The organism is Brevibacterium casei CIP 102111 (genome assembly GCF_900169275.1).
GTDB classification, from domain to species: domain Bacteria; phylum Actinomycetota; class Actinomycetes; order Actinomycetales; family Brevibacteriaceae; genus Brevibacterium; species Brevibacterium casei.
Map to the genome: position 1 here is coordinate 1 of NZ_FXZC01000011.1, position 48642 is coordinate 48642.

A 48642-nucleotide genomic window follows, 5' to 3' on the forward strand; every position below is an offset into this window, starting at 1 on the left:
GCATTCAGCGATTAACTACCGACCGCCCGTCGAGGTCCATTCCGAATGGATCAACCAGTCCGGGACAGAACCCGCGGCTGCTTAGGAAACCAAGAATAGGAGCCTCTACGAAACCCGGGGCTTGACACACCGCTGTCCGCCGCCCCTTCGTGGCTTGGCCCGTTGGTGCGACAAGGGTTTCGACAGCGTGCCGCAGGCCACCTGGAGCGACACCTCGGAGCGTAGCCTCATCGTTCAGTCGATCTCGGTTACGTCGAGTAATTTCTTTCGCCGTCTCGATCACCTCGCGGGCGTAGCGCACACTCTCGGCGTGATTGCCTGTCGGATCGTCCTTCTCCACGGTCACAGCCTCCAGAGCGTCGATACCGACACGGAGACACAGGCCGGTTTCGCGACTGCCAGGGTCGATCGCCAGTACCGGCGGCCATACTCGCGCTTGCTTTGCTCCAACCTCAATGTCAGGGGACATCCTTACCCTCCACATCCTCTTCGCTCTCTGCACGTCGGCCTGCGACATCGATGAGAGAGCTGATCAGGCTCGGACTGGCCACTGCGGCGGCAAGCGCGAGTCCGACAGCGAGAGCGACCCACGGACTTGCGATGACCGTCAGAATCGCGCTGAGGGCAGCGCGGGAGAGCAGGAACGCGGCCGTGTACGCCATGGCGATCAACGCATGAGCGACCACAGACCGGGTAGCGATCCAGCGAGAAAAATCGGACTGCAGCTGACGAACGAGGTTTGCGCTGCCTTCGAACTCTCGTGGAGCAACAGTCGCGAGGCCAACCCCCAGCTGTCGCATGAGGGTGACGATGAAGAAGGCGGAGCCAGTGGCGGCGAGGTCGAGCATCCCAGCCCGGGAGAGCGCCCATGCCAGCGAGAAGAGGGCACCGACAAGGAGAATCGTTCCGGCGACATGCCAGATATGCGACGCGCCAGCTGATCGATTGATGACTGCTGGGAGGATCATGTTCGAGGTCCTTTCACGAGGTTTCTGTCGTAGGAGGCCGGCGTCCCCTAGTTCGCACGGCGAAGCGGTAGGACGGTCGCATCAGCCGCCTGACTTGTCTCGATCTCGGCACCAGCGGCCTTGAGCATGCTGAGCACCTGCGCTCGTGCGTCCGGCCCGTCAGGGATCTCAACAGTGGCCACCTCCCCGCCGTCCAGTCGGATAGTGATCGGTTCCATGACGTACTCCTCGGTCGTGCCGTTACTCATGTCGTGTGCCGCGTTACGGGCCGAATCGCGATCAGCGTTACTCATGTCGTGCGGCGCGTTACGCGCCGGACTCCGATCGGCGTTACTCATGTCCGGCGGGGAATCGTGCTCCTCGTTACTCATGGCCCCGTAGGGGCACTGACTAGAGACCCTGAGCAGACGGGCCAGGCCCGGGGTGTCCCAGGTGAACATCGACGCGCGGCCGCTACTTTTCCCGCGGCCCGGCCGACCTCGTTCCACACAGCGGATGAGGTCCTCGGCCTCCAGGCGTCGTAGCGCCCGCTGAGCAGCCATTGCGCTAGGTAGGCGGGTTGCCGTCATCACGTTGCGGACTGGGATTGCGGGTGTGGTTGTTCCGATCTCAGCCGCGGTCTCAAGGACGTGGCGGAGAACAAGCAGCGCGCGGTCGTCAAGCGGCCAAGCTGATCTCTCTAGCGAGTCCAGCTGGTCCAGGCGCTCCTGAGCGGCTTTGCGGATGTCTGCGCCGGTCAACGAAGGCCTCTCCGCGATGTAACCCTTGGCCTTCGTCCAGGCGCTCTGTAGGTCAGCGGTGACGGCGCGTGCAGTTCGCGGCATTTTTCGATGGTCGAGCTGGACCTGTCGGAACAGCAGGCTCTGCGGCTCTCGTAGGGTGGAGACCCACATGTCGTACGTCCAGCCCCTGTTCTGCCAGGACATCGCAGTGGAGATCAAGGCGCTGAATACCGCGCGGCTTCCGCGCTGCTTCAGACGCTCCTTGCTTACGCCGTCGCGAATCAGGTCGACGCCCCGTGCGCGTTGCTTCGTCACGTCACTCACTCCCACCGTCGTCAGCGGGGAGGAGTGCCCTCAGGAGGGCAGGCCTTGTGGTCATGCCGCCACCTGTCGCTCGCGGGTCACGGCGGTCTGGGAGAGCAGCGCGCGCAGCTCCTGAAGCTGGTCGTCGTTCAGCTCCGGCCAGGTCGCTGCCTCGGCCTCGGCCGCTTTGCGGATGGCGGCTCGGCTCTGCTCATCCATGTCGGCCACGCCTCGATGCGGTGTGGGCCTTCTCGTCAATCGCGCTGATGAGCGCGGCATGACTCTCGTGGTCTAGGACGCCTGGAATCGCATCAACTGCGTCGATCGCGCGTGCTACTGCGAACTTGATGCGCAGCGTCTTGACTGTCGACTCGCTGTCGCCATTCTTAACGGCATTTGCAAGTTTCGACTGCGCGATTCGAGAAGAAGGAGAAGACATGAGATGTGCGCTTTCTGCCTCTATTGAAATAGAGGCATAGGGCATGTTTCATGCAGGCCCAAAGGGCCCGCAAGCTCTCTCCTTCTTGCCCTCTCAGGTTACCTCGTCCTGAGGGGTGGAGCAAGCATCACTCCTGGTCAGAAGCTTGCTTGCGGTGGTGTTGGGGTGTGTTACTTTCGAATTCACCAGGGCTTTCATGGCTCCAATGAAGCGCAAAAATTATGTGGCACGCGCCGTTGCGTGTCGCCGCTGAAGTTCGGGAGAGGCTCCTCGGTATCAGGCCTGCGCTCTCGGTGTGATCGTCACGGTGCTGGGATTGAATCCCTTCCGCCCTCGAGGGTGCGCGTGGACGTGCACCGTGCAGAGTGCTCGAATCACCGATCGTCGAGTGCCAAGGTCAGCACCATCAAATGCCGCAACTGGATCGGTTGAGTCAAGGACGGTGTTGAGCCCGGTTCCCGCTGATAGGCGAGACCGCTCGGCGTCGAGCGCGGTGATGGCCGCCTCGGCCTTGTCGCGGATGCGCTTGAGGTCGCGCCCCTCGATGATCTCCGCGTCGTAGTCGGACTGCGCTCTGGCGATCCTGCCCCGATGTGTCGTGATCTCGTCGGAGATGACCCGAAGGCGCGGGTTGTCCGGCGCTGCGACGACGCCACTGAGGTCCGGTCGTGCAAGGCGCGCGCGGATTGTCTCGACCACGTATGAGTCGATGTGCTCGCGCAACCGCATCACATGCCCCTCGCACCGGTATCGCAGGCCGTGTGCACGCAGTGGCTTGCCGCATACCTCCCCGGTGGCCGGGTCTTTCCAGCCGCAGAGGTACAGGCCGGACCCGAGATGGCGGCGGTCGGTGCCAGCGCGGTTCGTTACGCGGCTTGGATCGTCGAGGCGGTCCTGAACTGCCCACCAGGTGGCCTCTGGAACCACGGGGTCCCACTGGCTGCGCACGGGCTCTCCAGTGTCAGTGCGCAAGATGGTGCCGCGCCATGAGCGTCGCTTCCCGCCGTCAGGCTTCACGGAGGCTGGAGAGTACGTCGAGTAGCCGGCATATCGCGCGTTTCGAAGGATGCCGAGGACGGTCGACGGAGGCCAGTCTCCATCTTCTGGTACTGGTCGTGGAGGCAGTCCGTCCGCGGCTCGCTTCTCATTGCGCTCTAGAGCGAGGGTTCGGGTGTGGCGGGGGAGTGGTGGCACGCTGGGGATGTCGGGGCCGGTCTTGCCGGAGAGCGCCGCTGCGATCGCCCGTAGGGAGGCTCCGGCAGTGAATGCCTGATAGATGGCCGCGACTGCCTGCGCCTCATGGGCGATGACCTCTCCCTTGAGGGTGTAGCCAAGTGGGCGTACGCCTTTCGGCGGGCGCCCCTGCTCTGCACGCTGCCGTTGGGCACGACTTTGTCTTTCGCCTTTGACCGCGATCTCGCTGCGTGCGATGGCTGAGAAGAGGTCTGCGCTGAGGCGCCCCGCCGCGGTGGTGCAGTCGATGTCGGAGCCCTTGACAAAGGTCAGGAGTATCTCGTGACGCTGCGCTGTCTCGATGATGCGCACCCCGTCCGCGCGGTTCCGTTCCAGGCGGGGCCATTCCTGTGCGACGACGACGTCGATCAGCCCTCGCTCGATGTCGGCGAGCAGGCGTTCGAAGGCGGGGCGCTTCGTGCCCGTACCGGAGATGTCGTTGTCCTCGTAGACCCCTGCTGGAGTCCATCCTCTAGCCTTGATGAGCGCCTCGGCGTCCTCCCTGTGGCGGTCCACACCCAGGCGACGGTTCTCGCGATCCTGAGAGATCCGCAGGTAGACGGCGGCCCGCCGAGGCTCAGCACTCATGGAGTCAGTCTACGTCAAAGGTTATTCGGCTACGGAACGTGGTGGAGTTCCGGTTTAACGTCTAGCGTTATTGACGGGTCGCGTTATATACTGCTCGTGTGATCAGATCGTTCGGGAGCAAGGAGACCGAACGGCTCTGGCGTCGTGAGCGCGTGCGGTCGATCGATCCGAGGATTCATCGGGTCGCATTGCGCAAGCTTCGTCAGGTGGGCTCAGCTGAGGTGCTCGAGGACCTCAGCGTTCCGCCGGGCAACCGGCTCGAAGCGCTCAAGGGTGATCGCGCCGGGCAGCACAGCATCAGGATCAACGACCAGTGGCGGATCTGTTTCGTATGGACGGACGCCGGACCAGAGGAGGTGGAGATCGTTGACTACCACTGACAAGATCGAACCGATCCACCCAGGTGAGGTCCTCATGGAGGACTTCATCGAAGGGTTCGGGATCACCCAGAATAAGCTCGCCGTGTCGATCGGAGTGCCGCCGCGCCGGATCAACGAGATCGTGCACGGCAAGCGTGGGATCACGGCGGATACCGCATTGCGGCTCGCGAAGTATTTCGGGACGTCTCCGGAGTTCTGGATCAATCTGCAGAGCCACTACGAATTGGATCGTGCGGAGGACGCCGCGGGCGAGCAAATCGCGGCGATCACCCCGCTGCGGGTTGCGTAGCGCGTGCGGGACATTGCGATCAATGTCATCGCGCACGCCGAGCTGACCCCGAGCGACTTCGTAGGGCTACGCCGGCTCTTCGACGCCGTGTACCTGGACGACTTCGGCGAGTGGGATCCCGACATGCCTTACGGATATGCGCCGCATGCTGTTCATGTCATCGCGCAGATCAACAGCGAAATTGTCGGTCATGTCGGCTGGTCGAGACGGAGGGTAAGCGTCGGCGACGGCGAGGTCGAGATAGCTGGTGTCGGGGGTGTGCTGATCTCGGATGTTGTGAGGCGTGAGCGCGTCGGGAGTCGGCTCATGGCCAGTGCTGCGCAGTCGATGAAGACGGCCCGCGGCATCGCTTTCGGTTATCTCGGCTGTCGCGAAGAAGTGGTCTCGTTCTACACCTCGTGCGGCTGGACTCGGATTTCTGCTGCCGAGCGTTCGATCGATAGGTCAGGCCGGCCGAGCCAAGACCCGCCCGGGCAGCCCTTGCTGATCCTCCCGGTCGAGGTTGAGGTCGCCGCTTGGCCGGGGGGTTCGGTCGACCTGCGCGGTCGCGCATGGTGAGCAATCACGAGAGGTTGGTATGTATCGGGACGTGGTCGATTTAAGGTCCAATAAGGTGTGAGAATGAGCAGCCAGTCAGAAGATCCGGAGATCGACCTCACCCGGATGGGGGTGCGATCACTTCTCAGGCTCGAGGCTGGTATCGTTGCCGAATTCAAACGGCGAGGCCTTGTCCGCACGAGTAACAAACCTTTGGGTGACATCGCGGAGCAGATCGTTCTTCGGGCTCGCGGCGGCGTGCTTGAGCCGAACTCGACCAAGTCACACGACGTCACGACACCTACCGGCGTGCGTATCCAGGTCAAGGCAATGGGCTCGCGATCGGCCGGTGTCTCGGCAAAGTTCAGTCCATTCCGGAGTTTCAACTTCGATACAGCCATCTTCCTGATATTCGCGGCGGGGTCGTTTGACCTCATGCTCGGTCGCGAGGTCGCCGCCGCCGACGTTGACGCCATTGCCCGGTACAGCGCGCACACCAACGGGAAGCAGCCGTCGTTGTCGCAGATTCGCACTCTCGGTGACGATGTCACTGACGAAATGCGGACCGCATATCTGGCGCTCGACCTATGACGATTGGGTGGGAGTCAGAGTCAGCCATGCGAATTTCCACCGTCTGAAGCGTGCAAAGAAGTAAGCACTACGGCTAGCAATGGTGCGCGTCCTTCCAGATTGCTTCTGCGGAAGACTGAACTCGATCCGCATCCACCACCCGCAAGGAGCCTCTCATGTCCGACAGCGCGACCGCACTCATCCGTGCCCTCACTGACAACTTGCAGCAGGCGCCCGAGGAGTGGACGTCGCTGTCAATGGTCCTCGGCTTCGACGACGAGAAGGTCAACAGCGCCCTCGGATTCGTCTTCGATGCGGAGGGCATCGACACCGGGGTGACCGCATCACCGTATGAGCTCAGGTCGGCAGTCAAGGAGTTCACCGACGACAGGTATCGGGCGGGGGAGGCGCTGCCCGTCGGTCTGCTCCTGCAGTTCGACCGTGAATCGGGCAGGTTTGAGGTGACGTTCGAAGACACCGACCGTGACCGATGGAAGGTCATACCGGCCAACTTCGACTCGATCGCCGACGATCTCCGGCCGACGTTCGACTGATCCGCTGATGGGGCCGACGGGTCGGGCCCTCGGGCGATCCGGCTGCAGGCGGGGCCCCGGCTACGGCAGGAACGACCTCCACCGGCGCTTCTGCCGCTCGAACGCGAACCGCTCCGCCCGGAGGCGCCGGATCCGATCGACGACGGCAGGGGCGTAGCAGTACGCGGCGTCCGTGTCGGCGAGTCCCTCGAGCACCGCAGGGTAACGCTCGACAGGAAGGTCGATGTGCTGGCACAGTCTCAGGCGTGCCGCCGTCGACGGCTGCGAGCGCTCGAAGTCGAGGATCATCCGATCGTGCGCGGAGAGTTCGTTGACGGTGCCGGGTACCACGCGCCCCAGTCTCGCAGGACCGGTGGCTGGGCCGCCAACCCTGCAGGCCACGGGCCCGACGCCGCATCAGCTACGGCCCCGGGCCCGACCAACCAGCCCTGCCCTACCGGACCCCGCCGACTAGCCGAACCACCCAGCCGGCCAACCGCCTCAGCCCCCTCAGTGCCCCTTCGCCTCGTACTTCTTCGGCTCGGGCAGTCCGCGCTCGGCACGGACCCTGCGCGAGACGGCTTCGACCGCGCGCAGCGCATCGACGACCATCTCCGGGGTCACCGGGAACGGCATGTTGTGGATCGTCTCCTCGGGCACCGTCGCGGCCTTCGCCACCGCCTGCAGCTCCTTCACGTCATCGGGGGAGAGCCCCACCTCGGTGAGGGTGTTGGGCAGACCGACACGGGTCGTGAACTCGATGAAGTCCTCGATCTCGTCGCTGTCGGCGCCTTCCATGATCAGCTGCGCGAGGGTGCCGACGTTGACCTTCTGCCCGTGCGCGAGGCCATGCGTCTGCGGAGCCGCGGTGAGCCCATCGTGGATCGCATGTGCGGCAGCGAGCCCACCGGCCTCGAAGCCGAGGCCCGACAGCAGGGTGTTGGCTTCGACGACAGCCTCGAGCGCCGGCGTCACGGTCTTCGCCTTCACCGCGTCGAGGGCGGCGAAGGCGTTCTCGTGAAGGATCTCCCAGCTCAGGTGAGCCAGTGCCGTACCAGCCTGGGTCGGCCGTCCGCCGGACATCGTCTCGCCGGTTCCGCGCGCCGTCGCCCTCGCCTCGACCCACGTGGCCAGCGCATCGCCGATGCCGGCGACGAGGAAGTTCGCCGGGGCGTTGGCGACGAGCTGGGTGTCGATGAGGACGAGGTCGGGATTCTTGTGGAAGAACCGGTACTCGAGGAACTCGCCTTCTGCCGTGTAGACGACCGACAGGCCGGACGTCGGTGCGTCTGAGGAGGCGGCCGTGGGAATCGAGGCCCACTTGATGCCGGCCTTGTGCCCGGCAGCCTTCGCTGAGTCGATCGCGGACCCTCCGCCGAGCCCGACGATGACGTCGTGGCCGCCCGACTCGATCGTCGAGACGAGGCCATCGATGGTCTCCGGGGTCGCGAACCCGCTGAACGATTCGCGCACGACATCGAGTCCCGCCTCGGCGAAGCTCGACTCGAACGTCTTCTCAACGAGCCCCCACACCGTGTCATCGGCGATGAGGAGCGGTTTCGAGCCCAGCGGCTCGAGGTAGGTGGGAAGCTCGGCGAGGGCGTTCTTGCCCTGGACGTAACGGGATGGGCTGGAGAATGCGTACTGAGTCGACATCGATCGGATCCTTCCGTCGTCTGACCGACCGGTGGGAACGGCGACCAGAGCAAGGTGTCTGCTCACCGACACCGGCATCGGATCGCTCCGTGCCCGGAGCGCACCGCCAGTCTATTGCGGCTTCCGATCCCGACACCAATCGGCAAGCTCACTTCCCATGCGCCCCTCGCCGAGGCGGCAGCCCTCCTTCTCCTCCTGCCCCGCCTGCGGACCAGCGAGGCACAGACGAGTCAGCTGGTCGGCCCGGTCATGGGCGTGAGCCTGCTGGCGTTCGCCACGGTCTCCGTCGTCGTCTTCGCCCTCGCCGTCGGGGCACCGTGGTGACACTCCCATAAGCCTCGGCCCGGATCGAGGAGCGGGTCGGAGTGCACCTCGGCTCTCGTAATGTATCGATCTTCGGTGATCCTGTATCGAAAGTAGCCGCAGGGGGCTATGATCGTCGCCATGACAGCGACTACGACGCCCTTGACACGGTCCCGCCTGGTCCCCATGCGCCCACGCGACCCCAACGAACCCTACCGCTCGGCTTCGACTCTCGAGCTCTTCTTCGACCTCGTCTTCGTCGTCGCGGTCTCCATCGCCTCGGTGAGACTCGCCGAAGCGCTGTCCGAGGGCCACGTGGCCGACGGGATCCTCGACTATCTCATCGTCTTCTTCGGCATCTGGTGGGCGTGGATGAACTTCACGTGGTTCGCCACGTCGTTCGACACCGACGACTGGCTCTACCGACTGTTGACGATCGTCCAGATGGGCGGTGTGCTCGTCCTCGCCGCAGGTATCGGCCTCGTCTTCGAAGAGCACAACTTCACCGTCGTCATCATCGCCTACGTCGTCATGCGCCTCGCCCTCGTCGCCCAGTGGACCCGCGCCTCCTTGTCGGCTCCTTCGGCACGCAGCACGTGCCGGATCTATGCGATCGGGGTGAGCATCGTCCAGGTGCTCTGGCTGCTCACCCTGCTTCTGCCCGGCAACGGATTCCTCATCGCCATGCCCATCCTCATCCTCGCCGAGGTCGCTGTCCCCGTCATCGCCGAACGTGCTGGACTCACCCCCTGGCACCCGCACCACATCACCGAGCGCTACGGGCTCTTCACCCTCATCCTCCTCGGCGAGAGCCTGCTCGCGTCGGCGAACGCCATCATCGAGGCCATCCAGGACGCCGATGCACTCGGCCCGCTCATCTCCATGGCCGTGCTCACACTCGTCGCCACGGCCGCTCTGTGGTGGATCTACTTCTGGCCGCCGCACCACCGTTCGATCAGGGGCCTGCGCAACTCGCTCGCCTACGGTTACGGCCACTACTTCATTTTCGCCGCAGCGGGCGCCTTCTCCGCCGGCATCGAAGCCGAGATCGCGGTGATCACCGATCACAGCGAACTCGAGCCGCCCTTCGCCTCGTTCGCCTACACGATTCCCATCGCCGTATTCATCCTCGGAGTGTGGGCGCTCGCGATCCGGCCGAACGCCGACCGGATCGTCAACGTCGCAGTGCCCGTCGGCGGCCTCCTCGTGCTCATCGACCCGCTCATCCCGGTGCCGTTCGCGCTCACATCTGTCATCCTCATCGGCATCGTCGTCGTCCTCGTGTGGTGCCCGCCGCTGAGGGGAGACGAGGAGGACGACGGGATCGACCAGCTCCCGGAGAGCGGCGAACAGACCCGGTCCTGACCGCCGCCGCCCAGCCCAGTCCTCGGTGACATTTCGGCCCTGAACTCACTGACAGCCCGGACAGGCACCTCGTGCCGGCCCGGGCTGTCGTCGCCGGCGCCGATCACAGAGCGAACCGCCGCGCCCTCAGCTCCCGAACTTCTCGAGCAGCGCCTGCACGGAGTCCTTGCCCAACTGGTTGGCCGCGAGCGGGCTGTCGCCGGTGAGGAGGTTCCGGTCGCGGGTCGTCGCGCCCGTCATCTCCGTGTTCTCGACGACGATGCCCGCCTTCTCCAGGGCTTCGCCGAGCGCCCACGGCATCTTCCCTGGCAGGTATCCGATGTCGATGTTCGCTCCCTGATCGAGCGAATCGGGGAACGCGACGATCCGGTACCCGGAGAACGGGTTCTCATCCCGCCCGACTCCGGAGGCGAGGAGTCCCGCCGGTCCGTGGCAGAGGGTGATGATGAGCCGGTCGTTGTCGAGGAAGTAGTCGAGCGCCTCACCGAGGACGGCGCTGTCGGGGATCCCGTTCATCGCCCCGTGCCCACCGGGGATGAAGATCGCGGCGTAGTCGTCGAGCCCCTGCTCGATGACCTCGGCGAGCCTCTTCGGGTCCTTGAACTGCTCCTTCGTCGCCTTCCACGCTGAGCCCACCGCTTCGTCGTCCTTGGGATACGCCCACCATTCGAACTTCCCGGGCTCACCGCTGACGGTGGCGATGTCGATGCCGTAGCCCGCCTCGGCGATGTGGTGGAGGGGCAAAAGCGTCTCCACGGGATGGTTGCCGGTGGAGAAGAACGTCTCGTTCTGCATGAGCATGTAGCGCTCGTCGGTGGCGATGACGAGGACCTTCCACCGCCCGCCCGTGTACTTCTCATCAGTGCTCAGCCCATCGAAGTCCGTGCGGTCCGCCGTGTACTGGGACAGCGAGTACGGGGAGGGGAAGTAGGCGTTGTTCTCCGCCGGGTCCGGTTTCGGCTGGCGGTCGTCGTCGGAGGTGGTGGTCTGCGTCGAATCGGTCATCTCGTTCCTTCCGTCGCCGGTGCCGATGCACCGGACTTCTCGCCGAGGTGGCCCTCGGCCTGATCATGCAAGCGCGCTTGCCGTGGTGGTGCCGCCCAACCTATGCCAGGCGGCGGCAATGCACAAGGGCGGTCGCCTGGCCGCATGTGGCACGATGAGGTCATGCCTGTGCTGACACCGACGTTGGTGACCGAACGCCTGCGCCTGCGCCCCTTCACTCGTGACGATTCCGACGACCTGTTCGCGCTTCAGTCCGATGCGCGGGTCCTCGAATTCTGGGATTCGCCGCCGTGGAGGGACCGGACGATGATCGACCGGTTCCTGGCCGGCTGTCAGACGATGGCCGATGAGGGCACCGGTGCACGTGTGGCCGTCGAGCGTGCCGAGGACCCATCGTTCATCGGCTGGTGCACCTTCAACAGCTTCAACCCTGACTTCCGCAGCGGATCGCTCGGCTACTGCTTCACCGAGGAGTCCTGGGGGCACGGATACGCGACCGAAGCCGCCAGAGCGGTGCTGAGCTGGGCCTTCGAAGCCTTCGACCTCAATCGAGTGCAGGCGGAAGCCGACACCCGCAATGCAGCCTCGGCGCGGGTGCTCGAGAAGCTCGGCTTCCGGAGGGAGGGAACCCTGCGCGAGGACTGCATCGTCGACGGCGTCGTCTCCGACTCGTGGGTGTTCGGTCTGCTCAGGCGCGAGTGGAAAGGTTGAGCGAAGGCGGCGGTTCTGGGATGAGCGGAGATTTCCATCACGGCGACTGGCAGCGCACGCCCTTCGACGGAACACAGGGGCTCTTCGTCATCGAAGCCCGCGCACTATGACGAAGACAGCACAGTCGGGTTGCAGTGCGGGCCCGAATGTGACCAACCATTGAAAACCGCGGGGGAGAGTGCAAGGATCACTCCTCGTGGGAGGCGATTCCGGAGGGGACCCCGCGAGTCCTCGAGCGCAGGCTCTGCCCGATTTGGAGGAGCCGCGTGATCACCCGCGCCACACGACGCCTCTGCCCGCGCTCATGCTCGGCGCGCTCGGCATCGTCTTCGGCGACATCGGCACGTCTCCGCTCTACGCCCTGCAGACGGTCTTCAGCATCCACCACAACGAGGTGGCCCCGACCGAGCAAGACGTCCTCGGCGTCGTCTCCATGGTCTTCTGGTGTCTCACCCTCATCGTCACCGTCGCCTACCTCGGCTTCATCCTCCGCGCTGACAACAACGGCGAGGGCGGGATCCTCTCACTGGCCGCGCTCATCAAGCGGAAGCTCGGGTCGACGTCGTCGCGGGTCAAGGTCGTCATGGTGCTCGCGATCATCGGTGCCGCACTCTTCTACGGCGACTCCCTCATCACTCCGGCCGTGTCCGTGCTCAGCGCCGTCGAAGGCCTCCATGTCGTCAGCAGCGACCTCGGCCCCTGGGTGGTGCCGATCGCCGTCGTCATCCTCACCAGCCTCTTCGCCGTGCAGCGCTGGGGGACCGGTTCCATCGGGCGAGCCTTCGGACCGATCATGCTCATCTGGTTCCTCGTCCTCGCCCTGCTCGGCACACCGCAGATCTTCGCCAACCCGACGATCCTCCGGGCCCTCTCGCCGACCTATGCCGTCGACTTCGCCGTCGACCGCCCGATCATCGCCTTCATCGCCGCCGGCGCCGTCGTCCTCGCCGTCACCGGTGTCGAAGCGCTCTACGCGGACATGGGGCACTTCGGGCGACGCCCGATCGTCATCGCCTGGCTGAGCATCATCTTCCCCGCGCTCATCCTCAACTACTTCGGGCAGGGGGCGATGATCCTCGCCGACCCCACGACGATCGAGAATCCGTTCTTCCGGCTCGCCCCCGGCTGGGCGCAGATGCCGCTCGTCATCCTCGCCACCGCCGCGACGATCATCGCCTCCCAGGCCGTGATCTCCGGAGCGTTCTCCGTCTCCCGTCAGGCGACACGTCTCTCCCTGCTGCCTCGTCTCAAGGTCATCCAGACCTCCCGGCAGGAGAGCGGCCAGATCTACGTGCCCGCAGTCAACGCCATCCTCTTCGTCGGTGTGCTCGCGCTCGTGCTGTCCTTCCGGTCCTCGCAGGCGCTCGCCTCCGCGTACGGTCTCGCGGTGACCGCCACCCTCCTCCTCGAGCTCTCGCTCTTCCTCCTCCTCGTCCTCGAGGTGTGGAAGTGGAGACTGCCGTGGGTCGTCCTCACGGGCCTGACGATCGGCGGCGTCGAGTTCGCCCTCTTCTCCGCCAACGTCGTCAAGATCGCCGCCGCCGGCGGCTGGCTGCCGCTGGCCATCGCCGCAGTCCTGGTCACGATCATGCTCACGTGGAAGAAGGGCTCGGCGCTGATGTTCGGCCGACGAGCCGAGATGGAGGGCCCGATCGAGGACTTCGTCGACGAGATCGGCCGCGCGCCAGTCCTTCGCGTGCCCGGGGTAGCCGTCTACCCGCACGGCAACCCCGGCACCGCCCCGCTGGCGCTGCGCTCCAACGTGGAATGCAACCACGTCCTCCACGAACACGTCGTCATCGTCACGATCAAGAACCTCGGCGTTCCCCACGTCCCACACGATCAGCGGGTCCTCGTCTCGGACCTCGGTCGTTCCGACGACGGGATCGTCCATATCCTCTACAGCATCGGGTTCAACGACTCCCAAGACGTCCCGAGTGCCCTGCGGCAGGCGGTCGGCAGGACACCGGAACTCGACTTCGATCCCAAGTCGGCGATGTACGTCATCTCCGTCTTCCGCATCGAACCCGGCAGCGGCACCGGTATGCCGCGCTGGCAGAAGAGTCTCTTCCGCACGCTTGAGAAGGCCTCGGCCAACCGCACCCAGGTCCTCCACCTGCCCCCGGATCGGACGACGGTGATGGGCGAGACCGCCGAGCTCTGAGGACGCCCGTTCGGCGCCCGAGGGCACGAGTACACTCGGTCGGGTCAGCCCAGGAAGAGTCCAGAGCAGAAAGGCACCTTCCCATGATCGAAGTCCCGGCACTGGTCGTCGGTGTCGTTCTCCTCCTCGTCCGCGCAGTGCTCGCCTTCACCTTCTTCCACGAGTCCCTGCTCAAGCTCAAGGACGTCAGAGCGTTTGCGAAGAACGACGGACTCCCGCTCCCGCTCGCCTGGTTCGTGCCATTGGCCGAATTCGCCGCAGCGCTCTCCTTCGCCACCGGTGTGCTCGCGCAGTGGGCGGGCATCGGCGTCGTCGTCCTCATGCTCATCACCATCACGATGCAGAACTTCCGGTGGCACAGCAGGTACTGGGCCGCCGACAACGGGTGGGAGTACGACCTCTTCCTGCTCACCATGGCTTCGGTCATCGCCGTCTTCGGAGCCGGACCGATCGCGATTCCCACCCTCTTCGGCATGGGCTGAGCCGCCATGGGCTGAGCCGGCAACCGACCGTCGTCAGTGGAGCTGGCCGGCGGCGTACGCCGCCTGACCGATGTGCTGAGCCGCGTCGTCGACGATCGAGACGAGCCGCACCCCGCGCGTCACCGGCGGATTCCAGCTGTCGTCGATGACGGCGTCGAAGTCGTCCGCCGAGAGTCCGTTGGCATAGTCGATGAGTGCACGCAGGGCGGCACTGAGGTAGTCGACGAGCAGACCCTGATCGTTGACGACGATCTCCGCCGCCTGCCCCGGAGTGTGCCCGTAGCCGACCGTGTCACCGATCTTTCCGAGGTCGAATCGGTCGCGGTAGTGCTCCCAGACCTGCGGGTTCCCCGTGAGGTCGGAGAGCTGAGCGTCGACCTCGCGGCCGATGTGCCAGAGCAGCCAGGCGACCGAGTTGGGGTGGGAGCCCGGATGGGCGTTGAGCTCTTCGGGCGTGAGGGTCGGGAGGCCCTTGGCCGCATCGATGGGACGCTGGGCGAAGTCGGCGAACAGCTCGTTGATGGTCATGGTCCCATTGTGCTCTGCCGACACGCGGTTGTCAGGGTCGAATCGCCCCGAACCGGGCGTACGCAGCCGACGGACCATCGGACCGCGCGAGCCACGGACCGGTCCTGCCGCCTCGGCGAGGGAATAAATCAACGCCGCTTGCGGCTGTTGTGGGCATCACCGATCGTCAACGAAGGAGAAGCACATGTCGGATCCAGATCGCGTCGTCATCCTCGGCGGACACGGCAAGGTCGCCCTGCTCGCAGCCCCGAAGCTCACCGCCGCGGGCTTCGCCGTCGACTCCGTCATCCGCAACCCCGATCAGGCCGCCGACGTCGAAGCCGCCGACGCCCATCCGGTCGTCCTCGACATCGAGACCGCTGACGTCGATGCCCTCGCCGAGGTGTTCGCCGGGGCCAAGGCCATCGTCTTCTCCGCGGGCGCCGGGGGAGGAAGCCCCGAACGGACGAAGGCCGTCGACTATGAGGCGGCGAAGCGGGCCGTCGACGCCGCCGAGAAAGCCGGAGTCAAGCGCTTCGTCATGGTCTCCTACGCCACCGTCGGCATCGACCTCGACCGCATCGACCCGTCGAACTCCTTCTACCCCTACGTCGAGGCCAAGCACGGCGCCGACGCGTACCTGCGGGAGAGCTCCCTCGACTACACGATCCTCGGTCCCGGCCGGCTCACGCTCGACCCGTCGGCGGGCGAGATCGTGCGCGCCGATGAGCGCGGCGACATCGACGGCCGGGCCCCGGCCGAAGGGCAGGGCGTGACCTCCCGCGAACTCGTCGCCGACGTCATCACCTTCGTCATCGCCGAGGACGCCGCCGTGCGCGAGACGGTGAACTTCTACGACGGATCGGTTCCCGTCGCCGAGGCGCTCAGCTGATCCGATTGCACAGCCGGTGGGTGAGCCCGCTCTCCGTGCTCACCGATTCGAGACTGAACCGGTCGTCCAGCACCTCGGGGTTCTCCCATAACCGCACGCCCGTGCCGAGGACGACCGGCACGGTCACGGTGTGGATGAAGTCGATGAGGTCGGCGTCGAGGAATTCTTTGACCGAGGTCGGACCGCCGCCGAGCCGGACATCGAGTCCCTCGGCGGCGGTCTTCGCCATCTCGAGCGCCTCGGCGGGGGAGGCGTCGACGAAGTGGAATACGGTGCCGTTGGCGAACTCCATCGGCTCCCGGGGGTGATGGGTGAGGATGAAGCAGGGCGTGCGGAAGGGCGGTTGCTCGCCCCACCAGCCGCGCCATCCGTCGTCGGGCCACGGTCCCGTCTGCGGTCCGAACTTCCTCCGGCCCATGATCTCGGCCCCGATGCCCTGACCCCACATGCTGAACAGCGCCCGGTCGACGGTGACCGGCGCGTCGGGTGCGCCCTGGACGCCGTCGATGACTCGCCCGTCGAAGCGGGAGAAGAGCGCCCGGGCCCCGCCGATCGGCTCGTCGAAGGTGACATAATCACCGGCGGCAAAGCCGTCGAGTGAGACGAAGAGATTGTGCACGCGTGTACGGACCATCATTGCTCCTCAAGCGGTTGGCGGGGGTTGTGGGTCCAGCGTAGGATGATGCACTTGCAAAGTGCAATCACCTGAGGGAGGGAAAGTGGCCAGACAACCGCGGTCGGGGTGTGCGATCAATGCCGCCGTCGAGGTGCTCGGCGACGCGTGGAGCCTCATCGTCCTCCGCGACATCGTCTTCGGCGATCGGCGGCACTTCCGCGAGCTGCTCACGCAGAACAATGAGGGCATCGCCTCGAATATCCTCGCCGACCGGCTCCGGCGCCTCGTCGCCGAAGGGCTGCTCACCCGCGGCGATGCTCCTCGCGGGCAGCGCGTCACCTACACCCTCACCGAGGCGGGGATCCAGACCGTGCCCGTCATGGTGGCCCTCGGCGCGTGGGGGATGAGCCACAGGGAGACGAGCCCCGAGCTGACGATCCGCGCGCGCATCCTCGCAGACTCGCCCGACCTCGTCGCCGACCTCATCGACGAGCTGCGCGAGGTCCATCTCGGCACGCCGCGCCCTGATCCGGCGCGGCCGCGTGCCTCCGAGGTCCTCCGGCGTGCCTTCGTGTCCGCTGTGGGGGAGTGAGGCGGAGGCTCAGACCGACTCGCTGCCCCGCCGGTCCTCGACCTCTCGCTTCCACGGCAGGTCCGCGCCCGCACGGCTGACCGTGATCGCGGCAAGCCCCACCGCGTTCTCGCCGAGGCGGGTGAGCTCCTCGCGGTCGAGTTCGGCCGGCGCGCCCGTCGCCCTGCAGAGATCGTGGAGGAGGGAGACCATGAATGTGTCCCCGGCCCCGATCGTGTCGACGACGTCGGCCCGCCGCGCGGGGACGTGCACCGTCGCCGAGGCGGTCGCGAGGATCGCCTCGTCCCCGCCGCGGGTGAGGGCGACGAGTCCCGCCCCGAGGTCGAGGATGTGTGCGATCCTCTCCTCGTGGGTGCGGTCCGGGTAGAGCCATTCGGCGTCGACGTCGCTGAGCTTGACGACATCGACTCTGGCGGCGAGTTCCTCGAATCGGGGCAGGGCCGCTGCCCGGTCGCCGATGATGGAGGGGCGGATGTTCGGGTCGAAGGTGATCAGCGCCGTCTCGTCCCCGCGGTCGTCGAGGAGGCTGTCGATCGTTGCGGCGCCCGGCTGGAGGAAGGCTGCGATCGACCCGATGTGGACGGCGTCCCAGGCCCCGCCGGTGATCGGCGAGGGGTCGGGTGCCCAGCGCAGATGGAAATCGTACTCGGCTGAGCCGTCGGCCGAGAGCACGGCCCGTGCCGTCGACGTCGCCCCGCGTGGAGTGGCGTGGACCGTGACGTTCGAGGCGCGCAGGTGCGCGAGGACGAAGCCGCCGTGGAAGTCGTCCCCGACGTCGGTGAGCAGGGCGACCTCGTCGCCGAGGCGGCCGAGGCCGAGGGCGACGTTCGCCGGCGCCCCTCCCGGGGCGTACCGGTCGGCGGCATCCGGGGTGGTGACGATGTCGATGAGGGCTTCGCCGATGACGAGGATGGTCATCTCCTCAGTGTATGGAGCGGCGGTGGTCGTCGACGCCGGTTCCTCAGATCGCGCGGGGACCGCGCCCGATGCGCTGTCCGGGGCAGCGGCCGGTGCGCTGTCCGGGGCAGCGGCCGGTGCGGGCGGCTCGAGCAATCGCATACGGGGGAAGGAGAATCGGACGCGACTCGAAACTCCCTGAGACCTGAATCTCTCTCATGTCAGTGCCGGATGGCAACGTGAGGTCATGGACAACATCACGGAGAACCCAGAGATCAGGCAACACTACGACGACGATTCAGAGTCTCGGTTCAACCCCCTGCCGGGGGAATGCGTCGTCTGCTTCGTCCATCGACAGCTCGGAGAGTTCGGGTGCGACGATACCCATCGCTTCGCCGAGCGCTTCCGGGAGCAGACGGCACCGAGGGCCACCGCACTGATCCCGCGACTGCGGGGAATGGGAGCAGAGCACTGCGACTGTCAATTGTTCCGCGAAGTCTTCACTTTCGCGCCACGGCCGCTGCTGGCTCGGGGCATCTTCGCCGCGAACATCGGCGGCCGGTTGGATGCCGATGAGCTGACCGACATCGGAGTGTTCGCTGACCCGAGAGGGGATGGACGCGGCATCGGATACAGCCACGTGAAGACGGGCCGAACCGTCGATCAGTTCGTCTGGTCGGACCGGCGTGCGTACATCGACACCGCTGGGTACGACGACGGAGTCGGATTCCCCGGCATGGACGGTGACGCCGGATACGCCGACATCGGCGGTTTCGCGGAGGACGAATACCCGTTCGGGCGTGGACGAGTCGACGCCCCGACACCGGCAGCGATCTATCTCTGCTGCCAATATGTTCGGCGAGGCTCCACCCAGCCGTGCGGAAACTGGCAGCGGGGCAAGCGACCTCCACGCTGGACCACACCGACTGGACCGGGCTGGGGAGCGGAGTCGTGGAACCCCGAGCCTCCGGGATGGTACACGGAGCCACCGGAGGAACCCGGCGTCCGCGCTCCGTTCTGAGAAGCCAGTGCCTTTGAGCGGTCCGGCAGAATGGACGCATGATACTGCCGCTCTTCCTCGACTGTGACCCCGGCATCGACGATGCAATCGCCCTCGGCTACCTGCTCTGTCAGGACGACATCGATGTCGTCGGCATCGCCGCCTCGGGCGGGAACGTTCCCACCGCGCAGGTCGTCGAGAACACGCGGAGATGGCTCACGCTCGCCGGACGCGACGACATCCCCGTCCACGCGGGCGATGCCCTGCCGCTGGCTCGCCAGAGATCAGCGGCCACACAGATTCCATCCGGATCGGCGGTGGGGGAGCCCGACACCGCCGACATCGAGTACGCGGACCTCACCCACGGCCAGACCGGTGCCGGGTACGCCACTCTGCCGGAACCGACGGTGCCATTAAGCGCCACCTCCGCGGCGCAGGCCTGGGTCGATGCCGCGCGGGCCCACCCCGGGCGGCTCATCGGCGTCGTCATCGGCCCCTCGACGAACCTCGCGCTCGCCCTCGCGATCGAACCCCGCCTGCCTCACCTTCTTCGGCGCCTGTTCATCATGGGCGGGGCCTTCAACTACCGCGGCAACACGCACCCGACGACCGAATGGAACGTCACCTTCGACCCCGAAGCGCTGGCGACAGTCCTCGCCTCGTTCGACCGTGCCCGCAGCGAGGACCCCGACCTGGCGCTGCCCGTCATCGCCCCGATCGAAGCGACCGAAGCCGTGGCGATGACCCCCGAGCGCCTCGCCGGCATCCTCGACACCGATGCCGACCCGATCTGGCAGGCGTGGCTGGAGCAGATGAGCGAGGCTCTGCGGTTCTACTTCGAATTCCACGACTGGGACGGACTCGGCTACCTCGCCCATATCCACGACCCCTTCGTCCTCGCGTGCGCCCTCGCGTGGGCACGCACCCCCGACCAGCCGGCAGACAACCTGCCCTGGGCCACGACAGCGACGGCGCCGGTCGACGTCGAACTCACCGGTACACTCACACGAGGCGAAACCGTCGCCGATTGGCTGGGGCGGTGGGGGAGGGACCCGAACGTCGAGATCATCCGCACGATCGATGCCGACGCCTTCCTCGACCACCTCGGCGCCACCCTCAAGGAAGGACCGCACCATGATCGACCACAGCCCAACACGTAGCCTCTCTGGGCAGGGGCCAGCCGCACCGACTGGTCCCGGACAAACCCGCATCCCCGCACTCGCGCTCACCCTCACGCTCCTCGGCACGCTCGTCATCGTCACGACCTACCTCGCCGTTCTCCTCACCCAGCCTGCGAACCTCGGCATCGATCTCGGCCACACCACTCTGTGGGTCATGGTCGGCTACCTCGTCGGCGGCGGCCTCCTCGCGGCAGGCACCCTGCCGCTCATTCCCCGCAGCACCCTCGCACTCATCCCCGTCGCGATCGCCCTCAACATCGTCATCGGCCAGATCGTCGGCACGATGACCACGATCCCGCTCTACCTCGACTCCATCGGCACCGTGATGATCGGCGTCCTCGCCGGTCCTGCCGCAGGGGCCTTCACCGGAATCCTCTCGAACCTCATCTGGGGAGTCACCCTCAACCCCAGCGTCATCGCCTTCACCACCGGAGCCGCCTTCATCGGTGCCGCCGCCGGATGGGCCGCCCGGCTCGGCGCCTTCCGCACTCCATGGTTCGCCGTCCTGGCCGGAGCGATCGCCGGTGTGCCCACCGCGGCCCTCGCCGCCCCGGTCGCCGCCTACGTCTTCGGCGGCGGACTCGGGACGGGCACGGGGAGCGTCGTCGCCATCCTCCAGGCCACGGGCCAGGAGATGCTCGCCGCGACCATCGCCCAGAGCCTCTTCTCCGATGTGCTCGACAAGGCGATCATCTTCGCTCTCGCCTACGTCATCGTCCGTTCCCTGCCCAGGCGGATCCTCGACCGCTATCCCTTCACCGGCCACAGCCTCTCACGCCGTGCCCGCGCCGCTGACCAGCGCTGAATGAGCTCGTCGGCTCTGACTGAGACGGGATCCCGGCGCCTGCACCCGGCCACCGAGATCATCGTCCTCGGATGCGCGCTCGTGCTCGTGTTCGGGATTCCGTCCCCGGTCATCCCGCTCATCGTCCTCGTCGGGTCCGCTGTCGCGGCAGTGGCCTCGCCGACCGTGAAAGTCACGACGTGGGCGGCGACTGTCGCCGCCCTGTGCGTGCCGATGCTCATCGTCGTCGGCCTCGTCCAGGGCCTGTTCTACCCCGGCGCCGAGGTCCATGTGCTCTGGCAGGCCGGACCCGTGCGGTTGAGTGTCGAAGGGCTCGCGATCGCCGTCCAACTCTGGCTGCGGGTGACGGCGCTTGTCGCCCTGTGCGCGGTCATCGGCCTCGGCAGCGATGCGGCGAGACTCTTCGACGGTCTCATCGCCCTGGGCCTGCCGGCGTCGATCGCCTACGTGTGCGCGTCCTCGCTCAACCTCATCCCTCTCGTTCGTGGCCGGGTCCGAACGGTCCTCGACGCCCGCGCTGCCCGCGGCTGGGCTGTCGACCGCTGGTCCGTGCGCGTCCGCCTGCTGCCCGGCATCGTCACCGGACTGTTCACGTCCCTCCTCGTCACCGTCGACCAACGACACGAGGTCCTCGACCAGCGCGGATTCGCGGCCTCCGACCATTCCGTGTCCCTCCAGGACCATTCGGACAGTCATTGGCAACGCCTCCTTCGCCGAGGCGGTCCCGTCCTCACGCTCATCCTCATCGTCCTCTCCGTGATCGGTCTGCTTCCCCTTCCAGGTGCCGAAGAGATGCTCGGAGGACTGCGATGAACGTGCTCGACCTCAGCGGAGTCGACGTCACCTGCCGCGGCGTCGACCGTCCGGTCCTGGCAGGTCTCGACCTGCGCCTCGGCCCCGGTGAGATGCATGCGGTGCTCGGCCCACAGAACTCCGGAACGTCGACACTGTGTCGGTTGGCCGTCGGGCTGCTCGCCGACCGGGGCACGGTCCACGGTGAGGCACGCGCCGTCGAAGACGCCGTCATGCTCGGCGACGACCCCGAGGCGCAGCTGAGCGGGATGGCCAGCCGGGTCGGGGACGAGGTCCAACTGCCGAGCCGCCTGCGCGGACGTGACCCGGCGACAGCACGGGCTGCCGCGCAACGGGCACTGGTGTCGCTCGGTGTCGGCGCGCTGTGGGACCGTCGACTCGAGACGCTCTCTGGAGGGCAGCGACAGCTCGTCGCCCTGGCCGGTCTTCTCGCCCTGGAACCGGCGCTCCTCGTCCTCGACCAGCCGGGGCTCTCCCTCGACCCCATGATGCGGGCCGGTCTCGTCTCGGCGCTGGAGGACCATCGCGCCAGCGGCGGCACCGTGCTTGTCACCGGCCACCAGTTCGACGAGGTGGTCGCCGCCTGCAAGGCGATCAGCCTCCTCAGCAACGGACGCATCGCAGCGACGCTCGAGCCGACAGAAGTGACCCCGCATGCGCTGGCTTCTCACGGCGTCTGGAGCGCTCTCCCCACGATCACACCAGCTGGTGGGTCGACGAATCCAGAGCGGGTCGAGCCGGAGCCGGCTGGGTCCGCGCAGGCGAAGCCATGGCCGAATGAGACAGATACGGCAGAGGCAGTACCGGTGGAACCGGGAGCGACCATCCGGCCTGTGCTCTCGGTCAGCGGACTCCGGGTCGAGCGCAGAGGCGGTTCGGTGCTCGACGGTCTCGACTTCGACCTCCATCCCGGAGAGTTCGTCGCCCTCATGGGCGCCAACGGCGCAGGCAAGTCGACGATGCTCAGGGCGCTGCTCGGTCTGCTCGAACCCGGGGCAGCGGTCACGGGCGCGATGACGGAGCACCACTTCGGCGAGGACATCGCGCTCACGGAACTGCCGACGCATATGAGGGCCGCCCATCTCGGGTGGGTCGGCCAGGACCCGGGAGCCCAGCTGTCGGGTGCCACCGTGCGCGATGAACTTCTGCGAGCGGCTCCGCTGCCACCGCACCGACGCCGCGACCGGGAGGCGGTGCGCAGGCAACGGGAGGAGGCGGTCGCCTCGGCGCTGGAGTCCACCGGACTCGCCGGCGTTGCCGGGACCCACCCCTTCGACCTGGGGACTGCCCGACGCAAGGACGTCGTCATTGCGTCATTGCTCGTCACGGCCCCGCCGATCCTTCTCCTCGACGAGCCCACCCAGGGCAGGGATGATGGGGACATGAGCAGGCTCACCGGTCTCATCGCGGGCTTCCTTCGTGGGGGAGGCGCTGTGCTGGCTGCGACCCACGACGAACGGTGGGCGGGAACGGCGCACCGGGTCGTACGCCTCGAAGCGGGCAGACTCACCGAGCGGCGAAACCGGCCATGAGCATGGTGGTTCCGCTGTGAGAGCACGAGGTCCCGTGACACTCTTCGCGGCGTGGGCGATCCACGACCTCGAAGAGCTCATCGCGTTACCCGTGACGACCTCCCGCTTGGCCGAGGAGCCGGGAGCGGATTGGCTGCGCATCTCCGCACGGCAGTCGGCGGTGGCGATCGGGCTCATGGGCGCCGTCGTCGCGACCGCGTGTGTGCGGGGCGCGGTGACGAACGGGCGTTCGCGCTTCTATCGCCGAACGCTCGCCGGGCTCGACCTCCACGTGTGGTCGCATGTGGCGGCCTCGGTGGTGCTGAGGCGGTACACGGCGGGGGTCCTCACCGCGGTCCCCTTCATGCTTCCCGGGGCACGGTTCGCCGAGCGCGAGCTGGCAGCGACCGGTCACGCCCTCTCCCACGCCGAAAGGGCGGTGGGGGCACCGATGATGGTGGTCGCGGCGCTCGCCTGCCATGGTGTGGCGAGAGCCTGGGTTCAGTAGTCGAACGACGAGTCGGTGGCGAGCGAGCCGGGGCCGCGGTACTTCTGCAGGTGGATGTGACGGGCGAAGCGGATGACCGGGCGGATGAGCATCTCGATGCTGCCGAGGACGAAGAGGCATGTGCCGGCGAACATGAGCTCGTCGGAGAAGAACATGAAGCTGCCGATGAGGAACCAGAGGCCGATGAGCACGTCGTTGGTGATGCTGAGCATCTGGTAGCGCTGACGGATGACGATCTCGTCGTGTCCGATGTGCATGGTCAGTTCACGGTCCTGCGTGTGCACGCATTCCTCCAGTCAGTCGATGGCGACGGCCTCTGCGATGGTACGCAGAAGCAAGTGGAGTTGGCCATCCGCCGAGGTGGTGGTCCTGACGAGCGGATGCCCCCCCGCACCCGTGTCAGGGTCGTCGTCTAGCCTCGGAGGTGATGGCACGCGAGAGGCGTGCCGCCCGATCTCGATGAGGAGAGACGATGAGCCGTTCCGTGCAGATCACCGTCGACAGCCATGATCCGATCCTGCTCGCCCGGTTCTGGGCCGAGGTGCTCGGGTACGTCATTCCCGGCCCGCCCGGAGTCACCCTTGCCGACGGCGATGATCCCTTCGCCGCGTGGAAGACCTTCCTCGACTCACTCGGCGTGGAGATGCGACCCGAAGACATGCGCGCGGCGATCGAGGATCCCGCCGGGCGCGGACCGCGCGTCTTCTTCCAGACGGTGCCCGAGGACAAGACGGTGAAGAACCGCGTCCACCTCGATGTCCGTGCCGCTCCGGGACTCCAGGGCAGCGAGCGGATGGAAGCGCTCGAAGCCGAATGCGCTCGCCTCGAGCGACTCGGTGCGACTCGGCTCGAGCGGTTCGACCCGGCCCCGCCGATGGAGACCGGCTTCATCGTCATGGCCGACCCCGAAGGCAATGAGTTCTGCCTTGACTGACTGGCGCTGACTGATCCCGCAGGACGGTGCCCGGGCCCGATCTTCACCCGGCGCCTGGGAGACCTGCTGGTCAGCCGGGTCGTCCCTGGCCAACGGCGATGATAATTCTCTTAGAGTCATGTCCTCGACGAGCCCGCGTTGCTACCGTGGCAGGTATGAACACCGTCTCACCCGTCCCGTTCACAGCCGCTGTCGCCCTCACCCTCAGCCTCACCCTCGCCGGCTGTTCGAACAGCGGAGACGAGACCGAGCAGGCGCCGACGAGCGGTGACCCGGTGCCCACGCAGTCCGAGGACTCCGGGTCCGCGGGCTCGAGCCCCGACGACACCACTGCGCAGTCGGCTCCGACCGGCGCCTCCGACCTGCCGGAGGACGCCGACCTCAGCTCCGCCTCCCCGCAGGTGACCCCCGACGAGGCGATCGCCGTCGCGCAGAAGGAGGCCGGCAACGGCACCGTCCATGCGATCGAACTCGACTACGACCGCCGCGACGGCGCGTGGCAGTACGAGGTGAAGATCCTCAAGGACAGGACGGACTTCGACATCGACGTCGACGCTCAGTCGGGAAAGATCGCCAAGACCGAACAGGACACGACCGACGACTCCGAGCAGGCCATCGACCTCACCGACCCGTTGCCCTTCGACGAGGCCCTCAACCGCGCCTCCGAACAGGGCAAGGGCCGACTGACGAGCTGGAAGCTCGAATCCGACGACGACCGCATCGAGTACCAGTTCGACTACGACGACGCGGGCACGGAGTCCGAGGTCACCGTCGACGTCGAGACGAAGAAGGTCACCGTCGACGGGTGAGCCGACGTAGTCTGGTGTCATGCACGCACCAGCCGGCTCCTGTGGTCGCCTCGAGGTCATCACCGGCCCGATGTTCTCCGGCAAGTCCGAAGAGCTCATGCGCCGGGTCCGTCGCGCCCGCATCGCCGGTGTCGAAGCGCTGGTCATCAGCCATTCCCTCGACACCAGGGCGGAGCTCTCCGCCGTCACCTCCCACATCGGGGTGACCGTGCCCGCCGTTCCCGTCGGAGACGTCGCCTCCCTCGCCGAGGCGGCCCGAGCCGAGGACGTCGACCTCGTCGCCATCGATGAGGCCCAGTTCTTCGGCCCCGACCTCGTGCCCGCGGTCGAGAAGCTCCTCTCCCGCGGCATCGATGTCATCGTCGAGGGACTGTGCGTGACCTTCGACGGTGATCCGTTCGAACCACTGCCGACGTTCATGGCACTTGCCGAGGACGTCACGAAGCTCACGGCAGTGTGCACGGTGTGCGGGCGCGACGCCGTCTTCCACGAGCGCATCGCCGCTGCACCCGCCGGGTCGGCCACCGACATCGACGCCAGCCACATCGGCGGCCTCGACTCGTACGTCGCCCGCTGCCGAGAGCACTTCGGACACGGCACCGCAACGGAGCCCTGACCCATACGCTCTGCGGTCAGTCGGCGATGTCGGCCCACACCTGTCGCCAGATCTCGGCGAGAGCGGCGATGTTGTAGTGCGCGTTGAGACCGCTCGGCTGCGGGACGACCCGCAGCTCGATGTCCGCAGGCCAGCCGGGAATGAGGGACGTGTCCTGGACCCCGAGTGTGGCCTTCGGCTGGGAGAAGGCGATGCGGAACGAGGTGATGCCGGCGATCGCCACCGCCTTCGGGCGGATCTCCGAGAGGCGCTCGACGAGCCTCGCCCCTCCGTCGCGCAACTCCTCGTTCCTCAGCTCATCGGCTCTCGCGGTGGCCCGACCGACGAGGTTGGTGATGCCGATGCCGCGGGAGAGCAGATGCTCCTCATCCTCGATCGAGAGGCCGAGAGACGCATCCACGAGGTGGTCGGTGAGCCCCGCCTGGTGGAGCGAGGGCCAGAAGCGGTTGCCGGGGCGGGCGAACGGGGCGTTGACCGCCGCCGTCCACAGACCCGGATTGATGCCGACGATCAGGAGGGAGAGCTGCCCGGAACCCGCGGGCAGCACATCGTCGATCGCATCGGGATCGTCGGTGGCGAAGCGGGCGAGATCGTCCTTGGTCGGTTTCCGTCCCGCCAGCGGGGACGGTCTGCGGGAGCTGCGGCTTTCCTCGGACACGTCCCCCAGACTACCGTCGAAGGACGACGAGCCGAACGGAGGTCCGGCATGAGCCACGCACACACCCGAGCGGAATCAGGCGAGTCCGCTCCGTTCCACTTCGAGACGACCTGGCGCGTCGCCGAAGCGGTCGAGCCGGTGTGGGACGTGCTCTCCGCCATCGACGACTGGCCTGGTTGGTGGCCGGGACTGGCGTGGGTGCACGCTGTCGACGGAACGCTCGCCGAAGGCTCCAGGGCGCAGATCGGTGTGCGCAGCCCCCTCGGCCTCTCCCTGTCGATGATGCTGCGCATCGAAGCGATCGACCCGCCCCGGCAGGTCGTGCTCAGCGCCGAGGGGGACCTGCGCGGTACCGGGGTGTGGACGCTGCGCCGGTCGGGACCGCTCACCGTCATCGATGCCGTGTGGTGCGTGACGACGACGCGTCTGGCCCCACGCCTGCTGCGCCCCCTGTCGGCCAGGATGCATGCCGCGGTCATGGCCGCAGGCGAGACCGGCCTGCGCCGTCGCCTCAGCGCGCGGGCGTAGGGGAGTCCGCGGCGGACCAGGCCTCGATCCCGCCGGCCAGCGAGCGCAGGCGCACTCCCTCCGGAGTGCCGGGAGCCGCGGCCGCCACGGCCTTCGCCGACCGGACTCCCGACCGGCAGTGGACGACGATGTCGGTGGCGGGGCCGACCACCTCGGCGAGGGCCGGCCACCCCCGGTCGACGACGACGTCGAGGGGCACATGGACGGTGCCGGGGATGGACTGGACCTGCCGCTCCCACTCCTCGCGGACATCGACGATGACCGCGTCGGCCCCCAACGCACGAGCCTCGGCGACGGTGACCTCGTCGACGGCGGGCGCCGAAGCTGCCGGGGGAGCCGCACACGCGACGGCGACCTCGGTGAGGTCGGTCACGGCAGGCCGATCCGGGTCGGCGGAGAAACGCAGCGTCGTGAAGGTCGTCCCCAGCACATCCGTGCGCAGGAGCCTGCCGATGAGGGGGTCCCCGATGCCGCAGATGAGCTTGACGGCCTCGGCGGCCATCGTCGATCCGACGAGACCGCAGAGGACGCCGAGGACTCCTCCCTCGGCACAGGTGGGCACCGAATCGGCGTCGGGGATGTCGGGGAAGAGGTCGCGCAGCATCGGTCCGTGACCGGGCACGAAGGTGCTCACCTGGCCCTCGAAGCGGAAGATCGTCCCCCACACGAGCGGGGTGCCGGTGAGCTCGGCGGCATCGTTGGACAGATACCGGGTCGCGAAGTTGTCCGCACCGTCGATGACGAGATCGTGGGCGGCGAAGAGCTCGAGTGCATTGTCCGGGCTCAGGCGTTCCGCGAGGGCGGTCACGGACAGATGCGGGTCGAGGCGCAGCAGCGCATCCCTGGCCGAGTCTGCCTTGGGGCGGCCGACGTCGGCATCGCGATGGAGGATCTGGCGCTGAAGGTTCGAGACCTCGACGCGGTCGTCGTCGATGACGGTGAGGAGTCCGATCCCCGCCGCCCCGAGGTACTGGAGCACCGGGGCTCCGAGGCCGCCGGCGCCGACGACGAGGACCCGCGCGGCCCGCAGCCGCCGCTGGCCGAGATCTCCGACCTCTGGGAGGCTGAGATGCCGCGCGTACCGGGCGAGCTCATCGGGCGTGAGCGCGTCGACGGGCTCGACGAGCGGGCGCAGAGGTGTCCCGCTCATGGCCCCATCACCAGGTTCTCCGTGGTGACCCTGCCCTCGTGAGGTGAGGAGGCGAGTGCCAGCGGACGCTTGGGGATCCGTCCCGCGCCCCGAGCCAGGCGGCCCGCCTCGACGGCGAGCGCCATCGCCCGAGCCATCGCCGGTGCGTCATGGGCGCGGGTGACCGCCGAGGCGAGCAGCACGGCCGTGCACCCGAGCTCCATCGCCAGCGCCGCATCCGAGGCCGTGCCTACGCCGGCATCGAGGATGACGGGCACCTGCGCACGGGCAACGATCGTCTCGATGTTGTGGGGGTTGAGGATGCCCAGGCCCGAGCCGATCGGGGCCCCTGCCGGCATGACCGCCGCCACCCCGGCGTCCTCGAGACGCTTCGCGAGCGCCGGATCGTCATTCGTGTAGGCGAAGACCGTGAACCCGTCGAGGACGAGCTCCTCGGCCGCCCGGAAGAGCTCGACCGGATCCGGCAGCAGCGTGTCCTCGTCGGCGATGACCTCGAGCTTGACCCATGTGGTCTCCAGTGCCTCCCGGGCGAGCTTGGCCGTGAGCACAGCGTCCCGGGCGGTGTAGCAGCCCGCGGTGTTCGGCAGGGAGCGGATGCCGAGGCGTTCGAGGAGGGCGAAGACCGAGTCCCTGGCGTCGGCGTCGAAACGGCGGATCGCCACGGTCGTCAGCTCCGTCGCCGAGGCGGTCAGTGCGTTCTCGAGGATGCTCAGGGTGCTCGCCCCTCCGGTGCCCATGACGAGGTGGGAGTCGAAGGTCGCTCCGTCGATCGTCCAGCTCATCTCAGCCTCCCTGCACAGCGGTGACGATATCGACGGTCTGGCCGTCGACGATGGCGAACTCGGCCCAGAGTCCACGGCGGATGACCTCACCGTCGACGGCGAGGGCCACCCCGAGACGGCCTCCGTCGACGGGAGTCCCGTCCGTCGCGAGCTGCCTGCCGGTGAGGTGCTCGACGAGCGAGCGGGCCGTGGTGCCTGAGGCGAGCTCGCTGCTCTCCCCGTTGAGTGTGATGGTCATGGTTCCTTCCTTGCTGTGGTCATCGCCGCCACGAGGCGCGGAGACGGGCTCTCGTTCGACCGTGCGGCTTCGGAGAAGCGGCGGGGAGCTAGGGCCGCGGGCGCCCCTGGGGGCAGCCACGGCGAGTCCTCACCGCGGGTGAGATCGGCGCCGAGGCGGGCCCCGAGCGGAGTGAGGAGGATCCCGTGGCGGAAGTACCCGGTGGAGACGACGCAGCCGGGGTCCGTGCGCCCGATGAACGGCACGTCATCGGGTGATCCGGGTCGGGCACGCGCAGTGATCTCGGTGATCTCGGCATCGAGGATCCCGGGCACGAGCCGTTCGGCATCGTGGAGGAGACGGTGGACTCCCTCGGCGAGCACCCCGGGCCGTCCGTCCTCCCGGGACGTGGCGCCGAGGACGAGTTCCCCGTCGGGGCGCGGGACGATGTAGACGGGCCGACCGGCGACGAGTCCGCGGATGGTGCGCGTGAGCAGCGGCGGTGCGCTCGCGTCGGTGCGCAGCCGGATGATGTCGCCGTGCACGGCTCGCAGCGGCAGGTCGGGGACGCCGGCGATCGTCCCCACCGCTTCACCGGCGGCGACGACGACCTGATCGGCGGCGAGGCTGCGCCCATCGGCAAGAGCGACGCCGACGGTGCGGCCGCTGACGCGGACGAGTCCGGTCGCCTCCTCACGGACGATGTCGTCGTCGAGGAGCGAGAGCAGGGCGCCGGTGATCCGTCGTGGGTCGACGGCATGATCGCCGGGGATGCGCACCGCCCCGCTCACCCCGGGCGAGAGCGCGGGCTCGAGATCGCGGGCCCGGGATCCGGTGATGAGCTCGACCTCGGACCCCGCCTCGGCCTGCAGGGCGCGCAGGTCCCGCAGGGTCGCGAGATCCGCCCTGTCCCCGGCGCACACGAGGGTCTCCGTCTGCGTCTCGCCGAGGTCGTGCCCGGTCTCGGCGGTGAGTCGCGAGGCGAAGTCGGGGTAGAGATCGGCAGAGGTGCGCATGAGGGGGAAGAGCGGAGACTGCCCCCACGCGATCTCCGCGGCCGGGGCGATCATGCCGGCGGCGGCATACGAGGCCCCTTCGCCGGGTGCCGGGTCGATGAGCGTGACCGACGCTCCCCGGCCACGCAGCTCCCATGCTGTGGCGAGCCCGATGATCCCGGCCCCGATGACGATGACGTGCACTGTATTCTCCCTCCGGCGGCATGACCCGCATCAGGTGCGGCGGTCGGCACGAAGCCCTCTCAGCCTCCCAGCGAGGCTCCCGCGAACTCCTCTACTCTAGGAGCATGGTTCCCGCGATGACAACGTCCTCCGCCCAGCGAGACACGCAGACCACGACTCGAACCGCGCGCCGGCGCGCGCTCGAGGAGGCCCGCCTCTACCTCTGCACCGATGCCAGGACCAAGCAGGGCGATCTCCCCACGTTCCTCGACGCCGCATACGCCGGGGGCGTCGACATCATCCAGCTGCGCGACAAGAGCCTGGAGGCAAGAGAGGAGATCGCCGCCCTCGAGGTCCTCCGGGATGCCGCCCGCCGCTATGGCAGGCTCTTCTCCGTCAACGACCGTGCCGACGTCGCCCTCCTCGTCGGCGCCGACGTCTTCCACGTCGGACAGGGTGACCTCACGAGCGGCCAGGCCCGTGCCGTGCTCGGACCCGACGTCCTCCTCGGCCGCTCGACCCACTCGATCGACCAGGCGCTCGCCGCCGACGCCGACCCCGACATCGACTACCTCTGCCTCGGGCCCGTGTGGGAGACCCCGACGAAACCCGGGCGACCGGCCGTCGGCCTCGAGCCCCTGCGGGAGATCACCGGACGGGTGAGTACGCCCTGGTTCGCGATCGGCGGCATCGCCGCCGGTGAGCGGCTCGACGCGGTGCGCGAAGCCGGAGCCGAGCGCATCGTCGTCGTCCGTGCCGTCACCGAGGCCGATGATCCCGCCGCAGCGGCAGCGACCCTGAAGGGAGAGCTGTGAGGATCCTCATCGCCGGAGCCGGGGCCACCGGGGGAGCGTTCGGCACCCGCCTCGTCGAAGCCGGACGTGACGTCACCTTCCTCGTCCGACCCGAGCGCGCCGAGGCGCTGCGTACATCGGGGCTGCGCTTCATCGGCCCCGACGAGGACAGGACGAACCCGGTGGCCGTGGCGACCGCCGAGGAGCTCGCAACGAACCCGATCCCTGCGGACCTCGTCCTCATCGCCGTCAAGGCCGGCGGCCTCGACGAGGTCATCGACGACCTCCGCCCGGCGATCGGGCCGGATACGCTCATCATTCCGTTCCTCAACGGCATGGCCCATATCGACCGCTTGGACAGGGAGTTCCCCGGGCAGGTGCTCGGCGGGCTCGTGAAGATCATCGGCACGATGCGCGGATACGACGTCGTGCAGATGACGGACATGGCGACGATGACGATCGGCCGCCTCGGCGGGGGAGAGGTGCCCTCCGGGATCGTCGAGGCCCTCGACGTCCCCGGCTTCCGCCTCCAGGTCATCGATGCCATCGATGACGCACTCTGGGAGAAGTGGGTCTTCATCGCCGCCGCCGGCGTGGTCACGTGCCTCTTCCGGGCACCGGTCGGGGCGATCATGGCCGCCGGCGGCGAACTCCACGTCGTCGCTATCGTCGACGAGCTCGAAGCCGTGGCGATGGGCGCCGGACACCCGATCTCGGCGCGCTCCCGCGCGGTGACGCTCTCGATGCTCACCGCCGACGGCTCCTCATTCACCTCATCGCTCTATCGCGATGTCACCGCCGGACTGCCCAACGAGACCGAGCACATCCTCGGCAGCCTCGCGGCGACCGCGGCGGGACTCGGGGTCGCGACCCCGCTGCTCGACCTCACTCTCGTGCAGCTGCGAGCAGGCGAGATCGACCGGGTGGGATGACCGGAGAGGGGTCTGCAGCCTGGCCACGGTTTCGGAAGCCCGCGCGCACCGGCCGCCGCCTGCGCGGAGACGATGGGCCGTCTCGGCGAGACCGGAGAGCACGAGGGCGAGCGATGTGTCCAGGCTCAGCCGACCGGCTTGACCGCCCGCACGATCGCCGAGTGCATGCCGTCGGCGACCTCACGCGTGAAGTCGACCGCGACGTCGACGAATCCGACAGCGCGAAGACCGTCGACATACTCCGTTCGTGACAGGGCCCCGGCGATGCAGCCGACATGCGACCCGCGCTCACTGCGCTCCTGCGGGCTGAGACGGTCTTCGGAGACGACATCGGAGACTCCTATGCGCCCGCCCGGAGCGAGCACGCGGAACATCTCGCTGAGCACGGTGTGCTTGTCCGTGGAGAGGTTGATCACGCAGTTGGAGATGACGACGTCGACGGCGGCGTCCGGGAGCGGGACGGCTTCGATCGTGCCTTTGAGGAACTCGACGTTCGTCAGGCCCGACTTCGCCCGGTTCTCCTCGGCGAGTGCGAGCATCTCATCGGTCATGTCCACCCCGTAGGCGAATCCGGTCGCACCGACCCGGCGGGCGGAGAGGAGGACGTCGAGACCACCGCCCGAACCGAGATCGAGCACCCGTTCGCCATCCCTGAGCTCGGCGACGTCGGTGGGGTTGCCGCAGCCGAGACTCGCCTCGACGGCGCCGACGGGCATGCCTCCGACCGTCGTCGCGTCATAGAGTCCGGCACCGAATCCGCGCGGGGATTCGGGACTGCAGTCCGCGCTGCCGTCCTCGCGGAGCAGCTCATCGTTGCCCACTCCGGATGCGGAGGCCGTCGCCGCCTCCGCATAACGCGCCCGCACTGCTTCGCGGACCTGGTCGTCGTCAGCCATAGCGTTTCCTCTCCGTCGCTTCCTCTCCACCGGTGTGAGATCGATCCTGGTCGTCTCCCCAGCACGTGTCAACGCTGCTGTCCGTTCCGTCGCTGTGCGAACGATGGCAGGCACGGGCGCCTGGCGGCCTGAGTCACTTTTCGCCGAGATGGTCGGTTTGCGCCCTGATCGATCCGGCGAAAAGTGAATCGAATCGGAACAGCCCTCCTCTGGACGGCCGTCCGCCCCCAGCCGCTTCGGCTGCGGCACCCTCGTCGCCGACGGCATGTGAGTAGAATGGCCGGGGCCTGCAACCGGGTCCGACAGCAACGAGCAGGGGACAGGATGACTCAGGCGGACACCTCGGCGACGGAGACCCGCGAACTCAAGCGGGGACTGCACACGAGGCACCTGCAGATGATCGCGATCGGCGGTGCCATCGGCACCGGCCTCTTCCTCGGTTCGGGCGGAACGATCTCCCAGGCCGGTCCCGGAGGCGCGCTGCTCGCCTACGCCGCGATCGGCGTCATGGTCCTCTTCGTCATGCAGTCCCTCGGGGAGCTCTCCACCCACCTGCCCGTGGCCGGGTCCTTCCACACGTACGGGTCGAAGTACATCAGCCCCTCCTTCGGCTTCGCCATGGGATGGAACTACTGGTTCAACTGGGCGATCACGCTCGCCGCCGAGCTCGTCGCCGCCGGGGTGATCATGTCGTTCTGGCTGCCCGACGTGCCCTCGTGGATCTGGGCCGCGGTCTTCCTCGCCCTGCTCACCGGGCTCAACTTCCTCTCCGCCCGTGCCTTCGGCGAGGGCGAGTTCTGGTTCTCCGCGATCAAGGTCACCGCCGTCCTCGTCTTCCTCGTCCTCGGCGTGCTCATGATCGCAGGCATCCTCGGCGGACCCTCCCCGGGCTTCTCGAACTGGACGACCGGCGAGGCTCCGTTCGCGGGGGGATGGATGTCGATCATCGCCGTGTTCATGATCGCCGGCTTCTCTTTCCAGGGCACCGAACTCGTCGGCGTCGCCGCCGGAGAGTCGAAGGATCCGCGCCGGGACATGCCGCGAGCGATCCGCACGGTGTTCTGGCGGATCATGCTCTTCTACATCGGCGCGATCGTCGTCATCGGGTTCCTCCTGCCCTACACCGACCCCAACCTGCTCGCCTCGGCCGACAATGAGGACATCACCGCCTCACCCTTCACCCTCGTCTTCGAACGTGCAGGCATCGCCGTGGCCGCAAGCGTGATGAACGCCGTCATCCTCACCGCGATCCTCTCGGCCGGCAACTCCGGTCTCTACGCGTCGACCCGCATGCTCTACGCGATGGCGAAGGAGGGCACCGCACCGAGGCTGTTCGCCCGCCTCAACGAGCGCGGGGTGCCCGTCATGGCGCTCGTCGCGACCGCCTTCATCGGACTCTTCGGATTCCTCACCGAGGTGATGGGCGACGGGGCGGCGTACACGTGGCTCATCAACGTCTCCGGGCTCTCCGGATTCATCGTCTGGATCGGCATCGCGTGGTGCCACTTCCGCTTCCGCCGCGCCTACGTCCACCAGGGCCACGATGTCGAGAACCTTCCGTACCGGGCGCCCCTGTTCCCGATCGGGCCGATCATCGCCCTCGTCATGCTCATCGTCGTCGTCGCCGGACAGAACATCGAAGCCGTCGCCGACGGCCGTGTCCTCGAAGTCGCCTCGGCGTACATCGGGCTGCCGATCTTCCTCCTCGTCTGGGGACTCCACCGCCTCATCACCGGCCCCAGATCCCGATTCATCAGCCTCAAGGACGTCGACGTCGACGGACTCGAGATCACTCCGAAGGGCTGACCGCGCACCTGCCGCGCGCACGATTCTGGGAACCCGCCCTCCTCGATTAAGCTAGGCTCACCTAAGACCAAGCTCGGCTGTGAGAAAGAGACCCATGCGCAGATTCCTCGCCCCCATCCTTGCCTCGGCACTGCTGCTGACCGCCTGCTCGGGCGGCGGCAGCACCCCGGAGGAGACCGCTGGCGGTGCCACGGTGGACACGAAGTTCGGCGCGGTCGAGGTCCCGGCCGACCCGCAGCGCGTCGTCGCTCTCGGGTGGGGCGACGCGGAGACCGCTCTTGCCCTCGGCGTCCAGCCGGTCGGTGCCTCCGACTGGGTCGAGTTCGGAGGGTCGGGAGTCGGCCCGTGGGCGGCCGACCTCTACACCACGCCCCCGGAGATCATCGCCACCATGGAACCCGACTACGAGGCGATCGCGGCACTCGACCCCGACGTCATCCTCGACGTCAAGAGCTCAGGGGAGCAGGAGCGCTACGACCGCCTCTCCGAGATCGCTCCGACCGTCGGCCCGCCCGAGGGCGGGGACAACTACCTCACCTCGATGGACGAGCAGGTGACGATGATCTCCGAGGCACTCGGCAAGGAGGACGAGGGGAAGAAGCAGCTCGAGGACCTCGACGCGCAGTTCGCCGCCGCCCGTGAGGCCAACCCCGAGTACGAAGGCAAGACCGTGACCGTGGCGGCGAAGACCTCGGAGGGCTGGGGCGCCTATGTCAAGGGCACCGAGCGCGTCCAGTTCATGGAGAACCTCGGCTTCGAGCAGTCACCGAAGATCGACGCGCTCAAGGCCGAGGGGTTCAGCGCTCCCGTCTCGGAGGAGAAGCTCGACGAACTCGATGCCCATCTCCTCATCGCCTTCCCCATCTACGTCCCCGACACGGAGATCACCGACGATCCCGGCTTCCAGCGGATCCCCGCGGTCGCGGACGGACGCTCCGTGGTCCTCACCGAGAAGGACGACGACCTGCGCAAGGCGTTCTCGCTCAACTCCGTGCTCTCGGCCCGATATGCAGTCGAGAAGATGCCCGAGCTCATCGCACCGGCCGTCAGGTAGCCGGCGGCCGCAGCGCCGGACTCAGCCGGGTTCGGCGCTCACCGCTGGGTTTCCGCTCACCGCTGCGCTGCGTTGAGCGGCGCACAGCGTTCACCGCTGCGCTGCGCGTTCGGCCCGCCACGCGTCGAGTCCGACGTCGATGATCCGGGCGTGCCGGATGCGCGGCAGCGCGGCGATGGAGATCCACTCCGCCCGGTCCGTCGTCCCGTCGATCTCCAGGGTTCCCAGGGTCCCGCCGACCACCTCGGCGAGGTAGACGACCCGCACCCCCTTGAACGGCCGCCCGCTGCCGCGGCGCTTCTCGGTGAAGCTGTGGGTGGTCAGCGGGCGGATGAGTTCGGCGTCGAACCCGGTCTCCTCGCGGATCTCGCGGACCGTGCCCTCCTCGATGCTCTCGTCGTAGTCGATGCCTCCGCCGGGCAGAGTCCACAGCGCCCGCCCCGGCTCGCCGCCTCCGTTGAACCAGCTGAGCAGGATCTCATTGTCGTCATTGACGATCACCGCGTAGCCGGCCAGGCGCGTGTCGTACTCGGAGAAGTGCAAGTCCATGCCCACACCCTACCCATGTGGCCAACTTCACATTCGCTCACCCCGTGCCTAGGCTGGGACCATGGCCGAATCCTCTGGGCGCAACGCCGACTATCCCGACGACAAGATGTCCCACACGCGCGTCATCGCCGCCCCAGCGGAGGAGATCTTCGCGGTTCTCTCCGACCCCAACCGTCACCAGGACACCGAGCCCGGCGACTGGGTGCGCTCGTCGATCACGACAGAGCCCATCACCCGCACGGGACAGGTCTTCTCGATGAACATGTTCCTCGAGCAGGCGGGAGGCGCCTACCGGATGGACAACGTCGTCACGACCTTCGAACCGGACACGGCGATCGCCTGGGACCCGGGTCAGGCCGACGCCGTCGGCGAGGTGAGGACCGGAGGGTGGCGCTGGCGCTACGACCTCCATCCGGTCGAGGCCGGCACCGAGGTGACCCTGACCTACGACTGGTCGGACACGACCCAGGACGTCCGCGACCAGTTCGGCGGGTTCCCGGTCGTCCCGCCTGCGTTCCTCGCCGCCTCCCTCGCCTCCCTCGACAGGACGGTCACCGGCCGCCGGTGAAGGGTAGTCTGGTGGCGTGAATGAGATCGCCAGCAGACGCATCGGTGACAGCGGGAGACTCATCGTCTTCCTCCACGGCCTCTTCGGCCGGGGCAAGAACTTCGCGACCGTTGCGAAGGCCCTGACCCCGGAGTTCTCGAGCCTCCTCGTCGACCTCCCCGACCACGGGGATTCGGCATGGACGGACGAGTTCAGCTACGTCGCCACGGCCGACGCCGTCGCCTCCGCCATCGCCGAGGCGGTCGATCCCTCCCAGCTCCCCGTCCACCTCGTCGGCCACTCCCTCGGGGGCAAGGTCGCCATGGTCCTCGCCCTGCGCCACCCCGAGCTCGTCGACCGCCTCGTCGTCGTCGACATCGCTCCCAGCGGGGGAGGGGATGTGGGGACGTTCAACCATCTCCTCACCAGTCTCGCCGAACTCGACCTCGACACCGTCTCGTCGCGCTCCGAGGCTGACCAGGCCCTGCAGGCGCAGATCCCCGACCCGGTGGTCCGGGGGTTCCTCCTCCAGAACCTGCGTCCGAGTGCGGGCGGATACTCCTGGCAGCCGAACCTCACCCTGCTCCGGGAGAGCCTGCCGACGATCGGGAGCTTCCCGGATCCGGGAGAACTCGTCGCGCTCGAGACCGGAGCGACGACATTCGACCGGCCCGTGCTCTGGGTCGCCGGCTCGGAATCGGACTACATCGACCGGGAGCAGCTGCCGCTCATGCGCTCGTTCTTCCCCCGCACGACCCTGCTCACCGTCAAGGGCTCAGGACACTGGGTCCACTCGGAGAAGCCCGAGGCCTTCGTGACGGCCGTGCGGACGTTCCTCACTCGACCGGAATATGCTGGTTGAGCACACTGTTGAGCAATACGAGTACCGACATCCCAGGAGGACCGAGTGAGCACACCGACTGACCCGACGCCCAAGTTCGCCGACTACGCCGACGGAACCCGGCTGGTGAGCACCGACTGGGTGGCCGAGCACGGGACCGACCCGGGTGTCGTCGTCATCGAAAGCGACGAGGATGTGCTCCTCTACGAGACCGGTCACATCCCCGGCGCGGTCAAGGTCGACTGGCACACCGAACTCAACGACCCCGTCACCCGTGACTACGTCGACGGCGAGGGCTTCGCGAAGCTCCTCTCCGCCAAGGGCATCTCACGTGAGGACACGATCGTCTTCTACGGCGACAAGTCCAACTGGTGGGCCGCGTACGCCCTCTGGGTCTTCTCCCTCTTCGGCCACCCCGATGTCCGCCTCATGGACGGCGGCCGCGCGAAGTGGGAGGCCGAGGGCCGCGAGATGACGACGGACAGGCCCGAGCGCACGCCCACCGACTACCCGGTCATCGACCGCGACGACTCGACGCTGCGTGCCTTCCTCCCCGAAGTCCGGGACAGCCTCGGCACTCGACCGCTCATCGACGTCCGCAGCCCCGAGGAGTACAGCGGCGAACGCACCCACATGCCCGCCTACCCCGAAGAGGGGGCACTGCGCGGGGGACACATCCCCGGCGCCCGGTCGGTGCCGTGGGCGAAGGCGGCGAACGAGGACGGAACATTCAAGACCGCCGACGAGCTGCGGGCGATCTACACCGACGGCGCGGGCCTCGGCACCTCGGATGACATCATCGCGTACTGCCGCATCGGAGAGCGCTCGAGCCACACCTGGTTCGTCCTCCACCATCTCCTCGGCTACGACAATGTCCGCAACTACGACGGGTCCTGGACGGAGTGGGGCAACGCCGTGCGCGTCCCCATCGCCACCGGAACCGAACCCGGTGAGGTGCGTCCGTCCTGATGAGTGAGGACATCGTCACCTCAGATCTCCCCGAGTCGCTGGCCGAGATCGTCACTGACTTCGCCGAGACCGAGCCCTCCGAGCGGCTGCAGCTCCTCCTCGAGTTCTCCTCCGAGCTTCCGGAGCTGCCGGCTCGCTTCGCCGACCATCCGGAGCTTCTCGAGCCCGTCCCCGAGTGCCAGTCGCCGATCTTCCTCGTCACCGAGGTCGACGACCCGGAGCAGGGGGAGCAGGCGACCGTGCGTCTGCACTTCTCCGCCCCGCCCGAGGCACCGACGACGCGGGGGTTCGCCGGCATCCTCTCGGAAGGGCTCGACGGTCAGTCCGCCGAGGCGGTCCTCTCCGTCCCCGCGGACCTGCCGCTGCGCCTCTCGCTCACCGAGGCGGTGAGTCCGCTGCGTTTGCGCGGAATGAGCGGAATGCTCTCGCGAATCCAGCGTCAGGTGTCCGAGAGGATCGGCAAGATCACATCCGCATAGTCCCACGCGCGGTTGGCTGAGTGAGTGAAGTGGGCTAGATTGTGGTTAGCCTGCCCTTATCAGCCATGTCGAAGGACCCTCCCGATGACCGGTTTCGCCACCCCCGCCTCGGCGACACCCCCATCATCGACAGTCCAGGCTCCGGTGACAGGACAGGCGACGTCGACGGCGCTCAAGGTCAGGCGCGCAGTCGGCCTCATCGTCTCACTCGTCGTGCTCGTCCTCATCGTCCTCGCCTCGCTGGCGATCGGCACCAGGGACATGCCCCTGTCGGAGGTCGTCGGTGCATTCTTCGCTCCGACAGGCAGCGACGACCAGCTCGTCGTCCTCGAACTGCGCTACCCGCGGACCGTGCTCGGCCTCCTCGTCGGGATGGGCCTCGGACTGGCCGGCGGACTCATCCAAGCGCTCACGCGCAATCCGCTCGCCGATCCCGGCATCCTCGGAGTCAACGCCGGTGCGTCGTTCGCGGTGACCATCGGCATCGGATTCTTCGGCATCACCTCGGTCAGCGGGTACATCTGGTTCGCCTTCGTCGGCGCCCTGCTCGCGACGACCGGCGTGTACATCATCGGCTCCGCGGGTCGCACCCGCACCGTCGATCCGATCCGCCTGACCCTGGCGGGGGTCGCGGTGGCCGCGGTGCTCACCGGTCTGACGAAGGGCATCCTGCTCACCAACGAACGCGCCTTCGACGCCTTCCGCGCGTGGGACGTCGGCGCGATCGCGGGACGCGGCTTCGACACGGTCTTCGCCGTCCTCCCGTTCATCGCCGTCGGCGTCGCCCTCGCCCTCGCCCTGTCCCACTCGCTCAACGCTGTGGCCCTCGGCGATGATCTCGCGGCGAGCCTCGGCACCTCGGTCCATCGCACGCGCGTCCTCTCGATCATCGCCGTCACCTTACTGGCCGGTGCGGCGACCGCGGCGGCGGGTCCGATCGGCTTCATCGGTCTGATGATCCCGCACATCGCCCGATGGATCGTCGGACCTGATCAGCGATGGATCCTCAGTTATTCGCTCATCCTCTCGCCGATCCTCCTGCTCGGCTCCGACATCATCGGCCGTGTCGTCATGAAGCCGGGGGAGCTGCAGGTCGGTGTCGTCACCGCCTTCGTCGGAGCTCCCGTGCTCATCGCCCTGGTCCGCCGGAAGAAGGCGAGCGGCCTGTGAAGTCCTCAGACAGCTCCACTGCACTCGTCCCCGGCGGCGCGGTCGCCCCCGGGGAGACGATCGACTTCGGGCGCCCGATGGCGCGCGTCTTCGGGCTGCGCGTCGACGTCCGCGTCGTCGTCACCGCCGCCATCGTCACCCTCCTTGCTCTCATCTGCGGGTTCGCCGGGCTCCTCCTCGGCAAGTTCACCCTCACCCCCGCCGAGGTGGTCGAAGGGCTCTTCGGCGTCGCCGACAAACGCATCGTCAACACCGTGGTGGGGGAGTGGCGGGCCCCGAGGATCCTCGCGGGCATCGTCCTCGGTGCGGGACTCGGCGTCTCCGGGGCCGTCTTCCAGTCGCTCACCCGCAATCCGCTCGGCAGTCCCGACATCATCGGCTTCTCGACCGGCGCCTACACCGGCGGCATCGTCACGATCATCGTCTTCGGCACGAGCTTCGTCTCCACGGCCGCCGGTGCCATCATCGGCGGCATGCTCACCGCCCTCCTCGTCTACCTCCTCACGTGGAAGGGCGGAGTGCAGGGCTTCCGCCTCATCATCGTCGGCATCGCGCTCACGGCTATGCTGGGTGCCTTCAACACGTGGCTGATCATGCGTGTGGACCTCGACCTTGCGATGGCCGCGGCGACGTGGGGAGCCGGCTCCCTCAACGGCATGGGCTGGTCGACGATTCTCCCGGCGGCCATCGCCGTGGTCGTCCTCAGCCTCGGGTGCGGCCTCTTCTCCCGTGACCTCGGAACCCTCGAACTCGGCGACGACACGGCCAAGGCGCTCGGCGTCCGCAACGAACCCGTGCGCGCAGCACTCATCCTCATCGCCGTCGCCCTCGTCGCCGTCGTCACCGCGGCGGCCGGGCCGATCGCCTTCGTGGCGCTGGCGGCCCCGCAGATCGGGCGGCGCCTCGCGAGGTCCCAGGGCACAAGCCTGCTCATGGCCGCCGCCGTCGGCGCTCTGCTCCTCGTCGCGGCCGATCTCATCGCCCAGCATGCCCTGGGCGAGACCCAACTCCCCGTCGGCGTCGTCACCGTGTGCATCGGCGGCGTCTACCTGATCTGGCTCCTCATCCAAGAAGCTCGGAGGGCACAATGAGCGCTCACACCATCGCAGGGGACACACCGGCCATCGGTGCGGCGGCGGAGGGTCCCACCGGCAGCGGTTCCAGCCCGCTCGCGGCGGAGAACCTCGACCTCGCCTACGACCAGCGGCAGATCGTCACCGATCTCGATGTGCAGATCCCGGCCGGTCAGTTCACGGTCATCGTCGGGCCCAATGCGTGCGGGAAGTCGACGTTGCTGCGGGCTCTGGCACGGCTGCTGCCTCCGGCGAAGGGCACGGTGCTCCTCGACGGCAACGACATCTCGACGATGAAGACCAAGCAGATCGCCAAGCGCCTCGGCCTGCTGCCGCAGAGCTCGATCGCTCCCGAGGGGATCACGGTCGGTGAGCTCGTCGCCCGTGGGCGCCACCCGCACCAGTCGTTCCTCAAGCAGTGGACGGAGGCGGACGAGGTCGCCGTGCTCTCGGCGCTTCGCGCGACGAACACCGAGGAGCTCTCCTCCCGCCTCGTCGACGAGCTCTCCGGTGGTCAGCGCCAACGTGTGTGGGTGGCGATGGTGCTCGCCCAGGAGACGCCGCTGCTCCTCCTCGACGAGCCGACGACGTTCCTCGACGTCGCGTTCCAGATCGAGCTGCTCGACCTCTTCGCCCAGCTCAACCACGAACACGGGCACACACTGGTCGCCGTTCTCCACGACCTCAATCAGGCATGCCGCTACGCCGATGAGATCATCGCGATGAAATCCGGTGAGATCGTCGCGCAGGGAGCGCCCGCGGACATCGTCACCGCCGAACTCGTCCACGACGTCTTCGGCATCGACTGCAGCGTCATCGACGACCCTGTCACCGGCGCCCCGATGATCGTCCCGGGGCCGCCGCAGAAGACCTTCGCACAGCGTCAGAGCGCCGAGGCGGTCTGATCAGCGGCCGGGCAGCCGGCCGGCGGCACAGCGACAACGACACAGTGACGGCCGGTCCCGTTCGGGACCGGCCGTCACTGTGCGCTCTGCAGTCTCTCGGTTCGGTGCCGACCGCCTGATTCACCGCGCGGGCGGTTGGTGTCCCCGTCGTTCGGCAGGACCCTCACCGTCGGCAACCGACGGACCGTTGTCGACCGGAGTGCCGTCGTCCTTGGGTGCCTTCCGTTCACCGTCCGCGACCTGATCCGACGGCTTCCGGTCGGCCTCGGAGCCGGTGGCCGACGTCGCCGCAGTGCCCTGCGCGGCCGGTGCCGTCGTCGCAGCGTGGCCCGAGTCGGCACCCGGCTTCTTGAGCAGCTTCTGGATGCCGATGGCGATCGCGGCGACGATCCCACCCCAGATCGCCCCGAGGATGAGGGAGAAGAAGGTGTTGACGAGCCAACCGAGGATGCCCGCCACCTCGGCGGCAGGAGCCTCCAGGCTGTGGACGAAGTCGTAGATGGCGGTGAAGCCGAGCTCGTCGGTGCCGACGAGGATGATGTGCCCGCCGACCCAGAGCATCGCGAGAGTGCCGACGACCGAGAGCCCGGCCAAGAGCTTCGGCATGGCCTGGACGAGCGAGCGTCCGAACTTCTGCGAGCCCGGGTTCTCCTTCTGAGCCATGTGGAGGCCGATGTCGTCCATCTTGACGATGAGGGCGACGAGTCCGTAGACGCCGACCGTGATGGCGAGGGCGACGACGACGAGGATGACTGCGCGCGAGAGCAGGCTTTCGTCGGCCACCTCGTTGAGCGCGATGACCATGATCTCGCAGCTGAGCACGAAGTCGGTCGTGATCGCCGAGCGGACGATCTTCTTCTCCCGATCGGCTTCACTGACCTCGCTGGCCTGCGGATCCTCCTGCGCCGGGCCGTGGTGTTCGATCCATCCGAGCTTCTCCAGGACCTTTTCGGCACCCTCGAAGCAGAGATAGGTGCCGCCGATCATCAGCAGCGGGGTGAGGAGCCAGGGAAGGAACTGGCTGAGCAGGAGGATGATCGGCAGGATGATGACGATCTTGTTGAAGAGCGAGCCGATGGCGATGCGCTTGATGATCGGCAGCTCTCGCTTCGGGTCGACGCCTTCGACGAACTTCGGCGTCACCGCGGCATCGTCGACGACGACGCCGATGGTCTTCGCGCCGGCGCGCGAGGCACCGGCGGCGACATCGTCAAGGCTCGCCGCAGAGAGTTTGACGAGGGCGGCGACGTCGTCGAGGAGTGCGAAGAGACCGCCGGCCATCTACTGTTCCTCCTGTGAGCTGCGGGTCATCTCGCCGAGGCGGTTGCCGGCATGGTCGAACACGATGAGGGTGTCGCCGTCGACCTTGGCTGCGCGGGCCCGACCGACCCACATCTTCATGCCCGGGGCGGCCATTTGGGTGGTGAGGAACTGAGAGATCGTCGCGCTGCCGTCTCCGCCGGCCTCCCACGACGTGACGATGCGGTTGGCGCCGTCGCTGCCGGTGAGCGCGCCGTCCTCACCGAAGTCGAGGAACGCCTTCGATCCCGCCTCCGGCGTCCACCTGCCGTTGATGCTCTGAGTCATCACTGCTTCTCCAATCCGCCGATGACCGATCCCTGTCCGTCCTTGACCGTCATGACGTCTCCTTCGATCGTCGCTGCGGCGGCCTTGGACAGCCACGAGTCGACTCCCGCGCACGCCTTCTGCGTGCTGGTGAAGGGTTCGATGGTGATCGTGTCTCCGTCGAGAGTCCAGCTCGACTTGATCGCATTGCAGCCGTCGGAGCCTTCAACGCTGCCGTCTTCCTTCAACTCGAGGAACGGTTCGCCGGCTTCGGGAGAGGTCCACTTGCCGACCGGGTCGACGGTCGCGGACTCCGTCTCACTCGGAGTGCTCGGATCACTCGCCGAGGAGGAGGCCGGTTCCGAGGGCTCGGCTCCGTTCGCACACGCGGCCAGCGGCAACGTCGCCGCGAGGGCGACCGCGCCGAGCAGAAGTCGGAGGGACGGGTGATGCTGTGTGGCAATGTCCATGTCCCGATCATAACGGGCAGGCCGCCTGGCCACCTGGGTGGCGCGGACGAGACCGGAGAATCCAGGTTTTGTTCGTTTTGTTCACGAGCAACACGCATTGTTCTTGCTCGTCGTCGTTGCCGATCCGTAACCTTGCCGGTGGTTGAACAGCTGTTCTCGTGACCCGAGCGTGATCTTCGGATGACGCGCGCACGAGGACATCGAGCAATCATCAATGAATCCGACCAAGGGAATCGAAGAGTATGCAGAAGAGACTCGTGCAGAGTTCACTCGCCCTGACCGCCGCTACGGCGCTCAGCCTCGGCAGCGCGTTCTTCGCGTCGCCCGCGATGGCCGCGGAAGCGCAGACGCTCGACGTGCAGAGCGACAAGCAGATCCAGAAGGCTCTGTCCGACATCGAAGGCGTCAACGCCTACGGTGAGCGCAACGGCAAGCTCAGCCTCGGCGTAGAGAAGAAGACTGCTGAGATCAAAGAGCTTGAGAAGAAGTTCACGAACATCAAGGTCACCGAAGGCATCAAGGAACTCAAGCCCTACGCGAAGAACGATGTCGTCGGCGGTGCGGGCTACCTTGTCAACACCCCTGCAGGTGGCGGCGTATGCTCGACCGGATTCTCCGGGTGGGATGATGCGGGCAAGCCCGTCATCCTCACTGCCGGACACTGCTCGAAGGACTACAACGCGGACACCGGCGAGATCAAGGGCGACTCGGTCGTCGGTGAGACCGAGCAGCCGAGCTCCGCTGAGGCCAACGGCGGCGAGGGCTTCGTCAAGTCCGGTCTGGGAGTCCTCGGCACGTGGGGCTACACGAGCTACGGCAGCGGAGATCTGCTCGATCCGAACGATCCGAACCCGCCGCTTCCCAAGGAAGGCGACATCGACTTCGCCGTCATCAACGTCGACGAGTCGAAGTACACCGTGAAGAACGGCGTGACGGACTGGTCGACCGCGGATTCCGACGATCTGTCGGCGAAGCTCGCCACCAACATCGCCAAGGTGGGCTCGCACACCGAGGGCAAGGTCCAGAAGTCGGGCCGGACGACCGGTCTCACCGAAGGTCAGGTCATCCCGCGGTCCGAGTACGACTTCGACTACACGAATGTCGGCGGCTACTGGGTGCACGGCTTCGGCGTCACCTCGCCGGGTGACAAGCCGTTCTCACAGCCGGGCGATTCGGGTGGCGCAGTGTTCCAGGGAGACACCGCTGTCGGTGTCATCTCCGGTGGAGGTCCTCTCTCGGACGGAACCCAGTTCGGCTGGGTCGCTGACCTCGACTACTCGCTGGAGCAGTCCGGACAGTCGTTCAACATCGAGAAGCCGGGCACCGAGACGCCTGAGGCACCGGCCGCCCCGAAGGCCGAGGATCAGACGATCAAGCCCAAGGGCGAGGTCAAGGGCAAGGCCGCTGCCGACGCCGAGGTCAAGCTCGAGTGGAAGCCCGCGTCGAAGGCCGGTGCCAACCGCACCCAGGCCGCGTCGGAAGGGTCGAAGACCGTCAAGGCAGATGCTGATGGCAACTTCGCACTCGAAGGACCCGAGGCTCCGGGCAAGTACGACTACTCGGCCGTGGCCGTCGTCGACGGACAGCAGTCCGAAGCGACGACCTTCACCGTGACGGTGGAGGAGGAGAAGACCGAGACTCCGGCTCCGGTCGAACGCGACATCACCGTTGACCCCAAGGAGATCGCCGCCTCTGACTTCGTCAAGAAGGACAAGGCAGTCACGATCTCTGTCAAGGGCTTCGATGAGGGCGAAAAGGTCTCGCTCAAGCTCGTCTCCGGTCCTGAGAACGTCAAGGGCATCGAGCTCGACGAGACGGCGAACGCCGATGGCGAGGCGCGATTCTCGATCTACGGAACGAGCGCGTCCGATCCCTCGGTCTACGTCGGCAAGTACGACGTCTCCGTCACCGGTGCGAACGACACCGAGGATGAGTCGGCTCTGTCCGGTTCGTTCAAGGTCGTCGCAGATGACCAGGGCAACGGCGGCGGCAGCGACGACGGCAAGGACGGTGGCGACGGTGGTTCGGACCTGCCGCGCACCGGTGCTGAGCTGACTGGCCTCGCTGCAGGTGCAGGTCTGCTGCTCGTCGGCGGAGCTGCTGTGGTGCTGACGATGCGTCGGGTGAAGAAGAACTGAGGTCTCTGACAGTCACCGCGTGACTGTGTGAGACATCGCAAGGGGCGTTTCCGGTGGTGACACCGGGAGCGCCCCTCCTTCATGCCCGAGGACGCAGTCAAGGACGCTTGTTCCCTGTGTTGGCGTCGATCTCAGAGGGTGAGTTGTTTCGTTCGTTTAGTTCACAGCTCAGGGGCCCGATTCTTGGTGGTTGCTGGACGCGGACCGTAACCTGTTTGTGACTAAGGTCATCACTTTGTGACATTAGCAACTCCCCTAAGAAGAGAGACGGAAAGTATGCAGAAGAAGCTCGTGCAGAGCTCGCTTGCTCTGACCGCCGCTGCGGCGCTTGGTCTGGGAAGCGCGTTCTTCGCCTCGCCCGCGATGGCCACCGGCCCGCAGAAGCTCGACGTGCAGAGCGACAAGCAGGTCGAGAAGGCTCTGGCCGATCTCGATGCCGACAATGTCAATGCCTACGGTGTCAAGAACGGCAAACTCAACCTCGGCGTCGAGAAGAAGACCGACGAGATCAAGGATCTCGAGAAGAAGTTCGACAACGTCGAAGTCATCGCCGGCGTCGGAAAACTCGATGCATATGCGAAGAACGATTTCGTGGGTGGCGCCGGTTATCGCTTGAACGTCCCCGGCGGGGTCAGTGCGTGTTCAGCCGGCTTCGCCGGATGGGACGGTGCAGGAAAGCCCGTCGTTCTCACCGCCGGACATTGCTCGAAGACCTCGACCGAAGACGGAGTCATCACCGGCCAGAACTCGGTGGGCGATTCCGAGCAGCCTTCTACGGCCCCGGCAGTTGGAGGCGACGGCTTCATCGGAACGGGACTCGGCAACTTGGGCAAGTGGGGATTCACCAGCTACGGCAGCGGTGACTACCTCTCCGGCCCTTCGGGTCAGTGGCCCGACCCGAAGGCCAGTGATATTGACTTCGCGGTCATCAACGTTGACGAAACCAAGTACAACGTCAAGAACGGCGTGACCGACTGGACGACGGCCAAAACTGACGACCTTGCAGCTTCACTTGCTACGGATATCAAATCCGTTGGAGCTCACACGAACGGAGCCATCAGCAAGGCCGGCCGTACCACCGGGTTGACTCAGGGTGAGGTATGGAAGTACTTCAACGATAAGTTCGAATTCATGAACATCAGCAACTACTGGGTCCATGGATTCGCCGTAGAGACGCCGCCAGAGAAGCCGTTCGCGCAGCCGGGTGACTCCGGCGGCGGCGTCTTCCAGGGAGACACCGCAGTGGGAGTCATCTCCGGCGGTGGACCGTACTCTGATGAGGACGGCAACGATATCGAAATGGCCTGGGTTGCTGACCTGGACTACTCGCTGCAGCAGTCCGGCGTCGACTTCCGTCTCACCCCGCCGGATAATGGCGGCGGAGACGACGCCAACGCTGATGCCGATGGTGCGGCTGCCAACGCTGATGCGGGTTCCGATGGCGCGGACAGCGACGCTGGTGCTGATGGTGCCGACAGTGACGCTGGTGCCGATGGCGCTGGTGCCAACGCTGATGCGGGTGCCGATGGTGCCGACAGCGACGCTGGTGCTGATGGCGCTGGTGCCAACGCTGATGCGGGTGCCGATGGTGCCAACGCGGATGCCTCGGACGACGGTAACCCTGAGAAGCCGGAAGCGCCGAAGGCCGAGAACCAGACCATCAAGCCCGGTGGGCAGGTCAAGGGAACGGCGACTCCGAACACCCAGGTCGAGGTCACCTGGGCTCCGGCAGGTTCGGGCGCGCAGATCGGTACCCAGGCCGCTCCGGCGGAGGGTTCGAAGACCGTCACGTCTGACGCAGAGGGCAACTTCACCCTCGAAGGCCCCGAAGCCGAAGGCGATTACGCCTACAAGGCGCAGACCGTCGTCGACGGACAGAAGTCCGACGTCACATCGTTCACTGTGACGGTCCAGGCCGCGGATGATGCGACTGCTGACGCCGCCGCTGAAGGCGACGACGCGAACGCTGATGCTGCCGCTGAGGGCGACGACTCGAACGCGAACGCTGACG

Annotated in this window: 56 protein-coding genes and 1 riboswitch; of the genes, 35 read left to right on the forward strand and 21 right to left on the reverse strand. The window is 67.1% G+C overall.

The genetic code is table 11. The features are described from left to right. Positions 1–458: 458 nt before the first annotated feature. From BC102111_RS16940 to BC102111_RS16950, 4 genes are all read right to left on the reverse strand, one after another. The gene (locus BC102111_RS16940; RefSeq protein WP_101624907.1) at positions 459–968 is read right to left on the reverse strand and encodes a hypothetical protein; all 510 of its coding nucleotides are present in this window, start codon (positions 966–968) and stop codon (positions 459–461) included. Between the two features lie 47 nt (positions 969–1015). Next, a complete protein-coding gene (locus BC102111_RS16945) occupies positions 1016–2005 on the reverse strand; it encodes a hypothetical protein (protein WP_146001453.1) in 990 nt (329 codons plus the stop codon). Positions 2006–2065: 60 nt separating this feature from the next. Further along, positions 2066–2212: a hypothetical protein gene (locus BC102111_RS17860; protein ID WP_180960668.1), complete on the reverse strand. Its 147-nt coding sequence runs from the start codon at positions 2210–2212 to the stop codon at positions 2066–2068. A gap of 496 nt (positions 2213–2708) precedes the next feature. Continuing rightward, positions 2709–4253, reverse strand: a complete 1545-nt coding sequence (locus BC102111_RS16950; protein ID WP_101624909.1) for a recombinase family protein — start codon at positions 4251–4253, stop codon at positions 2709–2711. Between the two features lie 98 nt (positions 4254–4351). Between BC102111_RS16950 and BC102111_RS16955 the strand changes: the two genes are divergently transcribed. From BC102111_RS16955 to BC102111_RS16975, 5 genes are all read left to right on the forward strand, one after another. Further along, a complete protein-coding gene (locus BC102111_RS16955) occupies positions 4352–4633 on the forward strand; it encodes a type II toxin-antitoxin system RelE/ParE family toxin (protein ID WP_101624910.1) in 282 nt (93 codons plus the stop codon). Then, positions 4620–4922: a HigA family addiction module antitoxin gene (locus BC102111_RS16960; RefSeq protein WP_095375736.1), complete on the forward strand. Its 303-nt coding sequence runs from the start codon at positions 4620–4622 to the stop codon at positions 4920–4922. The genes BC102111_RS16955 and BC102111_RS16960 overlap by 14 nt, the downstream gene beginning before the upstream one ends. A 3-nt stretch (positions 4923–4925) precedes the next feature. Next, a complete protein-coding gene (locus tag BC102111_RS16965) occupies positions 4926–5480 on the forward strand; it encodes a GNAT family N-acetyltransferase (RefSeq protein WP_101624911.1) in 555 nt (184 codons plus the stop codon). A gap of 63 nt (positions 5481–5543) precedes the next feature. Beyond that, a complete protein-coding gene (locus tag BC102111_RS16970) occupies positions 5544–6050 on the forward strand; it encodes a DUF6998 domain-containing protein (protein ID WP_101624912.1) in 507 nt (168 codons plus the stop codon). Positions 6051–6205: 155 nt separating this feature from the next. After that, entirely contained in the window at positions 6206–6583 is a 378-nt protein-coding gene (locus tag BC102111_RS16975) for a hypothetical protein (RefSeq protein WP_101624913.1), read from the forward strand. A gap of 60 nt (positions 6584–6643) precedes the next feature. Here BC102111_RS16975 and BC102111_RS16980 read toward each other — a convergent pair whose 3' ends face one another. Continuing rightward, complete coding sequence (locus BC102111_RS16980; RefSeq protein WP_095375740.1) at positions 6644–6913, reverse strand: DUF3263 domain-containing protein; 270 nt, start codon at positions 6911–6913, stop codon at positions 6644–6646. A gap of 159 nt (positions 6914–7072) precedes the next feature. Continuing rightward, a complete protein-coding gene (locus BC102111_RS16985) occupies positions 7073–8218 on the reverse strand; it encodes a glycerol dehydrogenase (RefSeq protein WP_101624914.1) in 1146 nt (381 codons plus the stop codon). A gap of 114 nt (positions 8219–8332) precedes the next feature. Between BC102111_RS16985 and BC102111_RS16990 the strand changes: the two genes are divergently transcribed. Together BC102111_RS16990 and BC102111_RS16995 are read left to right on the forward strand one after the other, a co-directional pair. Then, positions 8333–8542, forward strand: coding sequence for a hypothetical protein (locus BC102111_RS16990; RefSeq protein ID WP_101624915.1), 210 nt, complete (start codon positions 8333–8335; stop codon positions 8540–8542). Between the two features lie 120 nt (positions 8543–8662). Beyond that, entirely contained in the window at positions 8663–9886 is a 1224-nt protein-coding gene (locus BC102111_RS16995; RefSeq protein WP_232252571.1) for a low temperature requirement protein A, read from the forward strand. Positions 9887–10012: 126 nt separating this feature from the next. On the opposite strand, the gene hchA is transcribed toward BC102111_RS16995, so the two are convergent. After that, entirely contained in the window at positions 10013–10891 is an 879-nt protein-coding gene (gene hchA / locus BC102111_RS17000) for a glyoxalase III HchA (RefSeq protein WP_101624917.1), read from the reverse strand. Positions 10892–11053: 162 nt separating this feature from the next. Between hchA and BC102111_RS17005 the strand changes: the two genes are divergently transcribed. From BC102111_RS17005 to BC102111_RS17015, 3 genes are all read left to right on the forward strand, one after another. Further along, entirely contained in the window at positions 11054–11602 is a 549-nt protein-coding gene (locus tag BC102111_RS17005; RefSeq protein WP_180960669.1) for a GNAT family N-acetyltransferase, read from the forward strand. Positions 11603–11855: 253 nt separating this feature from the next. After that, positions 11856–13766: a potassium transporter Kup gene (locus BC102111_RS17010; protein ID WP_257957752.1), complete on the forward strand. Its 1911-nt coding sequence runs from the start codon at positions 11856–11858 to the stop codon at positions 13764–13766. An 83-nt stretch (positions 13767–13849) separates the two neighbouring features. Beyond that, positions 13850–14248, forward strand: coding sequence for a DoxX family protein (locus BC102111_RS17015; RefSeq protein ID WP_101624920.1), 399 nt, complete (start codon positions 13850–13852; stop codon positions 14246–14248). A gap of 33 nt (positions 14249–14281) precedes the next feature. Here the strand turns inward: BC102111_RS17015 and BC102111_RS17020 are convergent, their stop codons facing one another. Beyond that, a complete protein-coding gene (locus tag BC102111_RS17020) occupies positions 14282–14776 on the reverse strand; it encodes a mycothiol transferase (protein ID WP_101624921.1) in 495 nt (164 codons plus the stop codon). A gap of 184 nt (positions 14777–14960) precedes the next feature. On the opposite strand from BC102111_RS17020, the gene BC102111_RS17025 reads away from it, so the two are divergent. Continuing rightward, the gene (locus tag BC102111_RS17025) at positions 14961–15647 is read left to right on the forward strand and encodes an SDR family oxidoreductase (RefSeq protein ID WP_101624922.1); all 687 of its coding nucleotides are present in this window, start codon (positions 14961–14963) and stop codon (positions 15645–15647) included. On the opposite strand, the gene BC102111_RS17030 is transcribed toward BC102111_RS17025, so the two are convergent. Then, positions 15640–16281, reverse strand: a complete 642-nt coding sequence (locus BC102111_RS17030) for a dihydrofolate reductase family protein (protein WP_101624923.1) — start codon at positions 16279–16281, stop codon at positions 15640–15642. The genes BC102111_RS17025 and BC102111_RS17030 overlap by 8 nt on opposite strands. A gap of 85 nt (positions 16282–16366) precedes the next feature. Here BC102111_RS17030 and BC102111_RS17035 point away from each other — a divergent pair, with 85 nt between their 5' ends. Then, the gene (locus tag BC102111_RS17035) at positions 16367–16855 is read left to right on the forward strand and encodes a winged helix-turn-helix transcriptional regulator (RefSeq protein ID WP_101624924.1); all 489 of its coding nucleotides are present in this window, start codon (positions 16367–16369) and stop codon (positions 16853–16855) included. 9 nt (positions 16856–16864) lie between these two features. On the opposite strand, the gene BC102111_RS17040 is transcribed toward BC102111_RS17035, so the two are convergent. Next, a complete protein-coding gene (locus tag BC102111_RS17040; protein ID WP_101624925.1) occupies positions 16865–17773 on the reverse strand; it encodes a carbohydrate kinase family protein in 909 nt (302 codons plus the stop codon). A gap of 226 nt (positions 17774–17999) precedes the next feature. On the opposite strand from BC102111_RS17040, the gene BC102111_RS17045 reads away from it, so the two are divergent. The 6 genes from BC102111_RS17045 to BC102111_RS17070 are packed head-to-tail and all read left to right on the forward strand — an operon-like array spanning position 18000 to position 23570. After that, the gene (locus BC102111_RS17045; RefSeq protein ID WP_009374995.1) at positions 18000–18773 is read left to right on the forward strand and encodes a DUF2695 domain-containing protein; all 774 of its coding nucleotides are present in this window, start codon (positions 18000–18002) and stop codon (positions 18771–18773) included. Between the two features lie 38 nt (positions 18774–18811). After that, on the forward strand, positions 18812–19912 hold the full coding sequence (locus BC102111_RS17050) for a nucleoside hydrolase (protein ID WP_009374997.1): 1101 nt from the start codon (positions 18812–18814) through the stop codon (positions 19910–19912). Further along, on the forward strand, positions 19887–20738 hold the full coding sequence (locus tag BC102111_RS17055) for a hypothetical protein (protein ID WP_009374999.1): 852 nt from the start codon (positions 19887–19889) through the stop codon (positions 20736–20738). Before BC102111_RS17050 ends, BC102111_RS17055 begins: the two co-directional genes overlap by 26 nt. Next, entirely contained in the window at positions 20739–21551 is an 813-nt protein-coding gene (locus tag BC102111_RS17060) for an energy-coupling factor transporter transmembrane component T family protein (protein ID WP_009375002.1), read from the forward strand. It begins immediately after the preceding gene. After that, positions 21548–23083: an ATP-binding cassette domain-containing protein gene (locus BC102111_RS17065; protein ID WP_063250991.1), complete on the forward strand. Its 1536-nt coding sequence runs from the start codon at positions 21548–21550 to the stop codon at positions 23081–23083. The genes BC102111_RS17060 and BC102111_RS17065 overlap by 4 nt, the downstream gene beginning before the upstream one ends. Before the next feature lie 34 nt (positions 23084–23117). Further along, on the forward strand, positions 23118–23570 hold the full coding sequence (locus BC102111_RS17070; RefSeq protein ID WP_009375005.1) for an HXXEE domain-containing protein: 453 nt from the start codon (positions 23118–23120) through the stop codon (positions 23568–23570). On the opposite strand, the gene BC102111_RS17075 is transcribed toward BC102111_RS17070, so the two are convergent. Further along, positions 23564–23854: a YrhK family protein gene (locus tag BC102111_RS17075; protein ID WP_009375007.1), complete on the reverse strand. Its 291-nt coding sequence runs from the start codon at positions 23852–23854 to the stop codon at positions 23564–23566. The genes BC102111_RS17070 and BC102111_RS17075 overlap by 7 nt on opposite strands. Positions 23855–24042: 188 nt before the next feature. On the opposite strand from BC102111_RS17075, the gene BC102111_RS17080 reads away from it, so the two are divergent. The 3 genes from BC102111_RS17080 to BC102111_RS17090 all read left to right on the forward strand — a co-directional run bounded on the left by BC102111_RS17080 (position 24043) and on the right by BC102111_RS17090 (position 25929). After that, on the forward strand, positions 24043–24504 hold the full coding sequence (locus BC102111_RS17080) for a VOC family protein (RefSeq protein WP_009375009.1): 462 nt from the start codon (positions 24043–24045) through the stop codon (positions 24502–24504). A gap of 155 nt (positions 24505–24659) precedes the next feature. Next, on the forward strand, positions 24660–25313 hold the full coding sequence (locus tag BC102111_RS17085; RefSeq protein WP_009375011.1) for a PepSY domain-containing protein: 654 nt from the start codon (positions 24660–24662) through the stop codon (positions 25311–25313). Between the two features lie 19 nt (positions 25314–25332). Next, positions 25333–25929, forward strand: a complete 597-nt coding sequence (locus BC102111_RS17090; RefSeq protein ID WP_009375013.1) for a thymidine kinase — start codon at positions 25333–25335, stop codon at positions 25927–25929. 16 nt (positions 25930–25945) lie between these two features. On the opposite strand, the gene BC102111_RS17095 is transcribed toward BC102111_RS17090, so the two are convergent. Then, positions 25946–26587: a mismatch-specific DNA-glycosylase gene (locus BC102111_RS17095; protein ID WP_009375015.1), complete on the reverse strand. Its 642-nt coding sequence runs from the start codon at positions 26585–26587 to the stop codon at positions 25946–25948. Positions 26588–26635: 48 nt separating this feature from the next. Between BC102111_RS17095 and BC102111_RS17100 the strand changes: the two genes are divergently transcribed. Next, positions 26636–27115, forward strand: a complete 480-nt coding sequence (locus BC102111_RS17100) for an SRPBCC family protein (RefSeq protein WP_009375017.1) — start codon at positions 26636–26638, stop codon at positions 27113–27115. On the opposite strand, the gene moeB is transcribed toward BC102111_RS17100, so the two are convergent. The 4 genes from moeB to thiO form a co-directional block, all read right to left on the reverse strand. Further along, on the reverse strand, positions 27099–28265 hold the full coding sequence (moeB, locus tag BC102111_RS17105) for a molybdopterin-synthase adenylyltransferase MoeB (RefSeq protein WP_101624926.1): 1167 nt from the start codon (positions 28263–28265) through the stop codon (positions 27099–27101). The genes BC102111_RS17100 and moeB overlap by 17 nt on opposite strands. Continuing rightward, a complete protein-coding gene (locus BC102111_RS17110) occupies positions 28262–29047 on the reverse strand; it encodes a thiazole synthase (RefSeq protein WP_101624927.1) in 786 nt (261 codons plus the stop codon). Before BC102111_RS17110 ends, moeB begins: the two co-directional genes overlap by 4 nt. A 1-nt stretch (position 29048) precedes the next feature. Next, complete coding sequence (thiS, locus tag BC102111_RS17115; RefSeq protein WP_101624928.1) at positions 29049–29285, reverse strand: sulfur carrier protein ThiS; 237 nt, start codon at positions 29283–29285, stop codon at positions 29049–29051. Then, a complete protein-coding gene (gene thiO / locus BC102111_RS17120; protein WP_101624929.1) occupies positions 29282–30463 on the reverse strand; it encodes a glycine oxidase ThiO in 1182 nt (393 codons plus the stop codon). Before thiO ends, thiS begins: the two co-directional genes overlap by 4 nt. Next, positions 30454–30556, reverse strand: a riboswitch (TPP riboswitch). Its footprint overlaps the gene before it by 10 nt. 23 nt (positions 30557–30579) lie before the next feature. Between thiO and thiE the strand changes: the two genes are divergently transcribed. Both thiE and BC102111_RS17130 read left to right on the forward strand, forming a co-directional pair. Beyond that, positions 30580–31257 (forward strand): thiamine phosphate synthase, encoded by a 678-nt coding sequence (gene thiE, locus BC102111_RS17125; protein ID WP_101624930.1) that lies wholly within the window; start codon positions 30580–30582, stop codon positions 31255–31257. Beyond that, positions 31254–32168: a ketopantoate reductase family protein gene (locus tag BC102111_RS17130; RefSeq protein WP_101624931.1), complete on the forward strand. Its 915-nt coding sequence runs from the start codon at positions 31254–31256 to the stop codon at positions 32166–32168. The genes thiE and BC102111_RS17130 overlap by 4 nt, the downstream gene beginning before the upstream one ends. A 125-nt stretch (positions 32169–32293) precedes the next feature. Here BC102111_RS17130 and arsM read toward each other — a convergent pair whose 3' ends face one another. Continuing rightward, positions 32294–33064 (reverse strand): arsenite methyltransferase, encoded by a 771-nt coding sequence (gene arsM, locus BC102111_RS17135; RefSeq protein WP_101624932.1) that lies wholly within the window; start codon positions 33062–33064, stop codon positions 32294–32296. A 324-nt stretch (positions 33065–33388) separates the two neighbouring features. On the opposite strand from arsM, the gene BC102111_RS17140 reads away from it, so the two are divergent. Both BC102111_RS17140 and BC102111_RS17145 read left to right on the forward strand, forming a co-directional pair. Then, on the forward strand, positions 33389–34870 hold the full coding sequence (locus BC102111_RS17140; protein WP_101624933.1) for an amino acid permease: 1482 nt from the start codon (positions 33389–33391) through the stop codon (positions 34868–34870). A gap of 94 nt (positions 34871–34964) precedes the next feature. Continuing rightward, the gene (locus BC102111_RS17145) at positions 34965–35924 is read left to right on the forward strand and encodes an iron-siderophore ABC transporter substrate-binding protein (RefSeq protein WP_101624934.1); all 960 of its coding nucleotides are present in this window, start codon (positions 34965–34967) and stop codon (positions 35922–35924) included. A 90-nt stretch (positions 35925–36014) separates the two neighbouring features. Here the strand turns inward: BC102111_RS17145 and BC102111_RS17150 are convergent, their stop codons facing one another. Next, positions 36015–36473 carry an NUDIX hydrolase gene (locus tag BC102111_RS17150; protein WP_063250984.1) on the reverse strand — a complete coding sequence of 153 codons (459 nt, stop codon included), beginning with the start codon at positions 36471–36473 and terminating at the stop codon, positions 36015–36017. 61 nt (positions 36474–36534) lie between these two features. Here BC102111_RS17150 and BC102111_RS17155 point away from each other — a divergent pair, with 61 nt between their 5' ends. From BC102111_RS17155 to BC102111_RS17185, 7 genes are all read left to right on the forward strand, one after another. Continuing rightward, positions 36535–37041 (forward strand): SRPBCC family protein, encoded by a 507-nt coding sequence (locus BC102111_RS17155; protein ID WP_009375039.1) that lies wholly within the window; start codon positions 36535–36537, stop codon positions 37039–37041. A 16-nt stretch (positions 37042–37057) separates the two neighbouring features. Next, positions 37058–37882 (forward strand): alpha/beta fold hydrolase, encoded by an 825-nt coding sequence (locus BC102111_RS17160; RefSeq protein WP_101624935.1) that lies wholly within the window; start codon positions 37058–37060, stop codon positions 37880–37882. 45 nt (positions 37883–37927) lie between these two features. After that, entirely contained in the window at positions 37928–38830 is a 903-nt protein-coding gene (locus BC102111_RS17165; protein ID WP_101624936.1) for a sulfurtransferase, read from the forward strand. Next, positions 38830–39309, forward strand: coding sequence for a SufE family protein (locus BC102111_RS17170; RefSeq protein WP_009375045.1), 480 nt, complete (start codon positions 38830–38832; stop codon positions 39307–39309). Before BC102111_RS17165 ends, BC102111_RS17170 begins: the two co-directional genes overlap by 1 nt. 84 nt (positions 39310–39393) lie before the next feature. Continuing rightward, positions 39394–40479 carry an iron chelate uptake ABC transporter family permease subunit gene (locus BC102111_RS17175; protein ID WP_082835041.1) on the forward strand — a complete coding sequence of 362 codons (1086 nt, stop codon included), beginning with the start codon at positions 39394–39396 and terminating at the stop codon, positions 40477–40479. Further along, on the forward strand, positions 40476–41570 hold the full coding sequence (locus BC102111_RS17180) for a FecCD family ABC transporter permease (protein ID WP_101624937.1): 1095 nt from the start codon (positions 40476–40478) through the stop codon (positions 41568–41570). Before BC102111_RS17175 ends, BC102111_RS17180 begins: the two co-directional genes overlap by 4 nt. After that, the gene (locus tag BC102111_RS17185) at positions 41567–42457 is read left to right on the forward strand and encodes an ABC transporter ATP-binding protein (protein ID WP_101624938.1); all 891 of its coding nucleotides are present in this window, start codon (positions 41567–41569) and stop codon (positions 42455–42457) included. Before BC102111_RS17180 ends, BC102111_RS17185 begins: the two co-directional genes overlap by 4 nt. Before the next feature lie 120 nt (positions 42458–42577). On the opposite strand, the gene BC102111_RS17190 is transcribed toward BC102111_RS17185, so the two are convergent. The 3 genes from BC102111_RS17190 to BC102111_RS17200 are packed head-to-tail and all read right to left on the reverse strand — an operon-like array spanning position 42578 to position 44493. After that, positions 42578–43738 (reverse strand): DUF808 domain-containing protein, encoded by a 1161-nt coding sequence (locus tag BC102111_RS17190; RefSeq protein WP_101624939.1) that lies wholly within the window; start codon positions 43736–43738, stop codon positions 42578–42580. Continuing rightward, the gene (locus BC102111_RS17195) at positions 43739–44044 is read right to left on the reverse strand and encodes an META domain-containing protein (RefSeq protein ID WP_063250979.1); all 306 of its coding nucleotides are present in this window, start codon (positions 44042–44044) and stop codon (positions 43739–43741) included. Then, the gene (locus BC102111_RS17200; protein ID WP_101624940.1) at positions 44044–44493 is read right to left on the reverse strand and encodes an META domain-containing protein; all 450 of its coding nucleotides are present in this window, start codon (positions 44491–44493) and stop codon (positions 44044–44046) included. The genes BC102111_RS17195 and BC102111_RS17200 overlap by 1 nt, the downstream gene beginning before the upstream one ends. A gap of 242 nt (positions 44494–44735) precedes the next feature. Between BC102111_RS17200 and BC102111_RS17205 the strand changes: the two genes are divergently transcribed. Both BC102111_RS17205 and BC102111_RS17210 read left to right on the forward strand, forming a co-directional pair. Beyond that, a complete protein-coding gene (locus BC102111_RS17205; RefSeq protein ID WP_101624941.1) occupies positions 44736–46631 on the forward strand; it encodes a S1 family peptidase in 1896 nt (631 codons plus the stop codon). Positions 46632–46907: 276 nt separating this feature from the next. After that, positions 46908–48642 (forward strand): S1 family peptidase (locus tag BC102111_RS17210; RefSeq protein ID WP_101624942.1); only part of this gene is annotated, 1735 nt, incomplete at its 3' end.

Coding starts and splice junctions, on each gene's coding strand:
- BC102111_RS16940 (WP_101624907.1), bottom strand. CDS start 968: ATGATCCTCCCAGCAGTCATCAATCGATCAGCTGGCGCGTCGCATATC.
- BC102111_RS17860 (WP_180960668.1), bottom strand. CDS start 2,212: ATGGATGAGCAGAGCCGAGCCGCCATCCGCAAAGCGGCCGAGGCCGAG.
- BC102111_RS16950 (WP_101624909.1), bottom strand. CDS start 4,253: ATGAGTGCTGAGCCTCGGCGGGCCGCCGTCTACCTGCGGATCTCTCAG.
- BC102111_RS16970 (WP_101624912.1), top strand. CDS start 5,544: ATGAGCAGCCAGTCAGAAGATCCGGAGATCGACCTCACCCGGATGGGG.
- BC102111_RS16975 (WP_101624913.1), top strand. CDS start 6,206: ATGTCCGACAGCGCGACCGCACTCATCCGTGCCCTCACTGACAACTTG.
- BC102111_RS16985 (WP_101624914.1), bottom strand. CDS start 8,218: ATGTCGACTCAGTACGCATTCTCCAGCCCATCCCGTTACGTCCAGGGC.
- BC102111_RS16995 (WP_232252571.1), top strand. CDS start 8,663: ATGACAGCGACTACGACGCCCTTGACACGGTCCCGCCTGGTCCCCATG.
- hchA (WP_101624917.1), bottom strand. CDS start 10,891: ATGACCGATTCGACGCAGACCACCACCTCCGACGACGACCGCCAGCCG.
- BC102111_RS17005 (WP_180960669.1), top strand. CDS start 11,054: ATGCCTGTGCTGACACCGACGTTGGTGACCGAACGCCTGCGCCTGCGC.
- BC102111_RS17015 (WP_101624920.1), top strand. CDS start 13,850: ATGATCGAAGTCCCGGCACTGGTCGTCGGTGTCGTTCTCCTCCTCGTC.
- BC102111_RS17020 (WP_101624921.1), bottom strand. CDS start 14,776: ATGACCATCAACGAGCTGTTCGCCGACTTCGCCCAGCGTCCCATCGAT.
- BC102111_RS17025 (WP_101624922.1), top strand. CDS start 14,961: ATGTCGGATCCAGATCGCGTCGTCATCCTCGGCGGACACGGCAAGGTC.
- BC102111_RS17030 (WP_101624923.1), bottom strand. CDS start 16,281: ATGGTCCGTACACGCGTGCACAATCTCTTCGTCTCACTCGACGGCTTT.
- BC102111_RS17040 (WP_101624925.1), bottom strand. CDS start 17,773: ATGACCATCCTCGTCATCGGCGAAGCCCTCATCGACATCGTCACCACC.
- BC102111_RS17045 (WP_009374995.1), top strand. CDS start 18,000: ATGGACAACATCACGGAGAACCCAGAGATCAGGCAACACTACGACGAC.
- BC102111_RS17050 (WP_009374997.1), top strand. CDS start 18,812: ATGATACTGCCGCTCTTCCTCGACTGTGACCCCGGCATCGACGATGCA.
- BC102111_RS17055 (WP_009374999.1), top strand. CDS start 19,887: ATGATCGACCACAGCCCAACACGTAGCCTCTCTGGGCAGGGGCCAGCC.
- BC102111_RS17060 (WP_009375002.1), top strand. CDS start 20,739: ATGAGCTCGTCGGCTCTGACTGAGACGGGATCCCGGCGCCTGCACCCG.
- BC102111_RS17065 (WP_063250991.1), top strand. CDS start 21,548: ATGAACGTGCTCGACCTCAGCGGAGTCGACGTCACCTGCCGCGGCGTC.
- BC102111_RS17080 (WP_009375009.1), top strand. CDS start 24,043: ATGAGCCGTTCCGTGCAGATCACCGTCGACAGCCATGATCCGATCCTG.
- BC102111_RS17085 (WP_009375011.1), top strand. CDS start 24,660: ATGAACACCGTCTCACCCGTCCCGTTCACAGCCGCTGTCGCCCTCACC.
- BC102111_RS17090 (WP_009375013.1), top strand. CDS start 25,333: ATGCACGCACCAGCCGGCTCCTGTGGTCGCCTCGAGGTCATCACCGGC.
- BC102111_RS17100 (WP_009375017.1), top strand. CDS start 26,636: ATGAGCCACGCACACACCCGAGCGGAATCAGGCGAGTCCGCTCCGTTC.
- moeB (WP_101624926.1), bottom strand. CDS start 28,265: ATGAGCGGGACACCTCTGCGCCCGCTCGTCGAGCCCGTCGACGCGCTC.
- BC102111_RS17110 (WP_101624927.1), bottom strand. CDS start 29,047: ATGAGCTGGACGATCGACGGAGCGACCTTCGACTCCCACCTCGTCATG.
- thiS (WP_101624928.1), bottom strand. CDS start 29,285: ATGACCATCACACTCAACGGGGAGAGCAGCGAGCTCGCCTCAGGCACC.
- thiE (WP_101624930.1), top strand. CDS start 30,580: ATGACAACGTCCTCCGCCCAGCGAGACACGCAGACCACGACTCGAACC.
- arsM (WP_101624932.1), bottom strand. CDS start 33,064: ATGGCTGACGACGACCAGGTCCGCGAAGCAGTGCGGGCGCGTTATGCG.
- BC102111_RS17140 (WP_101624933.1), top strand. CDS start 33,389: ATGACTCAGGCGGACACCTCGGCGACGGAGACCCGCGAACTCAAGCGG.
- BC102111_RS17145 (WP_101624934.1), top strand. CDS start 34,965: ATGCGCAGATTCCTCGCCCCCATCCTTGCCTCGGCACTGCTGCTGACC.
- BC102111_RS17150 (WP_063250984.1), bottom strand. CDS start 36,473: ATGGACTTGCACTTCTCCGAGTACGACACGCGCCTGGCCGGCTACGCG.
- BC102111_RS17155 (WP_009375039.1), top strand. CDS start 36,535: ATGGCCGAATCCTCTGGGCGCAACGCCGACTATCCCGACGACAAGATG.
- BC102111_RS17170 (WP_009375045.1), top strand. CDS start 38,830: ATGAGTGAGGACATCGTCACCTCAGATCTCCCCGAGTCGCTGGCCGAG.
- BC102111_RS17175 (WP_082835041.1), top strand. CDS start 39,394: ATGACCGGTTTCGCCACCCCCGCCTCGGCGACACCCCCATCATCGACA.
- BC102111_RS17185 (WP_101624938.1), top strand. CDS start 41,567: ATGAGCGCTCACACCATCGCAGGGGACACACCGGCCATCGGTGCGGCG.
- BC102111_RS17190 (WP_101624939.1), bottom strand. CDS start 43,738: ATGGCCGGCGGTCTCTTCGCACTCCTCGACGACGTCGCCGCCCTCGTC.
- BC102111_RS17195 (WP_063250979.1), bottom strand. CDS start 44,044: ATGACTCAGAGCATCAACGGCAGGTGGACGCCGGAGGCGGGATCGAAG.
- BC102111_RS17200 (WP_101624940.1), bottom strand. CDS start 44,493: ATGGACATTGCCACACAGCATCACCCGTCCCTCCGACTTCTGCTCGGC.
- BC102111_RS17205 (WP_101624941.1), top strand. CDS start 44,736: ATGCAGAAGAGACTCGTGCAGAGTTCACTCGCCCTGACCGCCGCTACG.